The 57,306-nt window shown below is 69.4% G+C and carries 46 protein-coding genes and 1 tRNA gene (2 of these 47 running past the window's edge); 21 read left to right on the forward strand and 26 right to left on the reverse strand.

Features of this window, described 5'->3' with window-relative positions:
- Positions 1 to 472: the 3' portion of an adenylate/guanylate cyclase domain-containing protein gene (locus TA3x_RS22405; protein WP_435016899.1), read on the forward strand. It extends 170 nt beyond the left edge of the window; 472 of the gene's 642 nt are visible here — the last part of the coding sequence; its start codon lies beyond the left edge, outside the window; its stop codon occupies positions 470 to 472.
- Between the two features lie 4 nt (positions 473 to 476).
- On the opposite strand, the gene TA3x_RS22410 is transcribed toward TA3x_RS22405, so the two are convergent.
- From TA3x_RS22410 to gatC, 4 genes are all read right to left on the reverse strand, one after another.
- Positions 477 to 1,355, reverse strand: a complete 879-nt coding sequence (locus TA3x_RS22410) for a sugar phosphate isomerase/epimerase family protein (protein WP_435016900.1) — start codon at positions 1,353 to 1,355, stop codon at positions 477 to 479.
- Positions 1,356 to 1,383: 28 nt separating this feature from the next.
- A complete protein-coding gene (gene gatB, locus TA3x_RS22415) occupies positions 1,384 to 2,859 on the reverse strand; it encodes an Asp-tRNA(Asn)/Glu-tRNA(Gln) amidotransferase subunit GatB (protein WP_435016901.1) in 1,476 nt (491 codons plus the stop codon).
- A gap of 79 nt (positions 2,860 to 2,938) precedes the next feature.
- The gene (gene gatA / locus TA3x_RS22420) at positions 2,939 to 4,432 is read right to left on the reverse strand and encodes an Asp-tRNA(Asn)/Glu-tRNA(Gln) amidotransferase subunit GatA (RefSeq protein WP_435016902.1); all 1,494 of its coding nucleotides are present in this window, start codon (positions 4,430 to 4,432) and stop codon (positions 2,939 to 2,941) included.
- A 61-nt stretch (positions 4,433 to 4,493) separates the two neighbouring features.
- On the reverse strand, positions 4,494 to 4,775 hold the full coding sequence (gene gatC, locus TA3x_RS22425) for an Asp-tRNA(Asn)/Glu-tRNA(Gln) amidotransferase subunit GatC (protein WP_435016903.1): 282 nt from the start codon (positions 4,773 to 4,775) through the stop codon (positions 4,494 to 4,496).
- Positions 4,776 to 4,990: 215 nt separating this feature from the next.
- Here gatC and TA3x_RS22430 point away from each other — a divergent pair, with 215 nt between their 5' ends.
- Both TA3x_RS22430 and TA3x_RS22435 read left to right on the forward strand, forming a co-directional pair.
- The gene (locus TA3x_RS22430; RefSeq protein WP_435016904.1) at positions 4,991 to 6,277 is read left to right on the forward strand and encodes a bifunctional UDP-N-acetylglucosamine diphosphorylase/glucosamine-1-phosphate N-acetyltransferase GlmU; all 1,287 of its coding nucleotides are present in this window, start codon (positions 4,991 to 4,993) and stop codon (positions 6,275 to 6,277) included.
- An 86-nt stretch (positions 6,278 to 6,363) separates the two neighbouring features.
- On the forward strand, positions 6,364 to 6,864 hold the full coding sequence (locus tag TA3x_RS22435) for a pyridoxamine 5'-phosphate oxidase family protein (RefSeq protein WP_435016905.1): 501 nt from the start codon (positions 6,364 to 6,366) through the stop codon (positions 6,862 to 6,864).
- A gap of 76 nt (positions 6,865 to 6,940) precedes the next feature.
- On the opposite strand, the gene TA3x_RS22440 is transcribed toward TA3x_RS22435, so the two are convergent.
- From TA3x_RS22440 to TA3x_RS22450, 3 genes are read right to left on the reverse strand one after another with little or no spacing between them, the layout of a single operon-like run.
- On the reverse strand, positions 6,941 to 7,993 hold the full coding sequence (locus TA3x_RS22440) for a S66 peptidase family protein (RefSeq protein ID WP_435016906.1): 1,053 nt from the start codon (positions 7,991 to 7,993) through the stop codon (positions 6,941 to 6,943).
- A gap of 38 nt (positions 7,994 to 8,031) precedes the next feature.
- Positions 8,032 to 8,697, reverse strand: a complete 666-nt coding sequence (locus tag TA3x_RS22445; RefSeq protein WP_435016907.1) for a M15 family metallopeptidase — start codon at positions 8,695 to 8,697, stop codon at positions 8,032 to 8,034.
- A gap of 37 nt (positions 8,698 to 8,734) precedes the next feature.
- Entirely contained in the window at positions 8,735 to 10,621 is a 1,887-nt protein-coding gene (locus TA3x_RS22450; protein WP_435016908.1) for a chloride channel protein, read from the reverse strand.
- Positions 10,622 to 10,870: 249 nt separating this feature from the next.
- On the opposite strand from TA3x_RS22450, the gene TA3x_RS22455 reads away from it, so the two are divergent.
- The 5 genes from TA3x_RS22455 (at position 10,871) to TA3x_RS22475 (ending at position 19,457) form a co-directional block, all read left to right on the forward strand.
- Complete coding sequence (locus TA3x_RS22455; protein WP_435016909.1) at positions 10,871 to 12,979, forward strand: catalase; 2,109 nt, start codon at positions 10,871 to 10,873, stop codon at positions 12,977 to 12,979.
- Positions 12,980 to 13,088: 109 nt separating this feature from the next.
- The gene (locus TA3x_RS22460) at positions 13,089 to 13,553 is read left to right on the forward strand and encodes a hypothetical protein (RefSeq protein WP_435016910.1); all 465 of its coding nucleotides are present in this window, start codon (positions 13,089 to 13,091) and stop codon (positions 13,551 to 13,553) included.
- 362 nt (positions 13,554 to 13,915) lie between these two features.
- Positions 13,916 to 15,337 carry a hypothetical protein gene (locus tag TA3x_RS22465; RefSeq protein WP_435016911.1) on the forward strand — a complete coding sequence of 474 codons (1,422 nt, stop codon included), beginning with the start codon at positions 13,916 to 13,918 and terminating at the stop codon, positions 15,335 to 15,337.
- Positions 15,334 to 16,431: an SGNH/GDSL hydrolase family protein gene (locus TA3x_RS22470; protein WP_435016912.1), complete on the forward strand. Its 1,098-nt coding sequence runs from the start codon at positions 15,334 to 15,336 to the stop codon at positions 16,429 to 16,431. Before TA3x_RS22465 ends, TA3x_RS22470 begins: the two co-directional genes overlap by 4 nt.
- A 32-nt stretch (positions 16,432 to 16,463) precedes the next feature.
- On the forward strand, positions 16,464 to 19,457 hold the full coding sequence (locus TA3x_RS22475; RefSeq protein ID WP_435016913.1) for a PVC-type heme-binding CxxCH protein: 2,994 nt from the start codon (positions 16,464 to 16,466) through the stop codon (positions 19,455 to 19,457).
- A 77-nt stretch (positions 19,458 to 19,534) separates the two neighbouring features.
- Here TA3x_RS22475 and TA3x_RS22480 read toward each other — a convergent pair whose 3' ends face one another.
- The 3 genes from TA3x_RS22480 to TA3x_RS22490 all read right to left on the reverse strand — a co-directional run bounded on the left by TA3x_RS22480 (position 19,535) and on the right by TA3x_RS22490 (position 23,821).
- Positions 19,535 to 20,533 carry an SGNH/GDSL hydrolase family protein gene (locus TA3x_RS22480; protein WP_435016914.1) on the reverse strand — a complete coding sequence of 333 codons (999 nt, stop codon included), beginning with the start codon at positions 20,531 to 20,533 and terminating at the stop codon, positions 19,535 to 19,537.
- A gap of 226 nt (positions 20,534 to 20,759) precedes the next feature.
- The gene (locus tag TA3x_RS22485) at positions 20,760 to 23,489 is read right to left on the reverse strand and encodes a GH39 family glycosyl hydrolase (protein ID WP_435016915.1); all 2,730 of its coding nucleotides are present in this window, start codon (positions 23,487 to 23,489) and stop codon (positions 20,760 to 20,762) included.
- A gap of 245 nt (positions 23,490 to 23,734) precedes the next feature.
- A tRNA-Ser gene (locus tag TA3x_RS22490) sits at positions 23,735 to 23,821 on the reverse strand.
- Positions 23,822 to 24,159: 338 nt separating this feature from the next.
- On the opposite strand from TA3x_RS22490, the gene aroF reads away from it, so the two are divergent.
- From aroF to TA3x_RS22525, 7 genes are all read left to right on the forward strand, one after another.
- Entirely contained in the window at positions 24,160 to 25,197 is a 1,038-nt protein-coding gene (gene aroF, locus TA3x_RS22495) for a 3-deoxy-7-phosphoheptulonate synthase (RefSeq protein ID WP_435016916.1), read from the forward strand.
- On the forward strand, positions 25,197 to 25,973 hold the full coding sequence (gene tpiA, locus TA3x_RS22500; RefSeq protein ID WP_435016917.1) for a triose-phosphate isomerase: 777 nt from the start codon (positions 25,197 to 25,199) through the stop codon (positions 25,971 to 25,973). Before aroF ends, tpiA begins: the two co-directional genes overlap by 1 nt.
- Before the next feature lie 76 nt (positions 25,974 to 26,049).
- Complete coding sequence (secG, locus tag TA3x_RS22505; protein ID WP_435016918.1) at positions 26,050 to 26,529, forward strand: preprotein translocase subunit SecG; 480 nt, start codon at positions 26,050 to 26,052, stop codon at positions 26,527 to 26,529.
- 48 nt (positions 26,530 to 26,577) lie between these two features.
- Positions 26,578 to 27,489 carry a YicC/YloC family endoribonuclease gene (locus TA3x_RS22510; protein WP_435016919.1) on the forward strand — a complete coding sequence of 304 codons (912 nt, stop codon included), beginning with the start codon at positions 26,578 to 26,580 and terminating at the stop codon, positions 27,487 to 27,489.
- A 7-nt stretch (positions 27,490 to 27,496) separates the two neighbouring features.
- On the forward strand, positions 27,497 to 28,111 hold the full coding sequence (gene gmk / locus TA3x_RS22515) for a guanylate kinase (protein WP_435016920.1): 615 nt from the start codon (positions 27,497 to 27,499) through the stop codon (positions 28,109 to 28,111).
- A 7-nt stretch (positions 28,112 to 28,118) separates the two neighbouring features.
- On the forward strand, positions 28,119 to 28,385 hold the full coding sequence (locus TA3x_RS22520) for a DNA-directed RNA polymerase subunit omega (protein ID WP_435016921.1): 267 nt from the start codon (positions 28,119 to 28,121) through the stop codon (positions 28,383 to 28,385).
- Positions 28,386 to 28,545: 160 nt separating this feature from the next.
- Entirely contained in the window at positions 28,546 to 30,819 is a 2,274-nt protein-coding gene (locus TA3x_RS22525; RefSeq protein WP_435016922.1) for a DNA translocase FtsK, read from the forward strand.
- A 314-nt stretch (positions 30,820 to 31,133) separates the two neighbouring features.
- On the opposite strand, the gene TA3x_RS22530 is transcribed toward TA3x_RS22525, so the two are convergent.
- Complete coding sequence (locus TA3x_RS22530; RefSeq protein WP_435016923.1) at positions 31,134 to 32,342, reverse strand: glycoside hydrolase family 71/99-like protein; 1,209 nt, start codon at positions 32,340 to 32,342, stop codon at positions 31,134 to 31,136.
- Complete coding sequence (locus TA3x_RS22535; protein ID WP_435016924.1) at positions 32,339 to 35,854, reverse strand: S41 family peptidase; 3,516 nt, start codon at positions 35,852 to 35,854, stop codon at positions 32,339 to 32,341. Before TA3x_RS22535 ends, TA3x_RS22530 begins: the two co-directional genes overlap by 4 nt.
- Before the next feature lie 265 nt (positions 35,855 to 36,119).
- On the opposite strand from TA3x_RS22535, the gene TA3x_RS22540 reads away from it, so the two are divergent.
- A complete protein-coding gene (locus TA3x_RS22540) occupies positions 36,120 to 36,866 on the forward strand; it encodes a hypothetical protein (RefSeq protein ID WP_435016925.1) in 747 nt (248 codons plus the stop codon).
- Positions 36,867 to 36,923: 57 nt separating this feature from the next.
- On the opposite strand, the gene TA3x_RS22545 is transcribed toward TA3x_RS22540, so the two are convergent.
- Positions 36,924 to 37,673 carry a glucose 1-dehydrogenase gene (locus TA3x_RS22545; RefSeq protein ID WP_435016926.1) on the reverse strand — a complete coding sequence of 250 codons (750 nt, stop codon included), beginning with the start codon at positions 37,671 to 37,673 and terminating at the stop codon, positions 36,924 to 36,926.
- Between the two features lie 117 nt (positions 37,674 to 37,790).
- On the opposite strand from TA3x_RS22545, the gene TA3x_RS22550 reads away from it, so the two are divergent.
- The 4 genes from TA3x_RS22550 to smpB all read left to right on the forward strand — a co-directional run bounded on the left by TA3x_RS22550 (position 37,791) and on the right by smpB (position 41,613).
- Positions 37,791 to 38,192 carry a winged helix-turn-helix transcriptional regulator gene (locus TA3x_RS22550; protein ID WP_435016927.1) on the forward strand — a complete coding sequence of 134 codons (402 nt, stop codon included), beginning with the start codon at positions 37,791 to 37,793 and terminating at the stop codon, positions 38,190 to 38,192.
- Between the two features lie 55 nt (positions 38,193 to 38,247).
- Positions 38,248 to 39,153 (forward strand): alpha/beta hydrolase, encoded by a 906-nt coding sequence (locus tag TA3x_RS22555; RefSeq protein WP_435016928.1) that lies wholly within the window; start codon positions 38,248 to 38,250, stop codon positions 39,151 to 39,153.
- Positions 39,154 to 39,354: 201 nt separating this feature from the next.
- Positions 39,355 to 40,938, forward strand: coding sequence for a sialate O-acetylesterase (locus TA3x_RS22560; RefSeq protein ID WP_435016929.1), 1,584 nt, complete (start codon positions 39,355 to 39,357; stop codon positions 40,936 to 40,938).
- A gap of 177 nt (positions 40,939 to 41,115) precedes the next feature.
- Entirely contained in the window at positions 41,116 to 41,613 is a 498-nt protein-coding gene (gene smpB / locus TA3x_RS22565) for an SsrA-binding protein SmpB (protein WP_435016930.1), read from the forward strand.
- A gap of 6 nt (positions 41,614 to 41,619) precedes the next feature.
- On the opposite strand, the gene TA3x_RS22570 is transcribed toward smpB, so the two are convergent.
- From TA3x_RS22570 to TA3x_RS22625, 12 genes are all read right to left on the reverse strand, one after another.
- Positions 41,620 to 42,471, reverse strand: a complete 852-nt coding sequence (locus tag TA3x_RS22570) for an amidohydrolase family protein (RefSeq protein ID WP_435016931.1) — start codon at positions 42,469 to 42,471, stop codon at positions 41,620 to 41,622.
- 12 nt (positions 42,472 to 42,483) lie between these two features.
- Positions 42,484 to 42,933: an RbsD/FucU family protein gene (locus tag TA3x_RS22575; protein WP_435016932.1), complete on the reverse strand. Its 450-nt coding sequence runs from the start codon at positions 42,931 to 42,933 to the stop codon at positions 42,484 to 42,486.
- 14 nt (positions 42,934 to 42,947) lie between these two features.
- Positions 42,948 to 43,766, reverse strand: a complete 819-nt coding sequence (locus tag TA3x_RS22580; protein WP_435016933.1) for a TIM barrel protein — start codon at positions 43,764 to 43,766, stop codon at positions 42,948 to 42,950.
- Between the two features lie 28 nt (positions 43,767 to 43,794).
- Positions 43,795 to 44,577 carry an SDR family oxidoreductase gene (locus TA3x_RS22585; protein WP_435016934.1) on the reverse strand — a complete coding sequence of 261 codons (783 nt, stop codon included), beginning with the start codon at positions 44,575 to 44,577 and terminating at the stop codon, positions 43,795 to 43,797.
- A gap of 33 nt (positions 44,578 to 44,610) precedes the next feature.
- Positions 44,611 to 45,906 (reverse strand): tagaturonate epimerase family protein, encoded by a 1,296-nt coding sequence (locus TA3x_RS22590; protein WP_435016935.1) that lies wholly within the window; start codon positions 45,904 to 45,906, stop codon positions 44,611 to 44,613.
- A gap of 22 nt (positions 45,907 to 45,928) precedes the next feature.
- On the reverse strand, positions 45,929 to 46,693 hold the full coding sequence (locus TA3x_RS22595) for a hypothetical protein (protein ID WP_435016936.1): 765 nt from the start codon (positions 46,691 to 46,693) through the stop codon (positions 45,929 to 45,931).
- A 58-nt stretch (positions 46,694 to 46,751) separates the two neighbouring features.
- Entirely contained in the window at positions 46,752 to 47,771 is a 1,020-nt protein-coding gene (locus TA3x_RS22600; RefSeq protein WP_435016937.1) for a zinc-binding alcohol dehydrogenase family protein, read from the reverse strand.
- Positions 47,768 to 48,721: an aldo/keto reductase gene (locus TA3x_RS22605; RefSeq protein ID WP_435016938.1), complete on the reverse strand. Its 954-nt coding sequence runs from the start codon at positions 48,719 to 48,721 to the stop codon at positions 47,768 to 47,770. The genes TA3x_RS22600 and TA3x_RS22605 overlap by 4 nt, the downstream gene beginning before the upstream one ends.
- Positions 48,722 to 48,823: 102 nt before the next feature.
- Positions 48,824 to 49,630 (reverse strand): hypothetical protein, encoded by an 807-nt coding sequence (locus TA3x_RS22610; protein WP_435016939.1) that lies wholly within the window; start codon positions 49,628 to 49,630, stop codon positions 48,824 to 48,826.
- Between the two features lie 15 nt (positions 49,631 to 49,645).
- On the reverse strand, positions 49,646 to 50,788 hold the full coding sequence (locus TA3x_RS22615) for a M20 family metallopeptidase (protein ID WP_435016940.1): 1,143 nt from the start codon (positions 50,786 to 50,788) through the stop codon (positions 49,646 to 49,648).
- A gap of 3 nt (positions 50,789 to 50,791) precedes the next feature.
- Positions 50,792 to 51,910 (reverse strand): o-succinylbenzoate synthase, encoded by a 1,119-nt coding sequence (menC, locus tag TA3x_RS22620; RefSeq protein WP_435016941.1) that lies wholly within the window; start codon positions 51,908 to 51,910, stop codon positions 50,792 to 50,794.
- 29 nt (positions 51,911 to 51,939) lie between these two features.
- Complete coding sequence (locus TA3x_RS22625; protein WP_435016942.1) at positions 51,940 to 53,865, reverse strand: DUF7309 domain-containing protein; 1,926 nt, start codon at positions 53,863 to 53,865, stop codon at positions 51,940 to 51,942.
- Between the two features lie 254 nt (positions 53,866 to 54,119).
- Between TA3x_RS22625 and TA3x_RS22630 the strand changes: the two genes are divergently transcribed.
- A complete protein-coding gene (locus tag TA3x_RS22630) occupies positions 54,120 to 56,516 on the forward strand; it encodes an efflux RND transporter permease subunit (RefSeq protein WP_435016943.1) in 2,397 nt (798 codons plus the stop codon).
- 63 nt (positions 56,517 to 56,579) lie between these two features.
- Here the strand turns inward: TA3x_RS22630 and TA3x_RS22635 are convergent, their stop codons facing one another.
- Positions 56,580 to 57,306, reverse strand: partial view of a Gfo/Idh/MocA family protein gene (locus tag TA3x_RS22635; RefSeq protein WP_435016944.1) — the 3' portion only. 284 nt of this gene lie beyond the right edge of the window; the window shows 727 of its 1,011 coding nt (coding positions 285-1,011); its start codon lies beyond the right edge, outside the window; the stop codon is at positions 56,580 to 56,582.

Below are 57,306 nucleotides of genomic sequence, written 5' to 3' on the forward strand. Positions count from 1 at the left end.
CCGGATCTCGCTCCGGAGCGGGATCATCCATTACCTGGCGATGATCGCCGAGATGGATCAGCTGGCCCGCCCGCCGATCGCGGCCCACGGCGGGATCGTGCTCAAGCAGGAGGCTGACAACCTCTTCGCCCTGTTCGACACCCCCACCCAGGCGTATCGCGCGGCCCTGGCGATCTTCGACGCCTTCGACCAGGCCAACGTCCGGGCCTCGGACGATCGCCACATCCGGGGCTGCATCGGGATCGGGTTCGGCCCCCTGCTGGTGATCGACGACGCCGACGTCTTCGGCTGCGAGATGAACCTGGCCTGCAAGCTGGGCGAGGACCATGCCGCTGCGTCGGAGATCCTCCTGACCGCCGACGCGTTCGCGGCCCTCGAACCCGGCCTGCCCCCGACCGAGCCCGCCTCCTACCACGTCGCGGGTGTCCCGATCCATTGTCATCGGCATCGGCACGGGGCGGCCGAGGGCTGAGTCCTCAGGCCGGGCCGAGGATCTTGTCCATCCGGGCGACGACGTCCTTCATCTTGTCGAGGTCGCCGTAGCCGACCTCGGCCGTGATCCATCCGTTGTAGCCGACGTCGATCAGGGCCTGGCGGACGGCGGGCCAGTCGATTTCGCCTTCGCCCAGCGGGTAGCTGAACCGCTTCTGCTTGCCGTATTCCTTGATGTGGACCTTGAGGGTGCGCTGGCCCAACTCGCGGATCCACTCCTGGGGATAGCCATACTCGACCACGTTGCCCACGTCGAAGTAGGCACCGAGGGCCGGGCTCTTGAAGCTGTCGACATACTCGACGAACGCCGGGGCGGAGAGGAGAAACTTGTTCCAGACCTCCTCGATGGCGATCTTGATCCCGGCGGCCTCGGCCTCGGGCAACAGTTCGCGGATCGCCTTGCTCGACCGCTCCTCGACCTGCCGGTGCGAGACGTTGGGGCCGACCACGCCCGGGACCAGCAGCACCGTCGTGCCGCTGTAAGCCTTGCAATCGGCGATCGAGGCCCGGATGGCATCCATCCCCTTCTTGACCACGGCGAGGTCGGGGCTGGAGAGGGGGCTCTTCCAGTGCTCCGAACCTGAGACCCCGTGGATGATCAGTCCCGTCTCGTCGCGGGCCTTGAGCACCTCGTCGCGGTCGAGCTTGTTGGGGCTGATCAACTCCACCCCGTCGAATCCCGCCTCCTTGAGCCGGAGGAAGTCGGGGCGGATCGCCCCCGACGAGGTCCCCAGCATGAACGCCTTCTTCCACCCCCCCTTGGCCGGCGCATCGCCCCGGGCCAGGGTCGGTGCCAGGCCCCCGGCGGCCATCGTGGCCCCGGCAGCGAGCAGGAAGGAACGGCGGTCGATCGGAGGGGTCATGGTCGGGCCTCGCTTCAAGGGGAATGGATTAGCCGGCCAGTGCCGCCAGCTTCTCGTCGAGCACGGCGCCGACCACGGTGGGGTCGGCCTTGCCGCCGGTCTGCTTCATGACCTGGCCGCGGAGGAAGCCCTTCACCGCCTCGGGCTTCTTCTTGCCCCCCTTCAGGTCCTCGATGGCCTTGGGGTTGGCGGCCAGGGCGGCGTCGACGGCCGCGGAGATGGCGTCTCGGTCGGACACCATCTTGTATCCGCCCGCCTCGATGATCGCGTCGATCGACTCGCCGGTCGCGATCATCTTGGCCAGGACTTCGCGCCCCTGGTTGGTGTTCAACTCCGACCGGCCGACGCGGTTGATCAGGTCGGCCAGTGCCTCGGGGCCGACCGGGAACTCGCCGATCGGGATCTTACGCTCCTTGACCTCGCGGAGGATGTCCTGCTGGACCCAGTTGCTCGCGAGCTTGAACGCGCCGGTGGCCCTGGCCACGGCGTCGTAATAATCGGCCACGTCCTGACCCTGCTCGACCAGCACGTTGGCGTCGTACTCGGAGAGGCCATACTCGGCGACGAACCGTTTGCGGCGGGCCGAGGGGAGTTCGCCGATCGAGGCCTTGATCCGGGCGATCCAGGCTTCATCGACGACGACCGGGACGAGGTCGGGCTCGGGGAAGTAGCGGTAGTCGGCGGCGGTTTCCTTCTCGCGCTGGGGCTTGGTCCGGCCTTCGGGGTCGCTCCAGCCCCGGGTCGCCTTGGGGGCATCCTTGATCGTGAGCCCGTCCTTCTTCCACTGCTCGTACTGGCGATCCGCCTCGTAGAACAGGGCCCGCTCCACCGATCGGAAGCTGTTGAGGTTCTTGATCTCGACGATCGGGGTGGCGATCGTCTTGCCGTCCCGCTCGATGTGGATGTTGACGTTGGCGTCGCAGCGGAGGCTCCCCTCCTGCATCTCGCAGTCGGAGACGCCGAGGTACTTGAGCGTGAGCCGCAACTCTTCCAGGCAGGCCCGCGCATCCTCCGGACGGCGGATGTCGGGCTCGGAGACGATCTCCATCAAGGGGATGCCGGCCCGGTTCAGGTCGACTTCCGAGAAGCCGCCCGCCCCGTGGGTCAGCTTGCCGGTGTCTTCTTCGAGGTGGACCCGCGTCAGCCGGCAGACTCCCCCGCCCGTCCCGTCCTTCTGGACCGGGATCTCCAGGCTCCCGCCCAGGCTGAACGGGAGGTCGTACTGGCTGATCTGGTAGTTCTTGGGCAGGTCGGGATAGTAGTAGTTCTTGCGGTCCCACTTGGTGAACGGCGCGATCTCGGCCCCCAGGGCGAGCGCCGTCTTGAGGGCCAGCTCGAACGCCTTGCCGTTCATGACCGGGAGCGTGCCGGGCAGGCCGAGCGAGACCGGGTCTATCTGCGTGTTGGGGGGCAGGCCGAACTCGGTCCCGCACGGCGAGAACATCTTGCTCTCGGTGGTGAGCTGCACGTGGACTTCGAGGCCGATGACGATCGTGTAATCCATGATGAGATCCAGGTCGGGCCGCGTCGGGAGGTCCGGCTCGCGAATAATGTTCGGTCGTCAGAGTTCGGACGGGGCCCGATCAGTCCAGGGCGGGCCGGCGGGCGTGCCAGTCCGTGGCCTTCTCGAAGACGCGGGCGGTGCGGAGGAGCGTGTCCTCAGCGAATGCCGGGGCCATGAGCTGGAGGCCGATCGGCAGGCCGGATTTCGTCAGGCCGCAGGGGATGCTCAGGCCGGGGATGCCGGCGAGATTCGTGGTGATCGTGTAGATGTCCGACAGGTACATCGCCAGCGGGTCGGCCGTCTTCTCGCCGAGCTTGAACGCGGCGGTCGGCGTGGTCGGGCCGATCAGGACGTCGACATTCTGGAAGGCGGCGTCGAAGTCGTTGCGGATCAGGCGGCGGACCTTGAGGGCCTGGTTGTAGTACTGGTCGGCGTAGCCGGCCGACAGGGCGAAGGTCCCGAGCATGATCCGCCGCTTGACCTCGGGGCCGAACCCCTCGGCGCGGCTGGCCATCATCATCCGGATCAAAGGCGGCAGCTTCTCCTCCTCGGGCGTGGTCGCGGAGAAGTCGGCCGCGCGGTGGCCGAAGATCGTCCCGTCGTAGCGGGCCAGGTTGCTCGAACACTCGGCCGGGGCCACCAGGTAATAGGCCGGGGCGCCGTACTTCGAGTGCGGGAGCGAGACCTCGGAGATGGTCGCGCCGGCGGCCTCGTAGACCCGGATCGCCTCGCGCACCGAGGCTTCGACCTCGGGGTCGAGCCCCTCGCCGAAGAACTCGCGGACCAGGCCGATCCGGAGCTTCTGGGGCGGGGTGTCGAGGGTCGCCGTGTAGTCGGGGACCGGGGCGTCGACGCTGGTGGCGTCGCGCGGGTCGCGGCCGGAGATGACCTTGAGCAGCAACGCCGCGTCGGCGAGGTCGTGCGAGAACGGGCCGATCTGGTCGAGCGAGCTGGCGAAGGCGATCAGGCCGTAGCGGCTGACCCGGCCGTAGGTCGGCTTCAGGCCGACGATCCCGCACAGGGCGGCCGGCTGGCGGATCGACCCGCCGGTGTCCGAGCCGAGCGAGATCGGGGCGAAGTCGGCGGCCACGGCCGCGGCGGATCCGCCCGACGACCCGCCGGGGATCCGGTCCAGGTCCCAGGGGTTCCGGGTCGGCCCGAAGGCGCTGTTCTCGGTGGACGAGCCCATGGCGAACTCGTCCATGTTCGTCTTGCCGATGGGGATCGCGTCGGCGGCGATCAGCTTCTCGATGACCGTCGCGTTGTAGGGCGGGCGGAAGTCGGCCAGCATCTTGCTGGCGCAGGTGGTCGGCTCGCCCCGCGTGCAGAGGACGTCCTTGATCGCGATCGGCACGCCGGCCAGCTCGCCCACCGGCTTGCCCTCGCGGCGGCGGGCGTCGACGTCGCGGGCCAGGGCCAGGGCCTTCTCGTCGTCGCGATGGAGGAAGGCGTGGACCTTCCCCTCCAGGCGTCCCGCGCGGTCGAGGTAGGCCCGGGTGACCTCCTCGGCGGTGATGGCACCCGCGTTCATCCTGGTGAGCAAATCGACGGCGGTCGAGCGGGTCGGGTCCATCAAATCCTCTATCGGAGCGAACCGGACGGGGGCGGTCAGGGATCGGCGTCGGGCGCCGGGATCAGTCCAGGACGGCGGGCACCAGGAAGCTCTCGCTGTTTCGCTTCGGGGCGTTGGCCAGGGCCTCATCGCGCGACAGCGACGGCCCCCGGACATCCTCGCGGAAGACGTTGCGGACCTCGACGCCGTGGGCCAGCGGCTCCACGTCGGCCGTGTCGAGTTCGCCGAGCTGGGCCACGAAGCCGACGATCGCGTTGAGCTGGTCGGTGAACCGGGGCAGTTCGTCCGGGGCGATCCGGAGTCGGGCCAGGATCGCCACCTTGGCCACTTCTTCGACGTTCAATGTCTCAACGCCCGGAGGCGTCCTCGTCTCGATTGCGGGCCCGGGTCGGCCGAGGTGCCGGTGCCGACAGTCTGCCAGATGGGCCGGGCGGATTCAAGGAGCGCGACGCAACCGGGTGCCGCGACCCGGCATTTGAGTTCGCGACCCCGTCCCCGTAGAATCGGACCCGATGCCGGGCGACGTCTTCTCCGTAGTGAGTGAAGGGCTTTTTCGACATGGGCGATGGCGAAGACGCGATGCAGGGTCCCGTGGCGATCATCCTGGCCGCCGGTCACGGCAAGCGGATGAAGTCGGAGACCGCGAAGGTCCTCCACGAGGTCTGCGGCCGGCCGATGATCCGCTATGTCGTCGAGGCGGCCCGGGGCGCGGGGGCGAAGCGGATCGTGGTCGTGGTGGGTTATGGCTCGGAGCAGGTCCGCGCCGCGCTGGCCGACGAGCCGAACATCCGGTTCGCCACCCAGGAAAGGCAGCTCGGCACCGGCGACGCGGTCAAGTCGTGCCGGTCCTTGCTGGTCGACTATCGCGGACCGGCCCTGGTGCTGGTCGGCGACGAGCCGCTGATCCGGCCCGAGCCCCTGGCCGACCTCCTGGCCCAGTATCACGCGGAGGGCGCCGCCTGCCTGCTGGGCACGGCCATCGTCCCCGACCCGACCGGGTTCGGCCGGATCCTCCGCGACGGCGCCGGCCGGTTCCTCCGGATCGTCGAGGAGCGCGATTGCAGCCCGGAGGAGCGGGCGATCCGCGAGATCAACCCGAGCTGCTACGTCTTCGACCTCCCCGGCCTCTGGGATGCGCTCGATAAGCTCGATACCGGCAACGCTCAGGGGGAATACTACCTGACCGACGCCCCCCGCTGGCTCGAAGAGATGGGCCGCCGCGTCCTGGCCCGGCCCTGCCTGGAGCCCGACGACATCCTGGGCATCAACACCCGCCAGCACCTGGCGCAGGCCCATGCCATCCTCCAGGCCCGGATCCAGGAACGGCTGATGGAGGACGGGGTCAGCATCGTCGACCCCCGGAACACCTACATCGACGGCCGCGCCACGGTGGGGCGGGACACGATCATCTTCCCGTTCTCCTCGATCACCGGGAACGTCCAGATCGGCGAGCGCTGCCGCATCGGGCCATTCGCCCACCTCCGCGACGGCTCCGTGCTGGCCGACGGGGTCGAGGTCGGTGCGTTCGTCGAGGTCAATCGGTCCCACCTGGAAGACGACGTCAAGGCGAGGCACCTGGCCTACCTGGGCGACACCCACGTCGGGCGATCCGCCAACGTCGGGGCCGGGGTGATCACGGCCAACTTCGACGGCCGGTCCAAGAGCCGCACCGTGGTCGGCGACGACGCATTCCTCGGCTCGGGCTCGATCCTGGTCGCACCCGTCACCGTCGGCGCCGGGGCGGTGGTCGGCGCCGGGGCGGTGGTCACCAAGAATCGCGACGTCCCGGCCGGCGGCACCGTGGTCGGGGTCCCGGCCCGGCCCCTCCCCGAGCGGTCGTCCTGACGACCGGGGGTGGCCGGTACGGATCTTGCGGACAAGTCCCGGAAATCGGCGACCGCCGACGAACCGAATCCGAGGACGCGACGATCATGAGCGAGCAGACCAACCACGACGAGGCCGTCAAGACGCTGGGCAAGCTGATTCAGAACATCGAGTTCGCGATGTTGACCACCGCCGAACCCGATGGCACCCTGCGCAGCCGGCCGATGGCGACCCGTCAGGACAACTTCGACGGCGTCCTCTGGTTCTTCACCAAGGCCGACACGCCGAAGGTGGACGAGGTCCAGAAGGACCACCACGTCAACGTCAGTTACTCGTCGCCCGAGAAGAATCAGTACGTCTCGGTCTCCGGCCTGGCGACCCTGGTCCATGACAAGGCGAAGGCCAAGGAACTGTGGACGCCCGCCTACCGGGCCTGGTTCCCCGACGGGCTCGACGATCCCAACCTGGCCTTGCTCCGGGTGGACGTGACCAAGGCCGAGTACTGGGATACCCCGTCGAGCGCGGTCGTCCATGTGGTCGGCTTCGTCAAGGCGATGGCCACCGGCACGCCCTACAAGCCGGGCGAACATGCCCGGGTCGAGCTTTGATGGGCTCGTAGGCCATCTCTGCTTTGCGAATCAGTCGAGGAGGGGATCGGCAGACCGATCCCCTCTTTCGTTGCGCTCAGGGGCCGAGCACCACCGGGTTTTCGAGGAACTGCAGGGCCGCCGCATCGGCGTCGATCTCGGCGAGGACGCCCTCGGGCATCGTGGCATTGAGCGGGTCGTGGCCGACCGGAAATCGCCAGATCACCGGGTATTTCGCCGCGCCGAAGGCATCGCGAAGGACGCGCTCCAGGTCGGCCGCCTCCTCGGGCTTGTCCGAGGTGAAGCTGCCCAGGACGACCCCCGCCACCCGGTCGAAGACCCCCGCCAGCCGCAACTGCGAGAGCATCCGATCGACCCGATAAGGGGCCTCGTGGACATCCTCCAGGAACAGGATGGCCCCTTCCGGTTCCAGGGCAAAAGGGGTCCCCAGTGTCGAGGCGACCAGCGACAGGTTGCCGCCGATCAGGCGACCCCGGGCCCTCCCCCCCACCAACCGGGCCGGCGGGGCGTCGGCCGGTAACGGCGAGAGGTAGCCGACCTCCCCCTTCGGATAGGCGTCGGCAAAGACGGCCCGGTGGAACGACCGGACGGAAAAGGCGTGCTCGGGCGTGTCCATCTTGAGCAGGCCCCGGGTCGGCATCGGGGCGTGGAAGCTGATGACCTTGGCCTTGCGGGCGATGGCCAGGTGGAGGGCGGTGATGTCCGAGTAGCCCGTGACGACCTTGGGGTCGGCCCGGAGGGCGGGGTAATCGATCCGATCCAGGATGCGGGTCAGCCCGTAGCCGCCCCGGACCGCGAAGATCCCACGGACCTGGGGGTCGCGGATCGCCGCGTTCATCTCGTCGGCCCGTTGGTCATCGGTCCCCGCCAGGTAGCCGGCCCTGCGGCCGATCCCCTCCGGGACCCGCACCTTGTACCCGGCCTGCTCCATGTGCTCGGCGAAGGACTTGATCAGCAGGACGTCCACCGGGCCGGCCGGCGCGACGAAGGCGATGGTGTCGCCCGGCTTGAGGGCATGGGGCTTGCGCCAGGCCGAGGCAGCCTCCTGGCCGGATGCGGGCGAAGCCGCCAACGCGATCGCCCACAGGACGGCGAGGCGCGACGGGCGAACGGGCCATGATCTGGGCATCGGGTCGACTCCACTCCTGCGGGGATCGGAAATCGGGGTCACTGGCCGCGGCGGGGCGCCTTCTCGAAGTGCTGGTAATCCTTGAGCGACGTCCATTGCCCGCCCCAGCTCCATCCCCGATCCAGGAATGCCTTCGTGACCGGGTGGTCGGCGGTCAGGGTGCCGGGGGCGGCCGGGTCGTACTTCGCTCCCGGCGGGAGGACCTTGATCCCTTTGACGTAGGGATTCAGGAAGGTGTTCACGTCCACGGCGCGGCCCAGGGCGTGGTTGGACAGGTTCGTCCCGCCGGTGATCGGCCGGTAGTTGAAGCCGGAGGTGTTGTCCGCCGCCATCATGGCGTCGTCATCCCACCGCCCCTTGACGCGGAATTTGGGATGCGACGCAGGGAGGACCGATCGGATCGGGAACTTGTGCTCCAGGGCGATCGCGAAGACCTCCGAGACATCCTTCGCCAGGTCGCGGTCGACCACGATCTGGCCCTGGTGGACCTTCTGGTCGAAGCCCCAGTAGCGGACCGTCACGATCGACTGGCGGTCGCGGAGATCCTGCGGGCAATTCGGATCGAGGCCGTCGAAGATCTCGGCCTCGGTCATCTTGCTATCGATGATCGGGTCGTCGATCGTCCCGGCCGGATCGGCGCCGGGGGAGGAGGCCGTCATCGAGGCGAGTGCCAGGATCAAGGCGGTGGCGAGGCGGGGACGCATGGGTCCGGGTCTCCGGTGGGGTGTGAGGAAGGGAGTTTCAGGGGGAGGTCGCGGGCGGGGGGGAGCGGAGGGCGTCGACCTGGTCGGAGTAGGCGGCCACCAGCGACTTGCGGCTCAGGAGGCCGAGGAGTTGGCCGCGGTCGTCGCGGGCCACCACCGGGATCTCTTCCAGGTTGAGGTCGGTGAGCCGTTTCAGGGCGGTGTGGAGGTCATCCTCGGGGGTGACCGAGACGACGGGGCGATGGGCGAGGTCGTCGGCCAGGACGAGCGGGGCCCAGTCCGACCCGGCCAGGGCCAGCCGGATGTCGGCCAGCGAGAACACGCCGGTCAAACGTCCGTCCCGATCGACGACCAGGAACAGGGATTCGGCCGAGCGGGCCGCCCTGCGGACGATCTCGGCGCAGGGGGTGGACGCGTCGACCCGTTCGAGCCCCTCGACGCGGATCGGCAGCTGATCGACGCGGAGCCGTTCCAGGACGTCCACCACGAAGTCGCCCCGGTGCGCCGGGCTGTCCACCGGGCTGGCGACCTGCTCCTCGTAGATCGTCCACCGGCGCGACAGACCCATGTTCAGGCCGCACACCAGCATCAACGGCACCAGCAGGCTGTAGTTCCCCGCCATCTCGCAGACCATCACGATCGAGGTCAGCGGCGTCTTGGACACGCCCGCGAAGAACCCGCCCATGCCGACCAGCGCGAAGGCCGCGGGGTGGAGATCCGGGCCGGGCAAGAAGTCGTTGTAGAGCTGGCCCACCGCCCCGCCGAGCATCCCGCCGATGAACATCGACGGGCCGAAGACCCCGCCGCTCCCCCCCGAGCTGATCGTCAGACCGGTCGTCACGGTCTTGAGCAGGGCCAGCGTCAGCAGCAGTCCGACGCCCATGTGCGGGGTGAAGATCGATTCCCCCGGCAGGGCCAGGCTCGGGGGCATCCCGATGGCCCCCCACTGCACCCAACCGTAACCGCCCGTCATGACCTGCGGGAACACCAGCGCCACCAGCCCGACCAGAAACCCGCCGATCGCCGGCTTGACGTGCCGGGGCAGCGGGATGGGCTTGAAGACATAATCGCGCATCCCGTAGAACACCCGGACGTAGACCCAGCCCATCCCGGCGCAGGCCACGGCCAGACCGGCGAACATCGGCAGCTCGCCGAACCCGCGGAACGAGAGGGCCGGCACGATGAAGATCGGAGCCGGGGTGATGAACAGGGCGAACGTCGTGTAGGCGATGATCGAGGCGGTCAGGCACGGCATCAGCGCCGCCGACTCGATGGCGGTCGTGGCGTAGATCACCTCGACGGCGAACAACGCCCCGCCCAAAGGGGCCCGGAAGATCGCACCCACCCCCCCGGCCGCCCCGGCCAGGGTCAGCAATCGAGCCTCGTTCGGCGAGAGGCGGAGCAGTCGCCCCAGGAATGAGCCGAAGCCGGCCCCGATCTGGGCGATCGGCCCCTCCTGCCCCGCCGACCCGCCGGTGCCGATGGTGATGACCGAGGCGATCCCCTTGATGAGTGGGACCCGGCCCCGGATCTTGCCGCCCCCGCGGTGGAAGGCCCGGATCAGGGCGTCCGTCCCGTGCCCCTCGGCCTCCGGCGCCCAGGTGAAGACCAGCAGGCCGGAGATCAGGCCGCCCAGCGTGGGCAGCAGCAGCACCGCCCACCACGGCCAGGGATCGGAGATCGGGTGGGCCGTGCCCTCGCCGGTCGGCGGGATCTGGAGATGCATCATGCCCTTCAGGACATGCTCGAACATCAGTTCCAGCAGCCTGAGGAACGCCACCGCGCCCAGCCCGGCGATCATCCCGACCGCCGGGCTGCAGATGGCCACCCGCCCGGCGCCGGGAGTCGCCCACCGCGCCAGCATTCGTCCGAACATCAGCCCGATGGCCCGGGGGACGCGGCCCCTCTCGGCGGAATCCCCCATCAAATCTCCCATCGAACGGCGATCGAGACCGGCGATCTCCCCTCGGGCCCGCCCCCCGCCCTCGGGCCGAGATTGGGCCTGGCCCGATGCACACGATAAGGGGTTTCCGCCGGCGGGACAACACCCGGGGATCGCGGGATCGCGATTCAGTAAGGTATGGATCCTGCTTCGGCGCGTCGTTTGCCGGTTGAAATCGGCTTCCACAGATCTACGCCTGAACCTCCGCTCACCCGGGAGAAGGTACGCGACATGGCCCATCCGAACGAGGAACAGAGCAATCCCGTGCACGCCGGGGATGCGCAGACGGTGGTCGGGGGCGGGGGCGAGACCCATCAGCAGGCCGGCGGCGACCGCCCGGTCATGACCACCCAGCAAGGGATCCCGGTCGCCGACGACCAGAACTCCCTGAAGGCGGGGGCGCGGGGCCCGACCCTCCTGGAAGACTTCCACTTCCGGGAGAAGATGTTCCACTTCGACCACGAACGCATCCCCGAGCGGGTCGTCCACGCGCGCGGGTTCGGGGCGCACGGCTACTTCGAAACCTACGCGCCGATCCCGGAATTGACCCGGGCCGACCTGTTCCAGCGCAAGGGGGAGAAGACGCCGGTCTTCGTCCGGTTCTCGACCGTGGCCGGCAGCAAGGGCTCGCCCGACCTCGCCCGCGACGTCCGGGGCTTCGCCGTCAAGTTCTACACCAAGCAGGGGAACTGGGACCTCGTCGGCAACAACATCCCTGTCTTCTTCATCCAGGACGCGATGAAGTTCCCCGACGTCGTCCACGCCGCCAAGCCGGAGCCGGACCGGGGCTTCCCCCAGGCGCAGACCGCCCACGATAACTTCTGGGACTTCATCTCGCTGACGCCCGAGAGCATGCACATGATCATGTGGATCATGTCCGACCGCACGCTCCCCCGGTCGTTCCGCTTCATGGAAGGATTCGGCGTCCATACGTTCCGGTTCGTCAACGCCGAGGGCAAGTCGACGTTCGTGAAGTTCCACTGGAAGCCCAAGCAGGGCTTGCAGTCGGTCGTCTGGAACGAAGCGGTCAAGATCAACGGGGCCGACCCGGACTTCCACCGCCGCGACCTCTGGGCCGCGATCGAGGCGGGCGACTATCCCGAGTGGGAACTGGGCGTCCAGGCCTTCGACGAGGCGTTCGCCGAGAAGTTCGAGTTCGACGTCCTCGACGCCACCAAGCTCATCCCCGAGGAGCAGGTGCCGATCAAGCCAATCGGCCGGATGGTCCTCGACCGCCGGGTCGACAACTTCTTCGCCGAGACCGAGCAGGTCGCCTTCTGCACCAGCAACGTCGTCCCGGGCATCGACTTTACCGACGACCCCCTGCTCCAGGGCCGGAACTTCTCGTACCTGGACACCCAGCTCAAGCGGCTCGGCGGCCCGAACTTCACCCACATCCCGATCAATGCCCCGAAGTGCCCGTTCGCGCACTTCCAGCAGGATGGCCACATGGCCATGCACAACCCGAAGGGCCGGGTGAACTACGAGCCCAACTCCTGGACCAACGGCGGGCCGCGCGAATCCCCGACCGTCGGCTATCAGTCCTACCCCGAACCCGTGCAGGGGCCGAAGATCCGGGCCCGCCCGGAGAGCTTCGCCGACCACTACAGCCAGGCCCGCCAGTTCTACGTGAGCCAGACCCCCCTGGAGCAGGCCCACATCGCAAACGCCCTGACCTTCGAGTTGAGCAAGGTCCAGACCCCGGCGATCCGCTCGCACATGGTCGGCCATCTGCTGAACATCGACAAGGCGCTGGCCGAGACGGTGGCCAAGGGGCTCCGCCTCAAGGAGATGCCCGCCCCGGTCAAGGCCGCGAAGCCGACCCGGACCGACCTCCCCGCCTCGGACAAGTTGAGCATCCTCAAGAATGGGCCGAAGTCGTTCGCCGGCCGTAAGGTCGGGGCGCTCGTCACCGACGGCGTCGATGCCAACATCCTCGCCGCGTTGGCCAAGGCCCTGAAGGCCGAGGGGGCGATGCTCGCGCTGGTCGCGCCCGAGGTGGGCGGCGTCAAGGATTCGGCCGGTGCCTGGCACGATGCCGACGAGAAGCTCGAAGGCGGCCCGTCGGTCCTGTTCGATGCCGTCGCGATCCTCCCGTCCGGGGACGGGGCGAAGCTTCTGACCACCCTGCCCGCCGCCCGCGACTTCGTGGCCGACGCCGCGGCGCATCGCAAGTTCATCGGGTACGCCGCGACCTCGGCGCCCCTCTTCGAGAAGGCGGGCGTCGCCGGGGCCCTCGACGAGGGATTCATCCCCCTGAACGCCCCCGCCGATTGCACCAACTTCGTCGCGGCCTGCCGCATGCTCCGCTTCTGGGATCGCGCCGCCGCCGAGCGTTGAGGACGACCGGGCCGGAGGGCGACGGGCCGCCCGCCCCTCCGGCCGCAGCCCCTGGATCGACGCGATCGACGCTCGCCGTGCCGCCCACGGCCTAACCGAAGGACCCACCATGAGCACCATCCGCCGAAGGACCCTCCTCTCCGCCCTGGGAGTGTCGCTCCCCTTCGGCTTGACCGCAGCGCGGGCGGGAGCCACCGGGTCGCCGACCCGGGCCGACCTGACCCTCCGCTTCCGTCCGTTCGAAGAGGCCGTGCGGTCGGCCTTCGCGGACTGGTCGCCGGGGGCGTCCGACGGGCCCGACGAGTCGGCCCTGCCCTTCCGACGCGTCGAGGTCGGCGACTCGGACCGCGTCCGCGCCGGCCTTCAGGGCTGCCACAATGATCGGCCGTTCGCCGGCTTCCCCGCGGGCAACCTCCGCGTGATCCGGTCGGGGTCCGCCCCCGGCCCGAGCGTGAACGGGGTCAGGCTCTACGTCTCGACGGTCGATATCGCCGTCGTCCCCGGGCCGATCCCGGGCCGGCCGGCCCGGCCCCTCGACTTCGCCACGCTCCCGCCCGCCCCGACCATCGCCTGAAATCCGCCTCGCCGATGGGCCCTCGCATGCCGGGCGGCTTGCGAGGTCCCGAAAATTTCATGGACCAAATCTCATCTCATGGTTTCAAGTAGTTGTCTGTGCTACGGGATGAGCTAAGACGTCCATCCCTGGCGGTTCGAGATGAGCGGCGCATGCCCTCGGCGATGCGATGAGGGCGGGACGGCCGCCGTGGCCCCGAAATAATCCGACGAGCATCGGCGATTTTCCTTGAGCGACCGGCCGGACGGTGGCTACCCTGTCCGGGCCTGCCAATTGGTGTCGCCCCGCCGACGAATCAGCCCGTCGTAGCCCCTCCCGCCGACGACGCGGCCCGATCGCACTCGAATCGGAGTCCACTCGGAATGCGTACCGCCTGGACGCTCACGGTCGCCTGGTTCCTGGCCGGAATGGCCGCCGAGGCCGGGGATCTCCGGATCGGCCGGGCCGCCGTGGAGATCTCGCCGGCCCCGGGCACGCCGATGCTCGGCGCGCAGAGGGCCCCCGGCGGCAAGCTGGGGAGCGAGGAGCCGCTCGACCCGATCCGGGTCAAGGCCGTGGTCATGGATCAGGGCGGGCGGCGGGCCGCGCTGGTGGTCTGCGACCTGACCAGCATCCCCCTGGCGATGATCGTCGAGGCCCGCCGCCTGATCGGCGAGTCCACCGGGATCGCCCCGGAATCGGTCATGATCTCGGCGACCCACTGCCACACCGTCCCGCAGATCCGGGCCCGCCTGCTCGGTTCCCTCGACGAGCCGACCCGCGGCAAGGCCCTGGCCTACATCGCCGCGCTGCCGTCCCGGATGGCCGAGGCGGTCCGACTGGCGGAGGCCGACCTCCGTCCCGCATCGGCCCTGGCGGGGCTGGGTCACGAGCCATCGGTCAGCTTCAACCGCCGATTCTACCTCAAGGATGGGACGGTCAAGACCAACCCGTTCAAGGATGATGACTCCAAGATGGACCAGGTCCTCCGGCCCACCGGACCGATCGACCCCGGGGTCGGCGTCGTCGAGTTCCGGGCCGCCGACGGAGGCCGTCCCCTGGCCACCCTGGTCAACTTCGCGATCCACCTGGATACGGTGGGCGGCTCGCGCCCCTCGGCCGACTTCCCGGCCGCCCTGGACTCGACCTTGCGGGCGTCCCTGGGGGCGGAGATGCTGACAATCTTCGCCACCGGGGCGGCGGGCAACATCAATCATTATGACCTGCTGAACCCGGCCGGGCCGCGACGCCTGAAGGGGCCCGAGGAAGCCGCCCGGATCGGCGGCAAGCTCGCCGCCGAGGTGCTGCGGACGCGGCCCCAACTCACCGGGGTGGTCGACGCCCCCCTGGGGATGGCTCGCGAACTGGTCGAGATCGACTACCATCCCGACAAGGCCCGCAGGCTCCGCGAGCAGATCGGCTCCAAGCCCCGCCACTTCGACGGGGAGGTCGAGGTCCGCAACGAGCCGGGACGCACCTTCTTCCTGGCCGAGGTCCAGGCCATCACCTTGGGGGATGAGCTGGCCTGGGTCGGCTTCCCGGGCGAGATGTTCGCGGAATTCGGCCTGGCCTTGAAGGATGCCTCCCCCTTCCGATACACGATGATTCACGAGCTGGCCAACGGCTCGATCGGTTACGTCCCCAATCTCCGGGCCTGCCCGGAAGGGGGCTATGAGGCCGAGGCTACCCGATGCGCACCGGGGTCGGGGGAGCGGATGGTCGACGCGGCCACGCGGCTCCTGATCCGGCTCAAGTCGCAGGCCCGGCCGAAGTCGGATCGCATCCAGGAGAGCCCCCGTCCATGAAAGCTTCGCCGCTCCTCGCCCTGTGCTGCGCCGCCCTGCTCCTGGCCCCCGGACGATCCGGCGCCGACGAGATCACCTGGACCGACGCCCTCGCCCTGCGGGTGGAGGGCCGGGGCTGGTCCGATCTCAAGTCCCCGTATGATCGCCTGCCCGCGCGGGCCGAGGGAGTCGTCCGGCCCGAGGTCTGGAACCTGTCCCGCCACGCGACGGGCCTGAACGTCGGGTTCGTGACCGACGCCACGGCGATCTCGGTGCGCTGGACTCTCACCTCCTCGCGGATCGCCATGAACCACATGCCCGCCACCGGGGTCAGCGGCGTCGACCTCTATGTGCGCCGGGATGGCCGCTGGCACTTCCTGGCGGTCGGGCGGCTGGAGGAGAAGGTCGAGAACGAGCTGCGGATTGTCCAGGGATTGCCCGCGGGCGAGGCCGAGTATCGGCTCAACCTGCCGCTCTACAATGGGGTCAAAAAGGTCGAGATCGGCGTGCCCTCCAGGGCCTCGATCCGCCCGTCCGCCGGCCCGGCGCCCGGGGTCAAGCCGATCGTCATCTACGGGACATCGATCACCCAGGGGGGCTGCGCGTCCCGCCCCGGCATGGCGTATCCGGCCATCCTGGCGCGGCGGCTCGATCGCCCGGTCATCAACCTCGGTTTTTCGGGGAACGGCAAGGCGGAGCCGGAGCTGGCCCAACTCGTGGCCGAACTCGACCCCGCCGTGTTCGTCCTGGATTGCCTGCCGAATCTTTCGGTCGAGCAGGTGGGCGAGCGTGTGCCGGGCTTCATCCAGGCCCTCCGCGACAAGCATCCCGAGACGCCGATCCTGCTGGTCGAGAACATCGTCTACACCGACGCCGACTCGGTCGCATCGCGGGCCGAGAAGGTCCGGGGGGCGAACGCGAGCCTCGGGAAGATTTATCGGGATCGCGTCGCGCAGGGGGATCGCCGGATCTCGCTCCTCCCGGCGGCCGACCTGATCGGCGGCGACGGCGAGGGGACCGTGGACGGGACGCACCCCACCGACCTCGGCTTCGCCCGCATGGCCGACGCCTTCGAGCCCGCCCTCCGCAAGATCCTCGCGACCCCGGCCCCTTGACCTCCCGCCCCCTGCCATCCGTGAGCATCACCATGGAACGAGCCCGGCATTTCTCTTTGATGGTCATCGCGGCCGGCTGGCTGTTCGCTGGTTCGCCGGGCCAGGCCCAGGCACCCCCGCCCATCAGCCCTCCCCGATCGCCCCAGGAAGCACTCGCCGCGTTCCGGGTCGACCCCGGCCTCCGGGTGGAGCTGGTGGCGGCCGAGCCCGAGATCCAGAGCCCCGTGGCGATGGCCTTCGACGAGCAGGGCCGGCTCTGGGTGGTGGAGATGCTCGACTACCCGCTCGGCCCGAAGCCCGGGGCACCCCCCGAAGGGCGGATCAAGATCCTCACCGACCGCGACGGGGATGGCCGTTACGAGACCTCGACCCTGTTCGCTGATCACCTCCTGTTCGCCAATGGCCTCCAGCCCTGGAAGGGCGGGGCGATCGTGACGGCCGCCACCGAGATCGTCGAGTTGCCGGACGGCGACCGCGACGGCCGGGCCGACGGGCCGAAGCCCCTGTTCACCGGGTTCTCGACGCAGAACTCGCAGCTCCTCGTCGCCTTCCCGACGCTCGGGCAGGACGGCCTGATCTATGTGGCCAACGGCCTCCGCAGCGGCCAGATCAAGCGGGCGGCCCAGGGGGAGATGAAGCCGATCAACATCAGCGGGATGGATTTCCGCTTCGACCCGAACGGCCCCCTCTGCGAGGCGGTCGCGGGGATGGGCCAGTTCGGCCTGACCTTCGACGACTGGGGGCGGCGGTTCGTCTGCGACAATCGCCACCATCTCCGCCATGTGGTCCTGCCCAACCGGGCGTTGGGCCGGAACCCCAACCTGGCCGTCCGGCAGGTCGTCCGCGACATCTCGGAGATCGATGACCCCGAGGCGAAGGTGGGGGCCCGGCTCTATCCCCTGAGCCAGAACTGGACCACGTCGTCGCAGCACGTGGGCCGGTTCACGGCGGCCTGCGGCGTGTTCGTCTACCGGGGCGGCCTCCTCCCCGAGCCCTACCGCGACGCGGCCTTCACCTGCGACCCGACCGGCAACCTCGTCCACATGGAGGTCCTCCGGCCCGACGGGGCGTCGTTCCGCTCCAAGCCGGCGCGGGACGGCGTGGAGTTCCTGGCCTCGCCCGACGACTGGTTCCGCCCGGTCGCCCTGAGCCACGGCCCCGACGGCGCCCTCTACGTCGTCGACATGGGCCGGGCCGTGATCGAGCACCCCGAATGGATGCCCCCGGAACTCCAGAAGCGTCCCGACCTGATCCAGGGCAAGGAACGCGGCCGGATCTGGCGGATCGTGCCCGAGAAGGCCGAGGCCCGGACCCCGGCCCCCTCTTTGGCCAACGCTCCGACCGCCAACCTCGTCCCTCTGCTCGGTCACTCCAACGCCTGGCACCGGACCACCGCCCACCGCCTGATCCTGGAGCGCAATGAGCCGGCCGCCATTGCCCTGCTGAGGGCGGTCCTGGATGCGGCGGAATCGGCTCCCATCGCCCGCCATCTCGCCGCCCAGTTGCTGGCCAACCGGGGCGAACTCGACGAGCCCCGGCTCCTGGCCCTGCTCCGGTCCCCGTCCTCGGGGGTCCGTGAGAACGCGGTGCAACTGGCCGAGCCCCGGCTCCCGCAGTCCGAGGCCCTCCGGGATCGGCTCGTGGCGATGGCCGGAGACCCCGACGCCCGCGTGCGGTTCGAGGTGGCCCTGGCGCTGGGCGCCTGGGACGACCGCCGCACGGTCGAGCCGCTGGCGAAGATCGCCCTGTCCGGCGTCGACGATCCCTGGACCCGGATCGCCGTGGCCTCATCGCTCGCGGATCGGGCCGGGCTGGCGATCGCCGCGATCTGCCGGGGGGAGTCGGCCTCGCCGGGCGGCCTCCAGATGATCCGCGAACTCGCCACCCTGGTCGGTGCGCGTCGCGACCCGGACGAGGTCCTCACCGCCCTGGAAACCCTCACCCGGGACCGCGTCCCGAACCGGGAACGCTTCGGCCTGCTCGGGCTGGCCGAGGGGATGAGCCGGAGGGGGATACGCCTCGACGCCTTCCTGAAGTCCCGGCCCGCCGACGGGCGCGAGGCCGAGCGGGCGGCTCGCCTGAACGAACCCATCGCCGCGGCCTTCGCCCGCGCCGCCGCCGACATCGAGCGTCCCGACCTCGACGAATCCACCCGCCTCGGTGCGATCCGCCTCCTGGGGCAGGCGCCCTGGGAGCAGGCCGGGCCGACCCTGGGCCGCGTCCTCAAGGAATCGCCCGAGCGTGAGGTGCGCCTGGAGGCCGCGCGGGCCCTGGAGGGCCAGGTCGGCCCCGAGGTGGGCCGGGCCCTGATGGCCGCATGGCCGTCGGCGACCCCGGCGCTGCGGGGGTCGATCCTCGCGGCGATGCTCCGCCGCCCCGAGCGGGCCGCCACCCTGCTCGACTCGATCGAGGCCCGCGACCTGTCGCCCGGGGACCTGGACCCGGCCTCGTCTCGGCAACTCACCGAGCACGCCGTCCCGGAGATCCGCAACCGGGCCCGGGTCCTCCTGCGTGGCAACCTCCCCGAGGAGCGGAAGGAGGCCCTGGCCCGCTACCAGGCCGCCGTGGACATGCCCGGCGACAAGAAGCGGGGCCGCGAGGTTTTCCGCAAGAATTGCACCTCCTGCCACCGCGTCGACGACATCGGGGTCGCCGTCGGCCCGGACATCGGCGATACCCGGACCAAGACCCGGGCCATGCTCCTCAATGACATCCTGAACCCGAACGCCGCCATCGATGGGGGCTCGATCAACTATTCGGTCAGCCTCCGCGACGGGCGGGTCCTCACCGGCCTGATCGCCTCGGAGTCGGCCGCGAGCCTGACCCTGATCCGCGCCGAGGGGCAGACCGACATCGTGCTTCGTCAGGATGCCGAGGAGATCCGCTCCACCGGCGTGTCGCTCATGCCCGAGGGGCTCGAACGCAACTTCTCCGTCCAGGAGATGGCCGACTTGCTCACCTTCCTCAAGGACTGGCGCTACGTCGACCAGACCCCGGTCGGGAGGGGCGACCGGCCCGGGAATTGACGCCTGTCCGAGTGGTGATGGGGGTGGCCGATGGATCGCGATCCCTGCGGGGCGATCCATCGGCCCGCCTCGATCGATCAGAGCTTCCGGATCTCGAAGCGCCAGGCCGTCCGTCCGACGCGGTCGATCCCCCGGCCCTCCCAGATCTCGGCGGCCAGCCCTGACCACGGGGCTTCATGGCCCGAATCGAGGAGCAGGCTGTTCAGGTTGACCCCGGCGGCGAGGGCCCAGGCCGGGGCCACGCCGATCGGATCGCCCTCGCAACGGATGAGGTAATCCCCATCGGGCAGGCCGTCGATCCCCAGGAGATACCGGGACCGGGACTCCAGGGGGACGCACCCTCGGGGCGGCAGTGGGCCGGGCGGGAGGATCGGCAGGATCGCGTCGCAGCGGGTGAAGGCCAGCCCATCCTCGGACGCCTCGACATCCCGGACCTGGCAGGAAACCTCGGCCGTCAACCGCCCCTCGGCCGTCAACCGGGCCTCGCTCCGGGCGGGTGGCAGGCCGAGCCGATCGAAGAAAAAGAAACCCCACGCGACGTAGGCCGGGTCGGTCAGGTGGATGTCATCCCTGAGGATCGAGAAGGTCGGGTTCATCCGCTGCCCGTAGGTCTGCAGGACGTAGCTCGACCAGTGGATGTCGATCACCGGGAGGGCACGCCCCCGCCCCGCCTTGAGCATGGCCTCGGCATACAGCGTCCGCTGGGCGGCCGAGACCACGCCCGACTTCCGGACGTCGGCCGCCTGGGGCGTGACCAGGATGACCCGCGCCCCGGCCGCGCGGGCCTTGTCCACGCAGCGGTTCATGTTGTCGAGGAACTTGGGGATCCCCTTCCGGCCGGCCGCGGCATCATTCCCGCCATAATTGAAGACCACCAGCGACGGGCGGAACTCCCCGATCCATCCGTCCAGATGCTCCAACCCGGTGGCGAAGGTGCCGCCCCCGGTCGTGCACCTCTGGAATTCGAGCGAAAGCCGGGGCTGGCGGGTCCGCAGCAGGAACTCGGCCGTCCGCGTCCAGATCCCGATGCGGGTCGATGAACTCCCGACCCAGGCGATCCGATCGCCGTCCCTCACCAGTGGGCTCGCCGGCCGGCGAGCGGGGACCTGTGCGACCGCTTCGCCGCACGCGAGGGAAGCGAGGAGGAAATAGAGCCACATCGGCCGGCGAGGGCTGCGGGAGGCCATCGTCGTACTCATCGGGATTCGTGATCGGGGTCGGTGCGGAGGGGTCCCTCGTTTGTAGCGAAGTCCCGCGCCACGAAACAGGGGAACCCTCCCGAAATCCCGCGTCGGGGACGTCTCAAGGGCGATCGCGTGGCTTTTCCCCAATGATCAGGAAGTTGACACCATTGCCGCCCACTCGCACCTTCAATTGAAGCAATCCCCCATCGCCGATTTGATGGGTGGATTCGGCGGTCGGCCGCAACTCGGAGAGCGAACGGAGCCGCTCCACGTCATCCGCTCTCAGGGGGGCGTCGGCCATCATGGCGGCGAGGGCGTTTCCCCCCTCGGCCTTGAGGCCCTCGTCCGCGAGCCGCCCGACCCGCGCCATCAACGGGCCGACCGCCGCATGCGCCGAGGGGCCGAGCTTGCCCAGGGCCTGGAACGCCTCGCGCAGGACCGCGGGATCATCCGCGCCGAGCTTCTTGACCAGCGCATCGATCGTCGCCGGGTCCGCCTGGGTGGACTCGCGTCGGGACCGGATGGCCCTGGCCTCCTGGTAGTAGGAGTTGTGCGACCGGTCGAACCGAAATTCGCGGACGGACGCGGTCGGCCCGGCCAGACCGGCAAGGTCCAGCGCAACCTCGAACTCGGCATCGGAGCGGGACTGGGTATCCTGCCCGTGGTGGGCATAGAGGACGACCCGCGTCGTGTCGCCCTCCCGCGAGGCGAATCCGCTGACGACCTGGCCGCCGATGACCTGCTCGGGCAAGGCCCAGAATCGGTCGGAGAGGTCGGAGAGGAGGCCGAAGGCGTGGAAGATCGGCATCGGGATCGTGACGTCCCGGTCCGCCTTGCCGTCGCCGTCGTCGTCGGCGTGGAGGATCCTGGTCACGGCATTCAGCCCGCCCAGGTCCTGATTCGGGGGCCAGACGGTCAGGATCGACTCTCCGAACCGGAATCGGGGATCCTCGGCCGCCTTGCGGAGCTGGCGACGGACCACGTCGACGCACCAGGTCGGGAAGAACCCGTTGCCCAGGTAGCTGTCCGCGGCCGCCTCGTCGGGCGGGGGCAACCAGTCCGGGCAGTTCTCGTGGGAGTTCACCCACAGGTCGCGATAGAACTCGGGATCGACGGCCAGCGCCATCTCCTTGGCCCGGATCAGCTTGGCCGCCATCCCCGCCGAGCCGTTGTAGGCGTGGATCGACACGAAGTCGCACGGGCTCCCCTTCCCCCCGTGGGCCTTGCACAACGCCTCGACGCGGCGGGATCGCTTGCCGTCCAGCCTCGCGTCGGCGTAGGCCGCATTCAGGGGCAGCGCCCCGGGGGCCTTGGCCCGGGGCGAGCAATGGGCCAGGAACTCGTTCAGCTTGAGGTGCGTACCGAAGATCCCGCCGAGTTCCAGGCCGCCAATGAAGACCCGGTCGGAATCGTAGCCCCGATCCTCGAAGGCCCGGAGGATCCCATCCACCGCGTAGTCGTAGAACCGCTGGAGTTCGTCCCAGTCGGCCCTCCAGAACAGGGGGCCGAGGTCGGGCTCGTTGAAGATGCTCCAGGTGAACGCGAGCGATTCCTCGCCGTAGCGATCGATCACGTGACCGGCGATCTCGCGGGCCACCTCGTGCCATTCGGCGAGATCCTTGGCGGTCGTCCAGGATCGCCCGTCGCGCGCGAGGTCGCCGGGCGCATCGGCGAAGTTCGGGAGCAGTCGTCGCCCGTAGCGGCGATGGGCCAGGTCCCACTCCTTGTCGAGCCGCCCCCAGTAATAGCAGGGCGTCCCGTGCGGTCGGAGCTTTCGCAGGTAGCATCCACCCCGCGCGAACAGGCCGGGCTTGTCCGGGTCCTCGACGGTCGGCAGCGGGGCCTCGTAGTCCAATTTCCACCCGCCCGGTGGGGCCTTGATCGGCGTGACACGGACGCTGCGGCCCCTGTCGTCGACGGCGATCACCCGGGCCGTCGCGTCGGCGATGCCGTCGGCGATCAGGACCTCGTCGCCCGGATGATAGTCGCCCGAGATCGGCCGCCCCGGCTCGATGCCGTATTGGTGGCCGCCGAAGACATCCTCGACGCGCAGGACCGTCTCCCCCTCCGCCGTCTCGATGGCCGCGATCCGGCGCGTCTCGCGCTCGCGGACGATGTTGGGCAGTTCGAACCCGAGCAGGCCGGGCGGCCGGAAGTCGGTCCCGGTCATCCAGAAATCCCTTTGATAGGACCAGGCGCGGGGATGGGCCTTGCGTGCCTCCGCCATCAACTCGTAGGTCGGCCCAAAGTTCTTGGCGGTCGTGCAGAAGGCGATGTTGCCGAAGCCGGTGAAGAAGCCCCCCTGCCAACGGATCGGGTCCGAACTCAAATCGAGCTGGAAGGCGACCGGATGGAGGCGCGGGGCCTCTTCGGTGGTGAACGTCCACGATCGCAGCGGATCGGCCAGCACCGCTCCCGACCGTGACCGGGCGGAGGCCGAGGCCGTATAGGCGGTTAACGGCTCCAGGGCGATCCCCGTCTCGATGTAGACCGCCACCGCGGCCTCACCCTGGAGGTTGGAGGTCGGTCGGATCCAGCCCGACGCCCCGCCGACGAATCGGCTGCCCTCCCGGAGTAGCTCGCGAACCGGGCCTCGGCCGTCGCCCAGCACGACGGCGATGGACCCGGGATCGACGGCATCTGCCGCCTTCGGGTCCGTCGCGAGTTCCAGGTAGAGGCTCGTCTTCAGCGGGACATGGATGGCCCCTCGCGCCGGGCGGGGCGACCCGTGGGGATCGGGGGCCTTCTCGACGATCTTGATCCCCGGCCCGGCGGCCGCAGGGCACGCCTGGCCCATCAATCCGAACGCGAGCAGGGCCGGGAACCCCCGGCCAGTCCAGGATGCCATGATGACCGCCCCCCGCCATTCGATCGCGGATCACGACCCGATGCCCGGTGGAGTCGGGCCCCTCAACGGATCATGCCCGCATCGAACCCGGTCATCAAGGAGTCGATCCCGGAGTCGCCCCACGAATCGTCGCGGCTTGGGCGTCCGGCAGGGCCCCACAACGAAGTTCGAGGTCCACCATGCAAGAAGCCCGGATCACAACCTCCCGAAGGAGATGCGATCCGGGCTTGCATGCAGGAAAACAGCGGAGAGGGCGGGATTCGAACCCGCGGTACCTGTGACAGTACACGGCATTTCCAGTGCCGCACCTTCGGCCTCTCGGTCACCTCTCCGGCTGGGGCTAACGATAAAGATTCGAGCGCTTTGGGTCAAGACCATCGGCGACGATCGGCGAATGAATGCCGTGATCGTCGATCGAATCGTTTTGCTCGCCGCCTGGACAGGATACAGCGCCGGACCGGGATTTGGCAACCTCGCCCATGGCCGACGACACCGGGCCAGTGGATGTCTCCGGTCCCGGTGGCCATAAGTTTGCCGAGGGCACTTCGCGCCGTTTCCGGATCTCGTTATAATCCCGGATTCACTTTGGAGACGACGTCCGTCCCAGGTCCATCGGACCGGCGAAGGCGGCCGGGATCGTTTTCTGCTCGGCGGGGTCTCGAGGACGACGATGATCATCGTGTTGAAGCCGAATCCGACGCAAGATCAGGTCGATCGGGTCGTGAAGCGAATCGGAGAGTTGGGGTTCCAGGCGCACCTGAGCCAGGGCGTCGCGCGGACGATCATCGGCGTCATCGGCGATGAGAGCAAGCTCCAGGCCGAGCCCCTGTTGGCCATCGAAGGGGTCGAGCAGGTCGTGCCGATCCTCAAGCCGTTCAAGCTGGCCAGCCGCGAATTCCACCCCGAAGACTCGATCTTCGACATCAAGGGGGTCCGGGTCGGCGGCGGCCACCTGATGATGATCGCCGGGCCCTGCGCCATCGAGAGCGAAGAACGGCTGGTCGAGATCGCCGGGATGGTCAAGGAGGCCGGGGCCAACGTCCTTCGCGGCGGGGCGTTCAAGCCCCGGACCAGCCCGTATAGCTTCCAGGGGATGGGCGAGGACGGGCTCAAGATCCTCCAGGCGACCGGGGAGCGATTCTCCATGCCGGTCGTCACCGAGGTGATGGACCCGCGCCAGCTCGACCTCGTGGTGAAGTACACCGACATCATCCAGGTCGGCGCCCGGAACATGCAGAACTTCGATCTCCTCAAGGAGATCGGCCGGACCCGGACGCCGGTCCTGCTCAAGCGCGGGATGTCGGCCACGGTCCGCGACCTGCTCATGTCCGCCGAATACATCCTGGCCCAGGGCAACAGCAAGGTCATCCTCTGCGAGCGCGGGGTGCGCTCCTTCGAGGATTCGACCCGCAACATGCTCGACCTCTCCATCGTCCCGAACCTGAAGGGCCAGAGCCACCTGCCGATCATCGTTGACCCCAGCCACGCCACCGGCCGGCCCGACCTGATCCCGGCGATGGCCCGCGCCAGCCTGGCGGCCGGCGCCGACGGGGTCCACATCGAGGTCCATTCCTGCCCGGAAAAGGCCCTGTCGGACGGACCGCAGGCCCTGCTGCCCCCGCAGTATGCCAAGTTGATGACCGAGTTGCGTGGCCTGGCCGACCTGATGGGCCGCACGATCGATGCCTGCGAAGGGGTGCCCGCCTGATGCGTCCGATCTTCATCGCCGGTAACTGGAAGATGAACCCCGGCACCGCCGAGGCCGCCGTGAAGCTGGCCGAGGCGGTCAAGGCCGGCGTCGGCTCGTCGGTCGACGTCCGCGTGGCCGTCTGCCCGCCGGCCCCGTTCCTGCACCAGGTGGATTCCGCCCTGGCCGGCTCGCCGATCGGGCTCGGCGGCCAGAACATGAGCGCCAAGGCCGAGGGGGCCTACACCGGCGAAGTCTCGGCGGCGATGCTTCTGGACGCCGGGTGCACCCACGTGATCCTGGGCCACAGCGAGCGCCGCCACGGCATGGGCGAGACCGATGCCCAGGTCAACGCCAAGCTCGTCGCGGCCCTGGCCTCACCGCTGACCCCGATCGTCTGCATCGGCGAGACGCGGGAAGAGCGTGAGGCGGGCCGGACCGAGGAGGTCGTCGCGGCGCAACTCGACGGGTCCCTGGCGGGGATCGAGGCCGATCAGGCCGGCCGGGTCGTGCTGGCCTACGAGCCGGTGTGGGCCATCGGCACCGGGTTGACGGCCACCCCGGAGCAGGCGCAGGCGGTCCACGCGTTCATCCGGGGTTGGCTCAAGGACCGGTTCGGCGAGGCGATCGCCAACCGCGTCACCGTCCAGTACGGCGGGAGCGTCAAGGCCGACAACGCCCAGGAACTCCTCTCCTGCCCCGACATCGACGGCGCCCTCGTCGGCGGTGCCAGCCTGAAGGCCGACGATTTCGTCGGCATCATCCGGGCCGGCCAAGCGGTCATGAACGCGAATTGAATCACCGGAGACTCGCCCCGCTCGGGCGGCGATGTCCTCTCGGATTCGACGGTACGAATCCACGACCATAAGGACCATGACCGTGCTGTTCTTCCAGTATCTGCTCGACACCTTGCTGGTGCTGACCTCGCTGTTCCTGATCTGCCTGATCCTGATCCAGCGCGGCAAGGGGGGCGGGCTCGCCGGCGCGTTCGGCGGGGCGGGCGGTTCCAGCGCGTTCGGGACCAAGGCGGGGGACGTCTTCACCCGGATCACGATGATCACCGCGGGGATCTGGATCTCCCTGAGCATGCTGCTGGTGGTCCTCTCCAACCAGCGGACCTCGGCCTTCATCCCGGCCTCGGGCACCGAGACCAAGTCGCCGTTCACGCCTTCCAAGGACGGCGCCGCCAAGACCGAAGGTGCCACCGACAAGGCGGCGAGCCTCGAACCGGCCCCGGCCAACGCCCCGGCGGCGGCCGCCCCGGCCGCCCCGCCCGTGGCGCCGATCTCCAGCCAGGGCCCTTCCGCCCCGATCCCCGTCACGCCCTTGCCGACGACCCCGGCCCCGAAGTAAGCCCAAGTCCCATCCCGTCGGCTTCCCCTCTCCCGAGGCATCCCTCCGTTGCTGTTGAGCATGACCGGTTTCGGCGAGGCTCGGCTCCAGGACGACCACTGGTCGGTCGGGGTCGAGGTACGGTCGGTGAATAATCGTCACCTCAAGTTGAACGCGAAGATCAGCGAGCCTTATGGATCGCTGGAACCCGAACTGGAACGGCTGGTCCGCGAGTCGGTCCGACGCGGCACGGTGCAGCTGTCCCTCCGGGTGGAACGGCCGAGGCGGCCCGAGGATTACCGCCTGAATCTGGTTGCCTTGAAAAGCTACCGATCCCAGCTGGCGGAGTTCCTCGGGCCGAATCCGCCGACCGGGGCGACGGGCCCGGGCTCCGACCATCCCTCGGTCGACCTGGCGGCCTTGCTGGGACTGCCCGGGGTGGTCGAGGAGCGGAAGCCCGCGATCGCCGACCCGCGCGAGGACTGGCCCAGGCTGGCGGGGGCCGTGAGCGAGGCGATCGCCAAGCTCCAGCAGTCGAGGGCCGAGGAAGGGCGGGCGATGGCCGACGAGCTTCTGTCGCTCGGCCGGGCCGCCGCCGCCCAGCTCGACCGGATCGCCGAGCGCGCCCCCGAGGTCGTGGTCGCCTACGAGCGCCGGCTGACCGAGCGGGTCCAGGCCCTGATCCAGAATCAGGGGGTCGTGGTCGAGCCCAAGGACCTGATCCGGGAAGTGGCCATCTTCGCCGAACGGGCCGACATCGCCGAGGAAATCACGCGGCTACGGGCCCACTTCGCCCAGTTCGTCGAGGTGATCGGCGAGCCCGAATCGGCCGGTCGCAAGCTGGAATTCGTGGTCCAGGAGATGGGCCGGGAGACCAACACGATCGGATCGAAGGCCAACGACCTGGAGATCAGCCGCGGGGTGGTCGAGATCAAGGGCTTGCTGGAGAAGATCCGCGAGCTGATCCAGAATGTGGAGTGACACTGGCTTGGGCAGCATCCCCGATCGAATCGTCGACCCATCGCGTTGGCGCGAGTTGCCCGGTCGGCTGGTCGTCCTCTCCGGGGCGTCCGGCTCGGGCAAGAGCACGATCGTCTCCGCCCTGCTCGCGCGCCAGGACATCCGCGCCCGGGTCTCGATCTCGGCGACGACCCGCGACCCCCGTCCCGGCGAATCCCCGGATTCCAGCTATTATTTCATGACCCGGGAGCGGTTCGAGGCGGACCGGGCGGCGGGCGCGTTCCTGGAGACGGCCGAGGTCCACGGACACCTCTACGGGACGCCGGCCGCGCCGATCCAGGACAGCCTGGCCGACGGTGTGTGCGTCATCCTGGTCATCGACGTCCAGGGGGCGATGACCGTCCGTTCGCGGGTGCCCGATTCCCTGCTCATCTTCGTCCACGCGCCCAGCCCGGAGACGTTGGAAGCCCGGCTCCGGGGTCGGGGCACCGACGATGAGCCGACGATCCGCCGCCGCCTGGACAATGCCCCGGGCGAGCTCGCCCTGTCCGACCGCTACGACTATCAGATCATCAACGACGACCTCGACCGGGCCGTCTCCGACCTGGCCCAAATCCTGATCCGGAACCACTGCGGAGGCTGATCTCGCCATGCTCGAAGAATTGAAGGAAGAGTACATCGTCAACAAGGTGGGCGGCCGGTTCAAGCTGTCGACCCTGATCCAGAAGCGGATGATCGCCCTGAATCAGGGGTCCCGGCCGCTGATCGACGGCCGCGGCCTGGAGAAGATGGCGATCGTGATCCAGGAGATCATGCAGGACAAGATCTTCCTGGACCTCAGCGGCAACCTCCAGGTCGGCGAGCCGACCGAGGAGGACGAGGGCGGGACGGTCGACCTGACCCAGCCGTCAGAATGAGCAGGGCCGGCACGTTCTCGGCGGATCGATCGTCGGGAACGTGCAAGTTGGGCGGCCTCCTGGTCCGATCAGCAAGGGGTGAGTCGGCGTCGTCGGAGGACCGGCGGCCGGGGGTGCGGCCCCCGAAGACGCCGGGCTCGCGTGTTGCCGAGGATGACCGATGCTCGACCGTCGACGCTGGGCCCGGCACGGATGGGCCGGGTCCTTGCTCTTCGCCGTGTCCTTTCTCGCCCTGTGCCTGATCGGATACGATCCTGCCGACCCGCCCGGGTCGGCCGCCTCCCCGGCCAACGATCCGGCCACCAACCCCTGCGGGCCGGTGGGGGCCGCCATCGCCCACGTCCTGTTCACCTCGGTCGGCTGGGCGTCGTTCCTGGTCCTGTATGCCCTGCTCGTCGCGGACTGGCTGCTTTATCGCCGCCGCCGGGTCGCCGAGCCGGCGCAACGGCTGATCGGCCTGGGGATGGTCCTCCTGGTCCTGGCCGCGGCCGTCCAGAAGCTGGCCCCCGACCTGCCCCGCTCGGCGGTGGTCGGCAGCGGCGGCTACGCGGGGGCCCTGGCGGTCGCGTTTCTGGAAGGCCAGTTCGGCCTGGCCGGGCTCGCCCTGATCCTCTCGGGCATCGGGCTGGTGGGGCTGGCGAACTGCCACGAATATCTGTTCCTGTGGCCGATCCAGGAGATCTTCCGGGCGATGGGCAAGGAGCCCGCGCACGGCGGGGAAAGGCCCGCGGGCCACGAGGCGGTGGGCACCACCCTGATGCTCCCCGAGCCCGGTTACGCGACGAAGGCGGCGGCCCGGCTCGACCCGCCCCCGGTCAATCGCGGGCCGATCGCCCGCGCCGTCGCCGCTCCGGCCGCGATGGCACACACCGAGATCGTCCCGGCCCGGCCGGCGGCCCGCGCCGTCCCGGCCCCGGTGCCGGCCCCGGTCGGCGAAGGCTTCCAGCTCCCGCCGTTCGAACTCCTGGAGGTCAGCTCGGCGGCCCCGGTGCAGGAGAATCAGGCGAAGATCCACGCCAAGGCGTTGCTCCTGGAGAAGACGCTGCTGGAGTTCGGATGCAGCGTCCGGGTGGTCCAGATCGATACCGGTCCGGTCATCACCCAGTTCGAGATCGAGCTGGAGGCCGGCCTGCGGGTCGCCAAGATCAACAGCGTCGCCAACGACCTGGCGATCGCCCTGGCGGTGCCGAACATCCGGATCGTCTCGCCGATCCCCAACAAGACGACGGTGGGGATCGAAGTCCCCAACGATCGCCGCACGATGGTCCGGCTGGGCGAGGTCGTCTCGGGGGTCCAGGGCGGGCTCCACAAGCTGCGGATCCCCATGTTCCTGGGCAAGGACGTCAAGGGGAGCCCCCTGGCCTTCGACCTCGCGGACATGCCCCACCTGCTGATCGCGGGCCGGACCGGCACCGGCAAGTCGGTCTGCCTGAACGCCATGATCATCTCGATCCTGATGACCAAGAGCCCCGAAGAAGTCCAGATGATCCTGATCGACCCCAAGAAGGTCGAGCTGTCGCAGTTCAAGAAGATCCCCCACCTGATGCACCCGGTGGTCACCGACGAGAAGAAGGCGGAGTCGCTGCTGGCCTGGGCGTGCGACAAGATGGACGAGCGGTACGGCTTCCTGGCCCGCGCCGAGGTCCGGAACATCCAGGGCTACAACGAGCTGACCCCCGACGAGATCATGGAGCGGCTCCGCCCCGAGGACGAGGAGGAGCAGAAGCGCATCCCGCTGTTCATGCCCTACATCGTCATCATCATCGACGAGATGGGCGACCTGATCGCGCAGGTGGGCAAGGAGGTGGAGACCCACATCGTCCGCCTGGCGCAGAAGGCCCGGGCCGCCGGCATCCACCTGATCCTGGCCACCCAGAAGCCGACCGTGGACGTCATCACCGGCCTCATCAAGAGCAACCTCCCGGCGCGAATCGCGTTCCAGGTGGCCAGCCGCAACGACTCCCGCGTGGTCCTGGACGAGATGGGGGCCGACAAGCTGCTGGGCAACGGCGACATGCTGTTCCTGGTCCCGGGCACGTCCAACATCATCCGGGCCCAGGGCACCTACGTCTCGGACAACGAAGTCAACCGGGTCTGCCAGTACCTGTCGCAGTTCCCCCAGCACTTCAGCCGGGAACTGGCCCAATTGCAGGTCGGCGGCGGTGCCGGCAAGGATCGCGACGCCATCAAGGCCCGCGACGAGCTGTACGAACCGGCCATCGAGATCGTGATCCGCGAGGGGCGCGGCTCGACCTCGCTCCTCCAGCGGGCCATGCAGATCGGCTACGGCCGCGCCGCTCGATTGATCGACTTCATGGCCGAGGACGGCATCGTCGGCGAGTTCAAGAGCGGATCCGCCCGCGAGGTGCTCTACACCTGGGAGGACTGGGAGGCCCTCAAGAACGGCGGCAACGCAACGTCCGAAGCGGCCTGAAGTCCTCGGAATGAGAAAAAGCCCCGGCCGGGCTTTTGCAAGCCGGTCGGGGCCTTCGGAGAGTGATGGGACCGGTCGCCCGGGTCATCACCCGCGACGCCTCGACCGCCGAAATCCCCCCCGAGATTCGGCGATCTCATGCGTGCGGCTCGTCGGGAGGCTTTCCCCCCGGTTTGTCTGGCATCGAAAAGATGTGCTCTCCTGAGCAAATCGGGCGTCGATCTATCATGAATAACGCGGAAGGCCCCAGTCTGGCGCCCGGAAATCCCTGTGATTTCACCGAGGAATTTCCCTGATCGATTCGCCTCGCCGGATCAGGGGCGAGCCTTGAGCCGTCGGGACGCCTCCCCGGTCATCCGCAGGTAGGCGTCGACGGGGAGGTCGCCGAAGGTGGCGAACCGGCCTTCGCGGGGCGGGCTCGGCGATACCTTGAAGATCGCCGTACCCTCGTCCACCTCGTCGAACATGGCCACGTAGGCCATGTCGACCCCGAGGTCGAAGGCCGCGTCGAACTGCTCGCGGAAGAAGGCCCCATCGCGTCGCGGGATCGTCTGCCCGGCCGCGGCTTCGCCCTTGAGGTGGGTCCAGGCGAAGCCGGGATAGATGACCGGGAGGAAAGCCATGCCGGTGCGTGTGGCCTCGGCCTGGTCGTCCTTCCAGGTCCGCGTCGCGGCGTGCTTGATCCCCGCCTCGATCGAGACGTTGCCGACGTTCCAGGGGCTGATCGCGCCGAAGCGGCGGAAGGCCCGCGCCCACTCCGGGTCTTTCGCCCGTCGCCAGTCCCAGGGGCAGCCGCCGATCACGAAGGCGGGCGACGGCCCGTCGGCCCGGAACAGGTCGAGGATCTGGTGGGCGATCCCGGCTTCGAATCGGTCGGGGAAGAACCCCCAGACGAAGACGACCGGCTTCCCTTCGTGCTGCAGGTAGCGGTCATCGCCCGTGACTTTGAGTTCCTCGGTCAGCGCTTTCCAATCTCCGGTCAAGCGGTCCACGATCCGGCCGGGACGTTCCCCGCTCAGGTCGTAGCCGATCGCATAGGCACGCCCGGTCTCCGCGGCCGAGGCCCGGACGTGCCCGAGGACGAGGTTGGTCGAGGCCCGGCGGAGGTCGACCAGAAATCTTTGGAGGAAGACCCCGTCGATCTCGTGCTCCTCCATCCAGCGGAAGTGGCGCCCGACCGTCTTCGCGTTCGCCGAACTGAACAGGACGGCGGGCGTGCCGTCCGGGTGGGTGAAGCCGGGCGCGGGGTAACGCTCCTCGGGGGTCAGCTCGGAGGTGTCCGGCCACATCTCGAAGGTCAGCGACCGAGGCGAGATCGCCCGCGTGTCGCGGCTCCAGTGGACCCAGCCCTCGTCGGCAGGATCGCCCGGGCAGCGGAACCAGCCCTGGTAGCCGCACATCAGCTTGCGGTGCATCGTGGTCGCGTCGACCCGATCGGCGGCGTCGACGCGGGCTGGCGCGGGGGCGATCGCCGACAGGACGGCGATCACCCCCGGCAGGATTTGCGACGACCGACGCGTCATTCCCCGCCGCCCGCGACGGTCGACGGCCTCCGGTTCTCCTCGCGTTCGCTGGCCTTGCGGAGCTTGGGCCGGGGCTTTGCGGCCTCGGCCTTCACGTCGGCCGCCAGGACCTCGACCCCCTTGGCGATCTGGGGATCGGCACCCTTGGCGAAGTCGGCTGGGTCGGGCCAGACGATGTGATGCGGCACGGCGCCGTTCAGCTCCATGTCCTCGCCGGTATCGGGCAGGAACCAGCCCCGGGTGGGGAGCCGGAGCGAGCCGAGGTCCATGATGCCGGTCGACCCGGTGCTGACCACCCCGCCGGCGGTCGGCGCCCCGACCAGCTGGCCGCGCTTCAGCGTCTTGATGGCGTGCGAGAAGATCTCGGCGTTGCTGAAGCTGTTCTGGTTGCACAGGACGACGATCGGCTTGGTCCAGGTGGCGTAGATCCGGCGATCCTGGGGATAGCCGGGCCCGCCGCCCCGGGGCACCGTGATGGCGTGCGCCGGCTGGGTCAGGGCCGTGAGCAGGTGGTCGGCCGTCGAGCCGCCGCCGTTCTCGCGGACGTCCACGATCAGCCCGTCCTTGCCGGATCCGGCCGCGTACAGGTCCTGCTCGAACTGGTAGAAGCTCGGCATGTTCATCCCCCGGATGTGGAGGTAGCCGAGCTTGCCGCCGGAGAGCTGGTCGACCATCTTGCGGTTGTCGGCGATCCACTTGTCATACAGGAGCGCCCGGGCGGCCGTGTACGAGATCGGCCGGAGCACGACCTCGCGGTCCTTCCCCTCGGCGTTGCGGATCGTCAGCCGGACGTCGCGATCGGCCGGGCCGTTGAGGACCCTGGTCAGGTCGAGCGCCGGGTCGACCGGGGTGCCGTCCACGGCCATGAGGGTCTCGCCGGCCAGGATCTTGGTCCCCTTGTGATCGGCGGGCGTGCCCGGGATCACGTCGCGGATCTTGAGGCCCGGCCCCTTCCCTTCCGGCTCGAACCGGAGGCCGAAGTGGGGCGTGGAGATCGACCATCGGGCATCACCGCCCCCGAACCGAGGCCCGGGCGTCGGCGTCGGGTCGGGGCCGCCCGGCTCGGGCTCGCGCTCGCGCGACGCCGAGAACCCGAGGTGGGACCCGTTCAACTCGCCCAGCATGAGGTTGACGACCGTGGCGAAGCTCTCGCGGTCGGGCGACTCGGCCGCCATGTCGGAATATTTGCGGCGGATCGCATCCCAGTTGCGATTGCCCAGATTTCCGTCATAGAACCGATCCCGCATCGTCCGCCAGGCCAGGTCGAACCCGGCGCGATACCGATCCGGCCAGGAAATCTCCTGCGGGGCCCGGAACCGATACTGGGTCTCCCCGCGGTTCCCGCTCCCCTCATCGGACGAGCCGCCGAAACGCCCGCCCCGACCGGCGACGGGCGCGGTCGGCGGGGCCGGGGCGGCACTTCCACCGCCCGCGTTGGGGTTCAGGCTCGCCGGGATCCCCCCGGAAAGCCAGACGATCTGGTTGTTCGATTCGAGCCAGCGGGCCTGCGACCCGGGCGAGCCGGACAGCAACTTGGGGCGAAGTTCGCTCGGGAACTCGATCGTGTAGACGCCGGGCCTGCTCTCCACGGTCCCCGTGAAGGCGAGCTTCTTGGAGTCGGGCGACCAGAACAGGCCATTCTCGGTCGAGTTCGGGATCGACACCCGATGGATCCGCTCGTGGAGCCGGTCGAAGTCGATCACGACCTCCGCGGCCTTCTTCGGCTCCTCGGCGGCCGGGGCGGCCGGGGTCGGCGCATCATCGCCGGCGGCGCGGGCGACCGGGGCCTCCTCCCCTCTGGTCGTGGCGGATCCGCCGGGACGGCCGCCCCGGCCCATCGAGGACCGGGCGCCCTTCTGGCGGGCCTTCATCTTCTCGATGGCCTTCTCCAGCGTGCGGTCGCGGTCGGTCCGGTCCTCGTCCTCCTCGCGGAGATAGACGAAGTAGACGTCGACCTCGGTGTCGATCCGCCGGCCGGTGAACGCGATGACCTTGCCGTCGGGCGACCAGACCGGGTTGCCCTCGTTGTCCGGGTGCCGCGAGACGTTGAACGGCGGCTTCGACCCGTCGATCGGGGCGATCCAGACGTCGCTGTTGAAGTCGTCGTCGGACTTGGCGTAGACCAGCCACGTGCCGTCGGGCGACCAGTCGAACCGGGGGGATTCGAACGACTCGAACAGCCGTTTCGCGTCCTTGCCATCGGGGTTCATGATCCACAGGTCGCCGCGCTCGCGGAGGAACGCGACCTTGCCGCCGTCGGGGCTCCACTTCAGGTCGGCCTCGACTTCCGGCCCCTCGGTGAGCCGTTCCAGCTTGAACGAGGCGTTGAGCCACCAGTCCTTGCCGGCGTCGCCCTTCTCGGCCTTCCAGATGTCCGCCTGACCCTTCTGGTCGCTGACGAACAGGATGGCGTCCCCCTTGGGGGAGAAGACCGGGTCGCGCTCCTCCTCGGCGGTCTTCGTGACCTGCTTCGGCTCGCGCAGCTCGGTGTCCATCACCCACAGGTCGCCGCCGGCGATGAAGGCGATCTCCAGCCCATCCTTGCTGAACGCCACCTGCGAGGCGGTGGTAGCCACCCGGCGCTCGATGGGGTCGCGCGAGTCGTCGGCCTCGCGGTAGATCTCGATCTTCTCGGCCGGGGTCTTGCTCCCGGGCTGGACCCGATAGAAGTCGAACAGGTGGCGGAAGACGATCGTCGACCCGTCCCGGCTGATGCACGGATAGACGACCGAGTCATCGGTGAAGTCGGTCAGGGCCCGATCCGCGTTGGTGGCCAGGTCGCGTTCGAACAGGTTGAACGCCCCTTTCTGGACGCCCACATAATACATCGTCTTGCCTTCGGGCCCCCAGAGCGGGAAGAGGGCACCGCCCGGCGGGGCGAGCACTTGCTGGAACGCCTTGGACTCCCGGTCGTAACTCCAGATCTGCGAGTCCTGCGAGCCCTTGTATCCCTTCCGCCACCACTGCGTCCCCTCGCGGGTGAACAGGACGGTCTTGCCGTCGGGCGAGATCGCCGGGGACTTGCCGGCGGAGTCGAAAAGCGGGATCTCGGCGGACCGCTCCTCGGTCGGGATCAGGAAGAACCGATCGGCGTCCCGCCAGTGGTGGTCGCGCGAGGCCGAGACCAGCAACGATCGCCCGTCGGACGACCAGCCTTCCACCGCATACCCGGCGGAATGGAACCCGACCTGGCGGGGCACCCCGCCATCGGCCGGCATCACGTAGGGATGGAATGTCCCCTGGCGGTCGCTGGTGAAGGCGATCGTCTTGCCGTCGGGCGAGAACTCGGGCTCGCGATCCACGGCGGCGCTGCGGGTCAGGGGCTTCGCCTTGCCGCCGGCGGTCGGGACCGACCACAGGTCGCCCCCCCAGGCGAAGGCCAACGTCGATCCGTCGGGCGAGAGCGTGGGCTGATTGGCCAGCCGGATCGGCTCGCGCGGGGGCTGCTGGCCGGCCGCCGGCGCCGAGGCCGCCACGAACGCGGAGAGGATGGACAGGGCGAGACACTTCAAGGTGGGCTCCCCGAAGGTGGGCCGAAGGAGGGATGAGCGGGCCCCGGGAGAGGGAGGGCCACGATGGATCGTCCCATTCCATTCGATCGCACGCGGCGACTCAAGACTGTGCCGGCACCACCCGCCCATTTCCACGGCCCGAGCCGTCCGCCCGGAGGAAATTCGCTGATCCGGGAAAAAAGTGTGATTAACGTGCCGTCATGATCCTGAATATATCGGGCGAGCCAACCCGCCGACCGACATCCATCGAACCAGGACGCCGCCCATGCCCGCCTCCCCCGCGCAGATCGAGGCCAACCGCAAAAATAGCCTGAAAGGCACGGGGCCGACCTCGGAGGAGGGCAAGGCCCGGTCCCGGTCGAACGCGCTCAAGCACGGGATGACCGGGGCCGGGATCGTCCTGCCGGCCGAGGACGCCGCCGAGGTCGAGCGCCTCACCGAAGCGTTCCGCGCCGAATTGAAGCCCGAAGGGGAGGTGGGCGACGTGCTGGTCCGGCGGATGGCGGTGCATTCCGTGCGGATGGACCGCGCCGTCGTGCAGGAGTCGGCCGCCCTGTCCCGCCACGTCCGCGAGGCGACCCGGGCCTTCATGGCCTCCGATGATCGCTACGCCGGCAACGCGCGGACGCTGCGGGCCGAGGCGGCCAACCGGGCGCTGTTCGACGCCTCCAGGGAGGCGATCCTGGCCCGCAAGTACGAGGCGGCCTCGGAACGCAGCTTCCTGGCCGCCCTCAGAGAGTTGCGCCGGATGCGGGCCGAGGCCGGGCGGGCCGCCGTCGAGGAGCTGAGAGCCTCCAAGGCCGTCGCCAGCACGCCCGCCGAGGCGTCGATGCCGGCGGGGGAATTGGCTTCGTTTTTCCCGGCCTTGCCCGAGCCCCAGGCGGCTCCCCAGGTGCCGGCCTCGTCCCCCAACGTGCACCGCGCCCTGGCCCTCACGTCCGCCTTCCTGGGCATGGATTCCGAGGTCGACGGCGGATGCGGCCTCCCGATCACGATCGGGAGGGCCCGCTGAACCCCGTTCGTGCCGGATCCGGGGGAAGTCCATCGGCCGATTACCCTCGGCCGCCGATCAGACCTGCGCGGTCCCGCCGTCGACGAACAGGTCGATCCCCGCCACGAAGCTGCTGTCGTCGGAGGCCAGGAAGACGGCCGCCTTGGCGATCTCGTCGGCATCCCCCATCCGGCCCAGCGGGACCAGGGACGCGTAGCCCTGCTTGACCTGATCGACGTCGCCCGACTTCCCGGCCAGGTCGTCGAACCCCGGCGTGTGGATCGGCCCGGGGCTCAGGGCGTTGACCCGGATCTTGCGGGCCTTGAGGTCCGAGGTCCAGGTGCGGGCGAACGAGCGGACGGCCGCCTTGGTCGCGCTGTAGATGCTCGAACCCTCGAAGCCCTTCACGCCGACGATCGAGGCGTTGAGGATGATCGACCCGCCGTCCGCGAGCAGCGGCAGCGCCTTCTGGACCGTGAAGAACAGGCCCTTCACGTTAATGTCGAACTGCCGGTCGAATTGCTCCTCGGTCGCCGCTTCCAGGGGCGCCATCTCGAAGATCCCGGCGTTGGCGAACACGATGTCGACCCGCCCATGCTTCTCCCGGACCGTCGCGTAGAGCCGGTCCAGGTCCGCGAGATTGGCGACATCCCCCCGGACGCCGATGGCCCCGTGGCCGATCTGCTCCACGGCCGCGTCGAGTTCTCCCTGCCTCCGCCCCGTGACGACGACCTTCGCCCCTTCGCGGGCGAATCGGAGGGCCGTCGCCAGCCCGATCCCTCCGTTGCCGCCGGTCACCACCGCCACCTTGCCTTCGAGCTTTCCCATCGATCCACCCTCCCCATCGGGAACCGCCATTCGCCGCGACCCCGGGATCATAGGGCTGGTTTTCCGCCGGCCAAGTGCTTACCTTTTTGTCAGTGGGCGACGCCGCGGAGGGGCACGATGCGAAAGCCGGTCCGGTTCGGATGCGGAATCGAGGCGGCGCTGGCCGTCGTGGGCGGCAAGTGGAAGGTGCTGGTCCTGTGGAACCTGTCGCAGGGCCGGCTCCGGTTCGGCGAGCTGCGGCGGCGGGTGGCGGGGATCAACGAAAAGATGCTGATCCAGCAACTGCGAGAGCTGGAGGCCGACGGGGTGGTGTCGCGCGAGGATTTCCGCGAGGTCCCGCCCCGCGTCGAATACGCGATCACCCCCTTCGGGATCACGCTCGCCGAGGCGCTCCGGCCGCTCTGCGAATGGGGCAAGACCCACACGGCTCGCATCGAGGCGACCAAGTCCGCGCCCGAAGCGGACGGCCCGCGACCCGCGATCGCGCCGGCGATCTCCTGCGGAGAGCCGACGATGTGACCTCGATCCGGTCGTCCCGCGCGGACGGCGGCCCGAAGCACGGGGAGGGATGCCGATGGCGATGCCGAGAAGGCCGGGGAAGCGGAGGCTCATCCGCGCGGGCGCGGCCCTGACGTTGCTGGCGGTCCTGGGCTATGGGGCCATCTCGCTGCTGGCCGCCGACGTCCTGACCCGGACCCGGAACCGGCACTCCAGCTTCGCGGCCGCCCAGATCGGCGCGGGGACGAGGGAATGGTCGACCCGGACCGCCGACGGGATCACGCTCCGGGGCTGGTACTGCCCGACCGACATCCATCGTCGCCTGATCGTCCTGGTCCACGGGATGGGCGGGTCGCGGGACAATATGGCCAACCTGGCCAGCGACCTCCGGGCCCGGGGCTATGATGTCCTCCTGTTCGACCTGCGGGGCCACGGCGAGAGCGACCCCTCGCGCCTGTTCATGGGGCGTCGCGAGCGCGAGGACATCCGGGCCGTGCAGGCCTGGGCGACCCGGGCCGGCTATCCGGCCGACCGGATCGGCTGGCTGGGCCAGTCGATGGGGGCCTCGACGCTGCTGATGGAGGCGGCCCGCAACGAGGGGATCCGGGTGGCGGTGCTCGACAGCCCGTTCGGCAACCTGCCCGAACTGCTCCGCGACCAGTTGACCCGGCACAGCCACCTGCCCCGCCTGTTCAACCCGGGGATCCTGCTGGCGGCCCGCGTCGCCTTCGGGGTGAGGACCGACGACCTGATCCCCCTGATCTCGGCCCGTCGCTGGGGCGGCCGGCCGATGCTCCTGATCCACGGCGAGGCCGACACCATCGTGCCGGTGGCCCAGGCCCGCCAGATCGCCCGCGTGGCCGGGACCTCGTGCGAGACGATCATGCTCCCGGGCGTCCCCCACGTCGGCGCCTATCGCCGCGACCCGGCCCGCTACGTCGCGGCGGTCGGCCGGTTCTTCGACCACAACCTGAAGCATTAGGTCGGGGGGCCGCCCGGGATCGTCGGGCGATTTTCCCCTCGGCCCTGGAAATCGGCCCGGGGCTCGCCGATCATGGCCCGGTCGCCGGCGATCCCCCTGATCGGGATGGCCGGCCCGCCCGCCTTTGTTCTCCCCAACGCGACGACGACCGGACCCCAGGCGCCCCGCGCCGACGCGGGCCGGGCGTCGGGAGGGTCATCGATGAAGATTGCGACGCGACGCTGGTGGATCGCCGTGCCGGTCCTCGCGGGGCTGACCGCCCCGGCCCGGGCCGACGTGAAGCCCAACCCGCTGTTCTCGGAGGGGGCCGTCCTCCAGCGCGGGATGCCGGTGCCGGTCTGGGGGACCGCCGATCCCGGCGAGTCCGTGACCGTGAAGGTCCAGGACCAGTCGGCCACCGCCACCGCCGACAAGGACGGCAAGTGGATGGTCAAGCTGGCCGAGCTGAAGGTCGGCGGCCCGTATACGCTCACCATCGCCGGCAAGAACACCGTGGAAGTCCCCGACGTCCTGGTCGGCGACGTCTGGATCTGCAGCGGCCAGTCGAACATGGAATGGCCCCTCAACCGGGCCGCCGAGTTCAAGGAGGCCGCCGCCAAGTCCGCCGACGGCAAGTATCGCCTGTTCACGGTCCAGAAGGCGATCTCGATGACGCCGCTGGACACCGTGGCCGTCGACCCCAAGGGGCAGAAGGGCGTCTGGCTGGCCAGCGGCCCGGACACGGTCCCGACGTTCTCGGCGGTGGGCTACTTCTTCGGCCGCGACCTCCGCAAGGCGCTTGACGTGCCGATCGGCATGATCCACACCTCCTGGGGCGGCACGCCCGCCGAGGCCTGGACCAGCCGCGACCAGTACGGCGCCGAGCCCGATCTCAAGTCGATCCTCGACGACCACGACGCCTACGTCGCCAAGTTCTCCGAGGCGGACTACAAGGCCGCGGTCGAGAAGCACAAGGAGGCCGCCGCCGCCGCCAAGGAGGCCAAGAAGCCGATCCCGCCGGCCCCCGTCGGACTGAACAACCCGCATCGGCCCACCGCTTTGTATAACGCGATGATCGCCCCGCTCGAACCCTATGCGATCAAGGGCGCCATCTGGTATCAGGGCGAATCGAACGCCGGCCGCGCCTTCCAGTACCGGACGCTGATGCCGGCCATGATCAAGTCGTGGCGGAACGCCTGGAAGCAGGGGGATTTCCCGTTCTTCATGGTCCAGCTCGCCCCGTTCAAGAAGATCGTCACCGAGCCGGGCGACAGCGACTGGGCGGAACTCCGCGAGGCCCAGCTGCTCACCGCCCAGACCCTGCCGAAGACCGGCATGGCCGTGATCACCGACGTCGGCGAGGAAGACGACATCCACCCGACCAAGAAGGAGCCGGTCGGCGCCCGCCTGGCCCTGGCCGCGCGGATGATCGCCTACGGCGAGCCGATCGTCGGCTCGGGCCCGGTCTATGACGGCATGACCGTGGAAGGCGACCGCGCCATCCTCCGGTTCAAGCACGTCGGCGGCGGGCTCGTCGCCAAGGGCGGGCCGCTCACCGGCTTCGCCATCGCCGGCGAGGACCGCAAGTTCGTCAACGCCGAGGCCGAGATCAAGGGCGACACCGTGGTCGTTCATAGCGACAAGGTGTCGCACCCGGTCGCCGTCCGGTACGGATGGGCCAACTTCCCGGTCGTGAACCTGTGGAACAAGGAGGGACTGCCCGCCACCCCGTTCCGCACAGACGACTTCCCGATCACCACCGCGCCCAAGGCCAAGCTGCCGGCCGCCGCGGCCGCCTCTCGCTGAGCCGCCACCGAGCTTGGTCGGGCGGGCGGCCCCGCGGCCGTCCGCCCGATTCCCGACAGGGCGCGTTGGTCGCGGGCGAGTTGGGTGTATGATGGAGGGCCCTCCCCGGCACGCGGTCGACCGGGCGGTTTCCCGGGGAATGTCATCCGCACCGTGTCGTTCAAGAGTCTCCCGACGATGGCGAAATCCGGCAAGGCGACGAAGAAGGACGCGACCGACAAAGATGGCCGGCTGGTCGTCGCCCGGAACCGTCGGGCGAAATTCGAGTACGACATCCTGGAGGTCGCGGAGGCCGGCATCGTCCTGACCGGGACCGAGGTCAAGAGCCTCCGCACCGGCAAGGCCAGCCTCGAAGAAGCCTACGTGGACATCGACAAGGATGAGGCCTGGCTGATCGGGAGCGACATCCCCGAGTACGTCCAGGCCAACAAGATGAACCACAAGCCGAAGCGGAAGCGGAAGCTCCTGCTCCACCGCCAGGAGATCGACCGCATCGGCGCCCGGATCTCCGAGCGCGGGCTGACGATGGTCCCGCTCCAGGTCTACTTCAAGAACGGGATCGCCAAGGTCGAGATCTGCATCGCCCGCGGCCGCAAGCTCTACGACAAGCGCCAGGCCCTCAAGACCAAGGACGCCAAGCGCGACATCGACCGCGCGGTGCGCGGCCGGGATTGAGCCCGCTCAGCCGTCGAGATAAGGGTCGTAGAACTTCCGGGCCGTCTCCCCGAAGATGGCCGCGCGCTCGCCGTCGCCCAGCGGCCCGAGGGCCTCTTCGAGGGCCCGCTTGATCCGCTCGTAGGATCCCGCCAGCTCGCAGACCGGCCAGTCGGAGCCGAACATCAGCCGATCCGGCGTGAAGGCTTCCAGGGCGGTCTGCACGTAGGGCTTGAGGTCGGCGGCCGTCCAGGACGACCAGTCCGCCTCGGTCGCCATCCCCGACAGCTTGCAGTGGACGTTGGGGAAGGTGGCGGCCGCGCGGAAGTCGCCGGCCCAGGCCTCGAAGCCCCGGCCCTTGATGTCGGGCTTGCCCAGGTGGTCGATCACCATCGGCAGGGTCGGTATCTCCCGGGCCAGGGTCGGGACGTGGCGGAGGTGCCGGGGATAGACCAGCAGGTCGAACGGCATCTCGTGCTTGGCCAGGACCTTCAGGCCCCGGACGATCTCGGGGCGGACCAGGAAGTCGTCGTCCGGCTCATCCTGCACGAGGTGGCGGACGCCGACGAACTTGGGGTGATACTTGAAGAAGTCGACCTGCTCCTCGCACTTGTCGGAGGCCAGGTCGACCCAGCCGACCACCCCGCAGATGAACGAGTGATTATCCGCGTGGATCAGCGCCCAGCGGTTCTCCTCGATGTCGTGCTGGGTCTGGACGATGATCGAGGCGTCGATGCCGTTGGCCCGGAGCAAGGGCTCCAGGTGCTCGGGCAGGACGTCGCGGCGGATCGGCGCCTTGTCGGGGGCGTCGAGCCAGAGGTGGTCGAAGGGCTGGCCCAGCTGCCAGAGGTGGTGGTGGGCGTCGATGGTGATGGGCATGATGGTGCGGGCTCAGTCCATGCGCACGCCGATCGACAGCAGCACGTTGGCGAAGCGCTGCTGGTCGGCGGTCTGGATGGTGAGGACGTGGTCGGGGGTCTCGACGGCCTTGTAGAAGTCCCACTTCTCGATCGGTTCGAGGGCGAGCGGCGTGCCGGATTCGGCGATTACCCCGCGGTACTCGTCCCAGACCGGAGGGTCTTCAGTCAGGGCATAGGGGCCGGTGGTCTCGTAGTTCATGGTCCGGATCGCGTCGATCGGCGCGGCCGACAGGATCGCCCGGAGCACCTGGGCGCAGGTCACGACCCCGGGCATCAGGTTCAGGCAGACGACCTCGGCATTCGGCCCCTTCTTGGTCGACGCCGGGTAGTTGCCGTCGGCGATCAGGATCTGGGCGTGGTGCCCGGCGCGGCCGATCACCTCGTTGATCTTGGGATGGACGAGCAGGCGGTGCGTGAGCATGGGCGTCCCGGGGATCAGGGTCCGAAGAAGCGGCGAAAGGCCACCATCGTCTGCTCGGCGGCCGCTTCCGGGCTCGGCAGCGGGAAGGCTTCGGCCGAAGCATAGCCCGAATAACCGATGTCGACCAGGGCCGAGGCGATCGTCGGGAAGTCGAGGTGGCCGGTCCCGGCTGGCCGCCGGTGCGAGTCGACGAAGTGGACGTGGCCGATCTTCGGCCCGCACGACAGGATCGCGTCGGCCAGGTCCGTCTCCTCGATGTTCATGTGGAACAGGTCGGCCAGGAGAAGGACGTTGCCGGTGGACAGCGAGCCCAGCAGCGAGGCCCCGGCGTCGAGGGTCACCGCCAGGTCGGTCTCGTACCGATTCAGGGGCTCGTAGAGCAGCGGGACGTTGTACTGCTTCGCGTGCACCCCCAACTCCTCGAGGGCATCGGCCAGATAACCCAGGGCGGTGGGGCGCGGGACCTCCGGGCCGGACCGGCCCTGCATCGACCCGATGATTGCCGGCGCGTGGAGCGAGCCGGCGAAGTCGATGATCGAGCGGATGAAGGCGCGGGCCTCCGCCCGGACGGCCGGGTCGGGGTGCGTCAGGTGGAGCCGATGCTTGACCCACCCGGCCCCGGTCCCCACCGCCGCCAGGCCCAGCCCGTGGTCGTTGAGCTGGAGCCGGAGCCGCGAGGGATCGACCGCATCCGGGCCGGGCGGGAACAGCTCGATGGCATCGAAGCCGACCGCCTGGGCCTTGGCGCAGGCGGCGGGCAGGTCGTGCCAGAAGACGAACGGGCCGCCCCGAGCCTCCTCGACCAGGCTGACCGTCACGGCGGATCGGATCACGGCAGGGCCTCCGGTGGTTCGGTCGGGATCAGAGGCGCATGGCCGTGAAGCCGCCATCGACGTAGTAGGTCGCCCCGGTGATGAAGCTCCCGGCGTTCTTGGAAAGCATCAGCAGGGTGGCACCGACCAGTTCCTCGGGCTCGCCGAAGCGGTTCATGGGCGTGCCGGCCATAATTTTCTCGACCCGCGACGCATCGAGGATCTTGCGGTTCTGCTCGGCCGGGAAGAAGCCGGGGCAGAGCGCGTTGACCCGGACCCCCATCGGGGCAAACTCGCGGGCCACGTTCTGGGTGAGGTTCACCACGGCCGCCTTGGAGGCCGAGTAGGCGAACACCCGGGACAGCGGCAGGTGGGCCGACACGCTGGCGATGTTCACGATCGACCCCCCGCCGTGCTGGGCCATGTGGCCGCCGAAGATCTGGCACCCCCAGTGGACCGCCTTGAGGTTGCTGGTGATCACGCGGTCCCAGTCCTCATCCTTGGCATCCAGATAGGCGCTGGCGCTGTTGACCCCCGCCCCGTTGATGACCATGTCCACCCGGCCATGCTCGGCGATCGTCCGGGCGAGCAGTCCGGCGATCGAGGCCCGATCCATCACGTCGACCGAGAGGAAGGCCCCCTTGCCGCCGGCCTCGGAGATCTCGGCGACGCGGGCCGCCCCCTTCTCGGGGTCGCGGCCGGCCACGATCGCGGTGGCCCCGGCCTTCGCCAGTCCCAGGGCCAGGGCGCCGCCCAGGACCCCCGTGCCGCCGATCACCACGGCCACCTGGCCATCCATGCCGAACAGTTGATCCAGAAAACTCGCGGGCATCGCGGCGATTCCTTGAGGGAGGGGTCTCGAAATTCACAGGCCTGCGCGGAGGGCGTCCAGATGGCGGGCGAAGTGGTCGGCGAGGATCTCGGTGTAGTCGTCCACATACTGGTGGACGACGCCCCGGACCTCCGCCCCGAGCGTGGCGTCGGTCAGGGTCGAGCCGAACGTGCAATGGAGGATCTGGCGGTTCGGCTGGGTGAAGCCCAGCCCGGCCGGGGTCTCGTCCCACAGGCCGAGGTAGAGCCGTTCCAGGTCGCGTTCATCGGCGATCGTCCACGGGTCGGGCGAGGCCTCGCGGGTCGCCGAGACGTGGTAGGTCGCCCGGTCGGCGTCGTAGTGGTTCCGGGCGAACTCGATCACCCGGCGGAACAGGTCCGGCTCGCGGCGGGCGACCACACGCAGGGCTTCCAGGTAGCTGGTCCCGGCCGTCTTGACGTGGAACATCCCCCGGGTGGCCCGGGCCAGGGCCGGGTAGATCGACAGCTTGTCCGACCCGGAATGGAGGCTGAGCTTGTACGGGCCGAGCTGGGCGGCGATCGCGGCGTGGTCGTGGAGCGAGCGTTCCAGGGCGGCGAGGTCCCCCTTGAAGTCCACCCCCTTCTCGAAGTCGCCGACGAACCGGGAAGCCAGGCTCACCAGCTTCATCCCGGCCCCGAGGCAGCGGTCGGCGATCAGGAAGTGCTCGGCGAGCGTGGTCGGATGCTCGGTCTCGTCCACCGAAAGCTCGATCTCGTGCCCGGCCCCCCGGGCGTCGCAGGCCTTCTTGATGTGGTCGGCCAGCGCGATGGCGTGCTCCACGGCCCGGCCGTACTTGGCGGTCGCCCGGAGGATCGACTCCTCGTCGAAGTCGATCGAGGTGCCGGTCCCCAGGGTGATCGACTTGCCGCGATAGCCGAGCCAGCCGATTTCCTCGGCGAGGCCCGATGTCCTGGAACGGAGGGTGGACTCGTCGTAGATGTGGGCCTGGGGGTCGACGTGCTCGGACGGGTCGATGGTGAAGAAGGTGAAGCCGACGGCGGCCGTGGCGTCGGCATCCGAGTCGGTCTTGAGGTGGTCGGCGTCGGCCCCGATCCGGCCCGACCAACCGGCATGGCGGGCGCTCAGGAGGGCGTCGTCCATCACCTGCCGGGGCGTGCGCTGGGTGCGCGACATCTCGCGGATCGACTGCTGGGGGAAGATCGGCTCGATGCCCGCCCCGGCCCTCCGCATCGCCTCCACATGGCCGGGCGTGGCCAGCCCGAGGCGGTCGCCGAAGCCGAAGCTCGGGCTCAGGCCGAGGGGGACGCAGGGGGAGTCATCGGCGGGTTGGGCTTCGACGCTGGACATCGTTCATGGACTCCGTCGAGATTTATTGGACCGAGGGCCGGGGCGAGGGTGTCGGCGCGGCCGGGTCCGAGAGGATGGCGGCCCTGGCCTGCGCGCTCGATTCCTGCAACTGCCTCAACTCTATCTTGCCCCCGGCATAGTCCCCGATCGCCTTGGCGAGTCGGGTCAGCTTCTCCGCCTTCGAGCCTTCCTTCGGCGACCAAACCTGCCCGCTGATTTCCCCATATCCCCGGACCCATGCCGAAAAGTAATAAGTGATCCCATCCAGGCCGCGACCCGGCGTCTTGGGATGCTTCGTCTCCAACAGCATCCGTTCCCAGAGCGACCTGATCTCATCCGCGAGCGGGCCCGGGACCGGCCGGCTTCGACGCGTCGCCTTGATCTTGCGGAAATCCTCCGCCTTCTTCTTCGTGAGGTATTCCAGGCGATCGAGCAAGTGCCTGGGCACCGCGGTGCCATCCTCTTTATGGGCGTCGATCGAGTCGCGACAGTCTTCAAGGCTCTGACTGAGCAGCAGGCTCGATGTCGGTTCGAGGAGAAACGCCTCGGCCTGGCCCTCTTTCATGGTGATACCGACGCAAACCTCCCCGTCCACGATACGGCGCGAGTGGAGCGTGATGGCCCTGAGGGCGACGCCATCCTCGAAGGCCTGGGAGAAGACGTGGCCGACCTTGAGGAGATAAGGCTTCGGGTACTCAGCGGCATGGAAATAGGCCGCCCGATCGGGGGTCAAGTGATCCTGGGCCGAGCCGGGGGAAACGGCCGAGGCCAGGACAGCGAGAATCATTGGCCATCGGCTCATCGCGTCCCCCCGAGTCCTGGGCTGCCCTTCATGGAACGATGGATCAACCGACTTCGACCACGGCCTTGATGACGCCGGTCTCGGGGCGGGTGTAGTCGTGGAACACCCCGGGCAGGTCATCGAACCGGGTCCGGTGGGTGATCCAGGGGCCGGTGTCGATCCGGCCATCCTCGATCAGGCCGATGATCCGGGTGAAGTCGCGCGGCAGGGCGTTCCGCGAGCAGAGCAGCGTCCCTTCGGGCCGGTGGAAGATCGGGTGGCGGAACCGGACCTCGTCGGTGGTGATGCCGACATAGACCAGGCGACCGCCGGGGGCGATCCGGCCGAAGGCCGCCGACATCGAGGCCGCCGAGCCGGTGGCGTCGATGACGACGTCGGGCCCGTGGCCGTCGGTCGCGGCCAGGAGGTCGGAGTCGGTGTTCTCCGAGGCCAGGATCGTCCGGGTGATGCCCATCGTCGTGCGGCAGAATTCGAGCCGGGCCTCGTTCACGTCCAGGACGAGCGGCGTGGCCCCGGACAGCTTCACGAATTCGAGCGTGGCCAGGCCGATCGGGCCGGCGCCGATCACCAGGCACGTCTCGTCCGCCTTCGGGCAGCCCCGATCGACGGCATGGCAGCCGATGGCCAGCGTCTCGACCAACGCCAGTTGATCGAACGCGAGCCTGCCGGACGGGTGCAGCTTCCGCGCCGGTAGCGTGAACATGGGACGCATCCCGCCGTCGCGGTGGACGCCGAGGACTTCCAGCTTCTCGCAGCAGTTCGGATGCCCGCGCCGGCTCGCGTAGCTGTCCGGGTCGTTGATGTAGGGCTCGACCGAGCAGCGGTCGCCGGGCGCGACGTGGGTGACCCCCGGGCCGACCTCCAAGACCTCCACGCCCAGCTCGTGGCCCGGGATCCGGGGGTAGCGGAAGAACGGCATCTTCCCCAGGTAGCCGCTGATGTCGGTCCCGCAGATGCCGATCCGGTGGACCCGCACCAGGGCTTCGCCCGGGCCGGGGGGGGCCGGCGTCTCGGCCTCGATCACGCGGAAGTCGCCGGGCTTTTCCAGCAGGAGCGCTTTCATCGGGCCGCCTCCCAGGGCGGGTCGTTGTTCTCGGGACGCCCCTCGATGTATCGCCAGTCGTGGATCGGTTCGAGGATCCGCAGGACCTCGACGAGCAGGGATTGGTCGATCGGCATCTCCGCCCACTCGGCCCACTTGCGGACGTTGGCCGGGTTGGCCGAGCCGACGATGCAGGTGGCCAGGTCCTCGTTGGCGATCGAATACTGCAAGGCGAGCTGGGCGATGTCGACGCCGTTCGCCGCGCAATGCTTCGCGGCCCGGCCGGCGATCTCCCGGACCTCCGGCGTGGCCTTGTGCCAGGGGGGCAGCTCGCCATTCGTCAGCAACCGGGCCGAGAAGGGGGCCGCGTTCATGATCCCGACCCTCCTGGCCTGGAGCGTCGGGATCAGGTCCAGGAGCATCGTGTTCTGGAGCGTGTAGTGGTTGTACGACAGGATCACGTCGAGGTCGACCCGCTCCAGGACGTGGCGGAACATCGCCATCGGATACCCGCTGACGCCGATGAACCGCGCCTTGCCCGCCGCCTGGATCCGGCGGAGGGCGGGGATCGTCTCCTCGATCACCTGGTCGACGTCGACGAACTCGATGTCGTGGCAGAGGAGGATGTCGAGGTGATCCACGCCCATCCGGTGCAGGCTGACGTCGACGCTCTCCACGACCCGCCGGGGCGAGAAGTCGAAGTGGGCCAGGTCGTACCGGCCGAGCTTGGTGCCCAGCAGGTAGCTGTCCCGGGGGACGCCGCGTAGGGCCACGCCCAGGAGGCATTCGCTCATCCCCCGCCCGTAGAACGGCGAGGTATCGATGAAGTTCATCCCCAGGTCGAGCGCGGTGCGGACCGACTGCAACGCTTCGCCGACGTCGACCGACCGGAACTCCTGGCCGAGCGACGACGCGCCGAAGCTGAGAACGGGCAGGTGCAGGCCGGTCCGGCCCAGCGGTCGGGTCTTCACGCGATGCTCCCCACGGGATTCGTGCTCGATCGAGCCGGATCGACCCATCCTATCGGGTTGCATCGGGAAGGCCACCCGGTCGCGTCCCAAAATGGACCGGAGTCAGCGGCGGAGGACGTAGAAGCCCCGGTCCCCGTCGCGGTGGAACCCCTCGGCCCGGTAGCCCCGTGCGAAGGCGTCGGGGAAGGCGGCCCGGAGGGCCGAGGTCCAGGCGGCGGCCCGCGTAGGATCGTCGCGGCGGAGGGACGTGATGTCCGCCGGGATCTCCAGCAAGGCAACCGGCCCGAGGTCGGCCGCGGGGATCGCGCCCTCCGGGATGGGGGAACCGGCCTCGTCGATCCTGGTCCGGATCAGCCGGGGCAGGTCGTCGATCCCGGGAAGCTCGGGCCGGGGGGACGGGTCGGGCACGGCCGGCCATTCGGCGATCAGGCGGTCGGTCGGGGTGTCCGCGTTGAGCGCATCGGTGCGTCGGCCGTACATGTCCTCGATGAACCGGGACGAGGTCGCGCCCAGGTGGTGGAGGTTGAACCGGGCGTTGCCCGCCTGGAGCGGGTCGAACGACCAGGCGAGGCTATCCAGCCCCTCGGATCGGGCGAACTCGCGCTGATACTGCTTGAGCCGGTTGCCGATCCCCTTCCCCTGCTGGCCCGGGACGACCCCCGTCAACTGGGAATAGAGGCAGAAGCGGCCGTGGATCCGGCCGAGGAAGGCGAACGAGACGCCGAGGATGGCCCCGGAGGCGTCGAACGCACCGAGGACCAGGCCGCCGTGATGCTGGACGCCGACCATGGTCGCCAGCGGGATCAGGTAACTCTCATCGGTGATCCCCCAGGCCACCTTCTGCGCGTGCTGGCAGGCGCGGTAGTCGTCCAGGGTCTCGGCGCGGCGGATGGTGATCTCGTCGGTCATGGCGGTCGGCTCGGTTCAAAGGTCCGTCAGGAGCATGGCCAGCAATGCGGCCCGTTCGGCCAGCGATTCGACGACGATGTGCTCGTGGGACGCGTGGGCCCCGGCCCCATGGACGCCCAATCCGTCGATGGTCGGCACGCCGAGCGCGGCGGTGAAGTTGCCGTCGCTGCCGCCGCCGGTCGCCCCTTCCCCCAGGTCGAGGCCGAGCTTCAGCCCGCAGGCCCGGGCGCGTGCGAACAGGTCGGCCACGGCGGGCGTCCGCTCCATGGGCGGGCGATTGAACCCGCCCCGGATCGTGAGCCGGGCCCCGGGATGGATCGGCGTGAGGCCGAGCATGGCCGCTTCGATCCGCCGGGCTTCCGCCAGGGTTTTGGCCCGGACATCCACCTTGGCCCAGGCGTGCGCCGGGACGACGTTGGAGGTGGTGCCGCCGCGAAGCTCGCCGACGTTGACGGTCGTCCCCTCGGCGGGGTCCGCCAGCTCGTGGATCCGGAGGATCTGCCCGGCCATTTCGCGGATGGCGTCGATCCCCTTCTCGGGCTCGACCCCCGCGTGCGCCGCCCTGCCCTCCACCTCGACGGTGAACCCGCCGACCCCCTTGCGGGCCGTCTTGAGCGAGCCGTCGGCCAGCGGCGGCTCCAGGACGAGGACGTGCTGTGCCTCGCGGGCGCGGGCCTCGATCAGGGCCCGCGAGGTCGGGCTGCCGATCTCCTCGTCGGAGGTGATCAGGAATTCGACCGGCCGGGGGGGCGTGATCCCGAACCTCCGGAGGGCGTCGATCGCCATCTCGGCCAGGATGATGCTGGCCTTCATGTCGAACACGCCGGGGCCGTGGGCCTTGCCCCCTTCCAGGCGGAAGGGCATGGTCGCCAGCGTCCCGAGCGGCCAGACGGTGTCGTAGTGGGCGAGCAGCAGGGCCGGCTTCTTGCCCGAGACGTGGTCGAAGAACCGGACGCGGACGTGATCGCCGCCGTCCGCATTCTCCTCGATCGCCACGGACCCGCCGATCGCCGCGAACCGGGCGGCCAGGGTGACGGCCAGCGCGTCCAGGCTCGGCTTGTCCCGGCTCGGCGACTCGTGCGTCACCAGGCCGGCCAGCGAGGCGAGCCATTCCGCCTGGTGGGAACGGAAGTCGTTGAGGATGTCCCGATCGCCCATGGGTCAGGCCTTCGCGGCGACCAGGGTCGCCTCCTTGAGGGTGTGGCGGGCGATCCGATCGAGCACGGGGCGATGGCCCAGCCCGGGGGTCGTCGGGACGGCCACGGCGCCGTGGACGGCGACGATGGCGGGCTCGACCAGGTCCTCGCGGTAATACTTGTCCGAGCCCGACACGTCGCCCGGCAGGGTGAAACCGGGCAGGCTGGCGATGGCAACGTTGGCCGCCCGGCCGATGCCGAACTCGTGCATCCCGCCGCACCAGACCGGGATCCCGCGATCCAGACAGAGGTCGTGGACCTTCTTGGCCTCGCGGAGGCCCCCCACGCGGCTGACCTTGATGTTGATGATCCGGCAGGCGCCCAGGTCGATCGCCTTCCGGGCGTCCTCGGCCGAGTGGATGCTCTCGTCCAGGCAGACCGGGGTCCGCAGCTCGGCCTGGAGCCGGGCATGGTCGATGATATCGTCGTGGGACAGCGGCTGTTCGATCAGCAGCAGGTCGAACTCGTCGAGGGCCTTGAGGCGATCGACGTCGGCCAGGGTGTAGGCCGAGTTCGCGTCCACCTGGAGCGCGATGCCGGGGTGGCGTTCCCGCACGGCGCGGACGACCTCGACGTCCCAGCCGGGGGCGATCTTGAGCTTGATCCGCCGGTAGCCTTCATCCAGGAAGCGGTCGATCTGCTCGTGGAGCGAATCCAGGTCGCGCTCGATCCCCAGGCTCACGCCCGACAGGATCTCCGTCCGGGTCCCGCCGAGCAGCGAGGCCAGGGGCTTCCCGGCCCGGGTGGCCAGCACGTCCCAACAGGCCATCTCCAGGCCGGCCTTGGCGAAGTTGTTCCCCTTCACCAGGCGATACAGGGAGACGAACTCGTCGATCGTCCCCCACTCCTTGCCCAGGACCAGCGGGCCGAGGAAGTCTTCGAGCAGGTGCCAGCAGGTGCCGGTCGTCTCGGGGCAGTAATAGGGATCGTACGGGCTGGCACATTCGCCCCAGCCTTCGGAGCCGTCGTCGGCGACGACCCGGACCAGGATGTGATCGATGTGATCCTTGGTGCTGGAGCTGGTGCGGAAGGTCCGCGCCAGGGGCACGCGGACGAGCTTGAGTTCGATCCGATCGATGCGCATAAGCGGGTCGCTGGGCGTCCTCTCGGGGATCAGTTGGACTCGGGGACCCACGACAATCCGAGTTCGATGGGGCCGGGGGTGCCGAGGACGGGGACGAGTTCCCGCGTCGGGTCGTCGGACCGGCGGCGGGCGATGAAGTCGGGCAGGGCGCGGAGGCAGGCGTCCAGGAGGTCGATCTCCCACGACAGCGGGGGGCGCATCGAGAGCCCGCGCTCCTTGCGGAACACCGACGGGTAGGCCTCGGGGGCGGCGATCTCGAAATCGTGGGCCTCGATCGCTTCCAGGTCGGCCTCGGGGAGGCTGGACTCGTCGTCGAAGGTGACGGTGAGGGCGACGGTCTTCCGCGCCCCTTCTTCGTCGGAAAGCTTGCCCGACCACATCTTCTGGAGCAGCTTGAGGTCTTCGTAGAGCGCCACGCCCAGGGTGAGCCCGGACTGGCCCATGACCACCGCGAACCAGGGCCCGCTCTCGTAGCGGTCGCACTCCACACGGATTACGGCCTCGTAGCCCAGGGACCGCCACGGCGCCCGGCGATAGAACGAGGCGGCGGCCTGGAACAACCGGGCCACCTGCTCCGGCTTCACGCCGGGCATGTCGAGGATGCCCGGCGGCTCGGCGCCGGCCAGGTGCCGGGTGAGGTCGTCGAACAGGAGGTCGATCTGGTCGAGTTCCGGGACCGTCACCACCTCCACGCCGATGGCCTCGAACTGGTTCTCCAGGGCGTCCCACTGGGGGTGGGTGCGGACTTCGAGCCCGGCCGGGCGGTGGGGCTCGCCGGCGAACGGCTTGCGGATCGCCGAGGCGACCAGGTCCCAAAGCTCGGCGGGGGTGGGCAACTGCTCGGCCAGGTCATGGGCCAGGACCAGGCTGTTGGTCCGGCTGGCCACCAGCATCATCCACGGGCGGATCCGCTCCCCGGCCACCTCGATCCGCCGGGCGAACTGGCGGAAATCGACCTGCCAGATGTCGTATTCTTCCGGGAGTTCGAGCAGCTTGGCCCGGTCGCGGGGCGTCGGCCCCTCGGCGGCCGGGGGCTTCGCGGCCTTCTTCCGGGCGGGCTTGAGCGTGGCCCGGGCCCAGGAGATCGCCCCGGGCGTCGCCTTCCACGCCCCGAGGTGATTGCCGACGTAGAGGATCGCCTCGTCCTCCCCGCCCGGGCTGTAGACCTGGGGCGGCTCGGCGGGCAGCGTCTTCTCGCCGAGCAGGTAGTCCGGGACGAACTTGTTCCCCTTCTTGGCGGCGCGGAGCAGCTTGCGGGCGGCGGGCGTGTCCCCCTGGCGGCGGAACGCCAGCAAGGCCCGGGTGAAGCCCAGGGTGGCCGAGTCTTCCTCGCGGAACCGCTCCAGCAGCGCGTCGAGGTCGTCGAGCCGGTCCAGGTTGATCAGCCAGGAAGCCAGGGCATACCGGACCCCCTGGTTGTCGTTCGGGTTGAGGCGGATCATCGCCAGCAGGTGCTCGGCGGCCTCGTCGCGACGGCCTGAGGTCCAGAGGGCCTCGGCCAGCGCCTGCCGGGCCTGCATGTAGGTCCGCGTCTCCCGGATCTCCCAGAACCGCCCCTCTTTGGTCTTGAAGACCTCCGGACCCAGGGCCCGCTCCGCCGCGGCCAGCGCCTGCTCCAGGTAGGCCAGCGCCTGCTTGCGGTCCCTGGCATTCTCGGCGAGCAGGGTGTAGGCCTCGGCGCAGTCGGGATCCTTGGCGATCGCCTTCTTGGCCAGCGCATTCTGCTTGGCCGGCGTGGCGGCCTGGAAGGCCTCGGCGAGCAGGGATTCGGCCGGGCTCGGCGGGCTTTCCCCCACCGAGGCGCCGCCGAGCAGGTTGCTGAAGAGGGATTCCAGCTCGCGGAGCTCGGCCGGGGTGGGGGCCGGCGGATCGGGCTGGGGCTGCGAGGGATCGGACTTGGCGCGGCCCCGACGCTTGGGCGACTCGTCGGGCGGCTGGGCTTTCTTCTTGGCCATGACGGGCGGTCTCTCCGGGCCTCGGTCGAACCAGTCTACACGACCTCGCGATTCGATGCGCGGGGCTACCGCCATCGAAGGCCCCCGGCGGTCCCTCACGTCGGCGGAATGCGGCCTCCACGCGCCCGGGAGGACTGGCGGATTAGGACGAGGGAGAGGATAGCGGGGAAGATGGCTCGACAGCGGGGGCCGGGGAGCCTACAACCACGGAAGGATGCGGGTCGGGCATGTCACCGACCGTCCGACCCGGACCGATGGATTTCCCCCCCGTGATCGACCTCCTGCTCCGCTCCCGCCACATCCTCCTCGCCGCCGTCACGCTGGTCCTGGCCTTGCTCATGATCGCCGGCAAGAGGGTGGATTACGAGCAGTCGATCCGCTCGTTCTTCTCCGAGGACGACCCGGCGATCGTCGACTACAACCGGGCGTCGGCCGCCTTCGGAGACGACAACTTCGTCTTCGTCTCCTACGCCGACCCCGACCTGCTCACCGCGGACGGCATCGCCCGCGTGGCCGAGCTGTCCCGGACGCTCGGCCCGGCGAAGATCAAGGGGGTGGTCCGGGTCGAGTCGCTCGACGCGATGCCCCAGCTCTGGCAGGTCGATGACGGCCTGATCCAGATGCAGAAGCTGCCGGGGTTCCTCCGGGACCGGGCCCTCACGGCGATCCGCGATCGGATCAAGAACCTGGACATGGCCGGGTCGGGGAATGCCCTGACCATCGGATCGGCGATCCGGTCGGCCGACGCCGCCGGGCTGGAGGTGCTCAAGAAGCGGATCACCTCCCACCCGCTGATCGTGGGCACCCTGATCGATGCCGAGGCCAAATCGACGGCCCTCGTCGTCCGGCTGATGAAGACCGAGGAACACGTCGTTACCGACACGGTCAAGGCCCTGCGGGAGAAGTCCGACGCCTTCGCCGCCCGCCACAAGCTGGGCCGGCCGGCGATCGTCGGCCCGCCGGTCCTGCTGGCCGACGGGTTCAGCAGCATCGAGGTGGACGGCCGCCGCCTCGCCGTCGTCGGGATGATCCTGATCGGGATCGTCACCCTGACGGCGACCCGGAGCCTGTGGTGGGCCGTCGTGCCGATCCTGGCCGGCTGGCTGGTCTGGCTGGCCACCGAGTGGGTCATGGTCAGCTATGGGCTGAAGCTGGCCCTCTCCGGCGGCCCCCTGGTGGCGCAGATCATCGTCCTGACGATGCCCGCGGCCAGCCACCTGGCGATCCACTTCCGGGACGAGCGCCGGCGTGAGGCCGACCGCAAAGTGGCCGCCCGCTCGACCCTCCGGGCCGTCTCCTTGCCGATCTTCTGGTGCGCCATGACCGGGGCGATCGGCTACGGGGCGCTGGTGACCAGCAACGTGATGCCGATCCGCCAGTTCGGCTGGATCATGGGGTCGTGCACCCTGCTGGCCTCGTTGCTGGTGATGGCCATCGCCCCCTCGGCCATGCTGCCGCCGTTCCGGCTCGACCTGCCCGCCGCCTTCGGCTCGCGTTCCCGGGTGGGCGCCGGCGTGGGTTGGACGACCGGATGGGTGGTCCGCCGGCCCCTGTTCATCGTGCTGGGCATCGTGGCGATCGTGGCGCCCATCGCCCTGGGGATGACGCGCCTGACCTACGAGTCGAATTACATCAACGCGTTCATGCCCGAGACGCGGGTCGTGCAGGATTATCGCGCCGTCGAGTCGCGGCTCGGCGGGATCGGGGTGGTCGAGATGATCGCCCCGGTCCCCGCGACGATCGACCGCAACGTCCTGGCGAAGATGGAGGCGGCCGGCGATGCCCTGCTGGCCGAGTCCCCCCCCAGGCCGTCCTATGTTCTGAGCCTGGCCACGGTCCTCGACCCCGACCGCAGGCTGGCCGCGCTCTCGGACGAGGCGGCCCGATGGGTGCTGGCCACCAAGCTCGAACTGATCGCCGCGTCGCCCCAGGCCGAGCTGCTCCGGGGCTTCTACAATCCCGACAGCCGGCAGGCGCGGATCCTGCTCCGCCTCGTCGAGCAGCAACCGGCGTCGGACAAGGCGGCGATCTTCGTCCGGGCCATCGATGAGATCTCGAAGAGGCTGGGCAAGACCGAGTTGACCGGCCTATCGTTCCTGATGACCCGGACCACCGAGGCCGTGATCCGGACCCAGTGGTCGACCTTCGGATACTCGGTGGCCGGCATCCTCCTGATGCTGACCATCGCCCTGAGGGGGCCGATCCTGGCCGCGCTGGCCCTGCTCCCGACCCTGCTGGCGGTCGGGCTGGTGCTCGGGCTGATGGGCTGGCTGGGGATCAAGCTCGACCTGGGCACCGCCCTCGTGGCGAGCGTGGCGCTGGGGCTGTCGGTGGACGACACGTTCCACTGCCTGCTCCAGTTCCGCCGGCTGAGGAAGGTCGAGGGGTTCGAGCCGAGCCTGTTCGCCTCCTACTCCGTGACCGGGCCGGGCGTGATCCTGTCCAGCACGGCGGTGGCCCTGGGCTTCCTGGTTCTTTATTTCAGCGAGTTCGCCCCGTTCTCGAATTTCGGCGTGATGGTCGCCGTGGCCACCGCCGGCAGCACCCTGGGCAACATCCTGTTCCTCCCCGCCTGCCTCACCCTGGGCGAACGGATGCGGGAACGGTGGACGCGGAAGCAGCCCGCCGCGCCACCCGTGGCCCCGGCCTGAACCGAGAGGGGGGGCCGAGGCCGGGATGCGGCCCGCCCCCCTGCGGATTTGGTCCGGGATGGCTCAGGCCCGGGCCGGCTTCTCCCAGCCGCCGGATCGGCCCGAGGCGAGGATCGCCTCGATGACTTCCATGTTCCGGATCGCGTCCTCGATCGGCGTCGGGACCGGGGCGTCTTCGAGGATGGATCGGGCGAAGAGGTCGCCCTGGATCGTGTACTGATCGCAGGCCGGGACTTCGATCCGCTCGACCGGCCCGTCGCCGACCTGGACCCGGAGGGCGCACGGCCGGTCGGGCGGGGCGTTGAACGGGATCTCGGACAACTCGATCCGCCCCTTGGTCCCGACGACATGGACCACCTGGAGCGGGGCCACCGCCATCGAGCAGGTGAACGAGGCCGTGCCCCGGCCGGCGAAGTCGAGCACCGCCGACGAGGTCCGGTCGACGTTGCCGAAGGCGGGGTCGGTCTGGACGTGGGCGATCACGCGGTCGGGCTCGGCATCGAAGAGCCATCGGGAAAGGGAGATGGCATAACACCCCACGTCCATCAGGGCCCCGCCCCCTTTGGCGAGGTCGTGCCGGATGTTGGAGGGGTCGTCGCTGAAGAACGAGAAGAAGGTCTGGATCGTCTTCAGCGGTCCGATCCGCCCGGAATCCACCATCTCCTTGGCCCGGACCCACTGGGGGTGGTGGCGGTACATGAACGCTTCCATCAGCCTCAGGCCGGGGTGGCGTGCCCCGGCCTCGGCCAGCTCCCGGCCTTGCCGCGACGTGAGGCCGATCGGCTTCTCG

Origin of the sequence: Tundrisphaera macrotermitis (assembly GCF_051175315.1) — a bacterium.
GTDB lineage: Bacteria > Planctomycetota > Planctomycetia > Isosphaerales > Isosphaeraceae > Tundrisphaera.

What these genes read in the sequence shown, in the direction of transcription:
- TA3x_RS22530 (WP_435016923.1), bottom strand. Translation starts at nt 32,342, where the DNA reads ATGACGCGTCGGTCGTCGCAAATCCTGCCGGGGGTGATCGCCGTCCTG.
- TA3x_RS22560 (WP_435016929.1), top strand. Translation starts at nt 39,355, where the DNA reads ATGAAGATTGCGACGCGACGCTGGTGGATCGCCGTGCCGGTCCTCGCG.
- TA3x_RS22590 (WP_435016935.1), bottom strand. Translation starts at nt 45,906, where the DNA reads ATGTCCAGCGTCGAAGCCCAACCCGCCGATGACTCCCCCTGCGTCCCC.
- TA3x_RS22435 (WP_435016905.1), top strand. Translation starts at nt 6,364, where the DNA reads ATGAGCGAGCAGACCAACCACGACGAGGCCGTCAAGACGCTGGGCAAG.
- TA3x_RS22600 (WP_435016937.1), bottom strand. Translation starts at nt 47,771, where the DNA reads ATGAAAGCGCTCCTGCTGGAAAAGCCCGGCGACTTCCGCGTGATCGAG.
- TA3x_RS22555 (WP_435016928.1), top strand. Translation starts at nt 38,248, where the DNA reads ATGGCGATGCCGAGAAGGCCGGGGAAGCGGAGGCTCATCCGCGCGGGC.
- TA3x_RS22430 (WP_435016904.1), top strand. Translation starts at nt 4,991, where the DNA reads ATGGGCGATGGCGAAGACGCGATGCAGGGTCCCGTGGCGATCATCCTG.
- TA3x_RS22470 (WP_435016912.1), top strand. Translation starts at nt 15,334, where the DNA reads ATGAAAGCTTCGCCGCTCCTCGCCCTGTGCTGCGCCGCCCTGCTCCTG.
- TA3x_RS22595 (WP_435016936.1), bottom strand. Translation starts at nt 46,693, where the DNA reads ATGATTCTCGCTGTCCTGGCCTCGGCCGTTTCCCCCGGCTCGGCCCAG.
- TA3x_RS22455 (WP_435016909.1), top strand. Translation starts at nt 10,871, where the DNA reads ATGGCCCATCCGAACGAGGAACAGAGCAATCCCGTGCACGCCGGGGAT.
- secG (WP_435016918.1), top strand. Translation starts at nt 26,050, where the DNA reads ATGACCGTGCTGTTCTTCCAGTATCTGCTCGACACCTTGCTGGTGCTG.
- TA3x_RS22630 (WP_435016943.1), top strand. Translation starts at nt 54,120, where the DNA reads ATGGATTTCCCCCCCGTGATCGACCTCCTGCTCCGCTCCCGCCACATC.
- aroF (WP_435016916.1), top strand. Translation starts at nt 24,160, where the DNA reads ATGATCATCGTGTTGAAGCCGAATCCGACGCAAGATCAGGTCGATCGG.
- TA3x_RS22520 (WP_435016921.1), top strand. Translation starts at nt 28,119, where the DNA reads ATGCTCGAAGAATTGAAGGAAGAGTACATCGTCAACAAGGTGGGCGGC.
- smpB (WP_435016930.1), top strand. Translation starts at nt 41,116, where the DNA reads ATGGCGAAATCCGGCAAGGCGACGAAGAAGGACGCGACCGACAAAGAT.
- TA3x_RS22570 (WP_435016931.1), bottom strand. Translation starts at nt 42,471, where the DNA reads ATGCCCATCACCATCGACGCCCACCACCACCTCTGGCAGCTGGGCCAG.
- TA3x_RS22475 (WP_435016913.1), top strand. Translation starts at nt 16,464, where the DNA reads ATGGAACGAGCCCGGCATTTCTCTTTGATGGTCATCGCGGCCGGCTGG.
- TA3x_RS22525 (WP_435016922.1), top strand. Translation starts at nt 28,546, where the DNA reads ATGCTCGACCGTCGACGCTGGGCCCGGCACGGATGGGCCGGGTCCTTG.
- TA3x_RS22465 (WP_435016911.1), top strand. Translation starts at nt 13,916, where the DNA reads ATGCGTACCGCCTGGACGCTCACGGTCGCCTGGTTCCTGGCCGGAATG.
- TA3x_RS22610 (WP_435016939.1), bottom strand. Translation starts at nt 49,630, where the DNA reads ATGACCGACGAGATCACCATCCGCCGCGCCGAGACCCTGGACGACTAC.
- TA3x_RS22410 (WP_435016900.1), bottom strand. Translation starts at nt 1,355, where the DNA reads ATGACCCCTCCGATCGACCGCCGTTCCTTCCTGCTCGCTGCCGGGGCC.
- tpiA (WP_435016917.1), top strand. Translation starts at nt 25,197, where the DNA reads ATGCGTCCGATCTTCATCGCCGGTAACTGGAAGATGAACCCCGGCACC.
- TA3x_RS22550 (WP_435016927.1), top strand. Translation starts at nt 37,791, where the DNA reads ATGCGAAAGCCGGTCCGGTTCGGATGCGGAATCGAGGCGGCGCTGGCC.
- TA3x_RS22540 (WP_435016925.1), top strand. Translation starts at nt 36,120, where the DNA reads ATGCCCGCCTCCCCCGCGCAGATCGAGGCCAACCGCAAAAATAGCCTG.
- TA3x_RS22440 (WP_435016906.1), bottom strand. Translation starts at nt 7,993, where the DNA reads ATGCCCAGATCATGGCCCGTTCGCCCGTCGCGCCTCGCCGTCCTGTGG.
- menC (WP_435016941.1), bottom strand. Translation starts at nt 51,910, where the DNA reads ATGCGCATCGATCGGATCGAACTCAAGCTCGTCCGCGTGCCCCTGGCG.
- gatB (WP_435016901.1), bottom strand. Translation starts at nt 2,859, where the DNA reads ATGGATTACACGATCGTCATCGGCCTCGAAGTCCACGTGCAGCTCACC.
- TA3x_RS22615 (WP_435016940.1), bottom strand. Translation starts at nt 50,788, where the DNA reads ATGGGCGATCGGGACATCCTCAACGACTTCCGTTCCCACCAGGCGGAA.
- TA3x_RS22585 (WP_435016934.1), bottom strand. Translation starts at nt 44,577, where the DNA reads ATGCCCGCGAGTTTTCTGGATCAACTGTTCGGCATGGATGGCCAGGTG.
- TA3x_RS22545 (WP_435016926.1), bottom strand. Translation starts at nt 37,673, where the DNA reads ATGGGAAAGCTCGAAGGCAAGGTGGCGGTGGTGACCGGCGGCAACGGA.
- TA3x_RS22625 (WP_435016942.1), bottom strand. Translation starts at nt 53,865, where the DNA reads ATGGCCAAGAAGAAAGCCCAGCCGCCCGACGAGTCGCCCAAGCGTCGG.
- TA3x_RS22485 (WP_435016915.1), bottom strand. Translation starts at nt 23,489, where the DNA reads ATGGCATCCTGGACTGGCCGGGGGTTCCCGGCCCTGCTCGCGTTCGGA.
- TA3x_RS22460 (WP_435016910.1), top strand. Translation starts at nt 13,089, where the DNA reads ATGAGCACCATCCGCCGAAGGACCCTCCTCTCCGCCCTGGGAGTGTCG.
- TA3x_RS22450 (WP_435016908.1), bottom strand. Translation starts at nt 10,621, where the DNA reads ATGGGGGATTCCGCCGAGAGGGGCCGCGTCCCCCGGGCCATCGGGCTG.
- gatA (WP_435016902.1), bottom strand. Translation starts at nt 4,432, where the DNA reads ATGGACCCGACCCGCTCGACCGCCGTCGATTTGCTCACCAGGATGAAC.
- TA3x_RS22575 (WP_435016932.1), bottom strand. Translation starts at nt 42,933, where the DNA reads ATGCTCACGCACCGCCTGCTCGTCCATCCCAAGATCAACGAGGTGATC.
- TA3x_RS22445 (WP_435016907.1), bottom strand. Translation starts at nt 8,697, where the DNA reads ATGCGTCCCCGCCTCGCCACCGCCTTGATCCTGGCACTCGCCTCGATG.